45 protein-coding genes (1 of these 45 running past the window's edge) are annotated in these 57671 nt (G+C 67.5%); 22 read left to right on the top strand and 23 right to left on the bottom strand.

Annotated features, from left to right (window positions below):
* Positions 1-110, bottom strand: the 5' portion of a protein-coding gene (locus HW466_RS28105) for a hypothetical protein (RefSeq protein WP_006752380.1). It extends 76 nt beyond the left edge of the window; the window shows 110 of its 186 coding nt (coding positions 1-110); it begins with the start codon at positions 108-110; its stop codon lies off the left edge, out of view.
* 204 nt (positions 111-314) lie between these two features.
* On the opposite strand from HW466_RS28105, the gene HW466_RS28100 reads away from it, so the two are divergent.
* Positions 315-1073 (top strand): DeoR/GlpR family DNA-binding transcription regulator, encoded by a 759-nt coding sequence (locus tag HW466_RS28100; protein WP_059464547.1) that lies wholly within the window; start codon positions 315-317, stop codon positions 1071-1073.
* Positions 1074-1177: 104 nt separating this feature from the next.
* Entirely contained in the window at positions 1178-3001 is a 1824-nt protein-coding gene (locus tag HW466_RS28095) for a phospholipase D-like domain-containing protein (RefSeq protein WP_151006280.1), read from the top strand.
* Between the two features lie 120 nt (positions 3002-3121).
* On the opposite strand, the gene HW466_RS28090 is transcribed toward HW466_RS28095, so the two are convergent.
* The 3 genes from HW466_RS28090 to HW466_RS28080 form a co-directional block, all read right to left on the bottom strand.
* Positions 3122-3796, bottom strand: coding sequence for a TetR/AcrR family transcriptional regulator (locus HW466_RS28090; protein ID WP_059450150.1), 675 nt, complete (start codon positions 3794-3796; stop codon positions 3122-3124).
* Positions 3797-3911: 115 nt separating this feature from the next.
* Complete coding sequence (locus tag HW466_RS28085; protein ID WP_059450149.1) at positions 3912-5180, bottom strand: NAD(P)/FAD-dependent oxidoreductase; 1269 nt, start codon at positions 5178-5180, stop codon at positions 3912-3914.
* 135 nt (positions 5181-5315) lie between these two features.
* Positions 5316-6896 (bottom strand): amino acid permease, encoded by a 1581-nt coding sequence (locus HW466_RS28080; RefSeq protein ID WP_151006643.1) that lies wholly within the window; start codon positions 6894-6896, stop codon positions 5316-5318.
* A gap of 636 nt (positions 6897-7532) precedes the next feature.
* Here HW466_RS28080 and amaB point away from each other — a divergent pair.
* Positions 7533-9044 carry an L-piperidine-6-carboxylate dehydrogenase gene (amaB, locus tag HW466_RS28075; RefSeq protein ID WP_059447117.1) on the top strand — a complete coding sequence of 504 codons (1512 nt, stop codon included), beginning with the start codon at positions 7533-7535 and terminating at the stop codon, positions 9042-9044.
* 133 nt (positions 9045-9177) lie between these two features.
* On the opposite strand, the gene HW466_RS28070 is transcribed toward amaB, so the two are convergent.
* Positions 9178-11637, bottom strand: coding sequence for a DUF3772 domain-containing protein (locus HW466_RS28070; protein WP_151006320.1), 2460 nt, complete (start codon positions 11635-11637; stop codon positions 9178-9180).
* 416 nt (positions 11638-12053) lie between these two features.
* Between HW466_RS28070 and HW466_RS28065 the strand changes: the two genes are divergently transcribed.
* Both HW466_RS28065 and HW466_RS28060 read left to right on the top strand, forming a co-directional pair.
* A complete protein-coding gene (locus HW466_RS28065; RefSeq protein ID WP_174905879.1) occupies positions 12054-13472 on the top strand; it encodes an MFS transporter in 1419 nt (472 codons plus the stop codon).
* Positions 13473-13808: 336 nt separating this feature from the next.
* Entirely contained in the window at positions 13809-15044 is a 1236-nt protein-coding gene (locus HW466_RS28060; protein WP_174905880.1) for a hypothetical protein, read from the top strand.
* 267 nt (positions 15045-15311) lie between these two features.
* Here HW466_RS28060 and HW466_RS28055 read toward each other — a convergent pair whose 3' ends face one another.
* Positions 15312-17510 (bottom strand): penicillin-binding protein 1A, encoded by a 2199-nt coding sequence (locus HW466_RS28055; protein WP_151006338.1) that lies wholly within the window; start codon positions 17508-17510, stop codon positions 15312-15314.
* A 97-nt stretch (positions 17511-17607) separates the two neighbouring features.
* Positions 17608-19161, bottom strand: coding sequence for a MocR-like pyridoxine biosynthesis transcription factor PdxR (pdxR, locus tag HW466_RS28050; protein WP_059769915.1), 1554 nt, complete (start codon positions 19159-19161; stop codon positions 17608-17610).
* Between the two features lie 126 nt (positions 19162-19287).
* Here pdxR and HW466_RS28045 point away from each other — a divergent pair, with 126 nt between their 5' ends.
* Positions 19288-19926, top strand: a complete 639-nt coding sequence (locus HW466_RS28045) for an FMN-binding negative transcriptional regulator (protein WP_059769917.1) — start codon at positions 19288-19290, stop codon at positions 19924-19926.
* A gap of 49 nt (positions 19927-19975) precedes the next feature.
* Here the strand turns inward: HW466_RS28045 and HW466_RS28040 are convergent, their stop codons facing one another.
* On the bottom strand, positions 19976-20548 hold the full coding sequence (locus HW466_RS28040) for a thioredoxin family protein (protein ID WP_059952055.1): 573 nt from the start codon (positions 20546-20548) through the stop codon (positions 19976-19978).
* A 228-nt stretch (positions 20549-20776) separates the two neighbouring features.
* Between HW466_RS28040 and HW466_RS28035 the strand changes: the two genes are divergently transcribed.
* On the top strand, positions 20777-21517 hold the full coding sequence (locus HW466_RS28035; protein WP_059447123.1) for a response regulator: 741 nt from the start codon (positions 20777-20779) through the stop codon (positions 21515-21517).
* Positions 21514-22836: an ATP-binding protein gene (locus tag HW466_RS28030; protein ID WP_059501753.1), complete on the top strand. Its 1323-nt coding sequence runs from the start codon at positions 21514-21516 to the stop codon at positions 22834-22836. Before HW466_RS28035 ends, HW466_RS28030 begins: the two co-directional genes overlap by 4 nt.
* Before the next feature lie 91 nt (positions 22837-22927).
* Here HW466_RS28030 and HW466_RS28025 read toward each other — a convergent pair whose 3' ends face one another.
* The 3 genes from HW466_RS28025 to HW466_RS28015 all read right to left on the bottom strand — a co-directional run bounded on the left by HW466_RS28025 (position 22928) and on the right by HW466_RS28015 (position 24969).
* Positions 22928-23662: a metallophosphoesterase family protein gene (locus HW466_RS28025; protein WP_151005368.1), complete on the bottom strand. Its 735-nt coding sequence runs from the start codon at positions 23660-23662 to the stop codon at positions 22928-22930.
* 95 nt (positions 23663-23757) lie between these two features.
* Positions 23758-24294 (bottom strand): GNAT family N-acetyltransferase, encoded by a 537-nt coding sequence (locus HW466_RS28020; protein ID WP_059790933.1) that lies wholly within the window; start codon positions 24292-24294, stop codon positions 23758-23760.
* A gap of 42 nt (positions 24295-24336) precedes the next feature.
* Positions 24337-24969, bottom strand: coding sequence for a LysE family translocator (locus tag HW466_RS28015; RefSeq protein WP_151005366.1), 633 nt, complete (start codon positions 24967-24969; stop codon positions 24337-24339).
* A 314-nt stretch (positions 24970-25283) separates the two neighbouring features.
* Here HW466_RS28015 and HW466_RS28010 point away from each other — a divergent pair, with 314 nt between their 5' ends.
* Both HW466_RS28010 and HW466_RS28005 read left to right on the top strand, forming a co-directional pair.
* Complete coding sequence (locus HW466_RS28010) at positions 25284-26477, top strand: porin (RefSeq protein ID WP_151005364.1); 1194 nt, start codon at positions 25284-25286, stop codon at positions 26475-26477.
* Positions 26478-27166: 689 nt separating this feature from the next.
* Positions 27167-29089: an SMP-30/gluconolactonase/LRE family protein gene (locus HW466_RS28005; RefSeq protein WP_059870533.1), complete on the top strand. Its 1923-nt coding sequence runs from the start codon at positions 27167-27169 to the stop codon at positions 29087-29089.
* Between the two features lie 294 nt (positions 29090-29383).
* On the opposite strand, the gene HW466_RS28000 is transcribed toward HW466_RS28005, so the two are convergent.
* Positions 29384-30667 (bottom strand): MFS transporter, encoded by a 1284-nt coding sequence (locus HW466_RS28000; RefSeq protein ID WP_060346801.1) that lies wholly within the window; start codon positions 30665-30667, stop codon positions 29384-29386.
* A 133-nt stretch (positions 30668-30800) separates the two neighbouring features.
* Positions 30801-32264: a mannitol dehydrogenase family protein gene (locus tag HW466_RS27995; protein WP_174905881.1), complete on the bottom strand. Its 1464-nt coding sequence runs from the start codon at positions 32262-32264 to the stop codon at positions 30801-30803.
* Positions 32265-32421: 157 nt separating this feature from the next.
* Between HW466_RS27995 and HW466_RS27990 the strand changes: the two genes are divergently transcribed.
* From HW466_RS27990 to HW466_RS27980, 3 genes are read left to right on the top strand one after another with little or no spacing between them, the layout of a single operon-like run.
* Positions 32422-33153, top strand: coding sequence for a GntR family transcriptional regulator (locus HW466_RS27990; protein ID WP_059464524.1), 732 nt, complete (start codon positions 32422-32424; stop codon positions 33151-33153).
* A 21-nt stretch (positions 33154-33174) separates the two neighbouring features.
* Complete coding sequence (manD, locus tag HW466_RS27985; RefSeq protein WP_059790940.1) at positions 33175-34383, top strand: D-mannonate dehydratase ManD; 1209 nt, start codon at positions 33175-33177, stop codon at positions 34381-34383.
* Positions 34384-34412: 29 nt separating this feature from the next.
* Positions 34413-35444 (top strand): Zn-dependent oxidoreductase, encoded by a 1032-nt coding sequence (locus HW466_RS27980; RefSeq protein ID WP_151004455.1) that lies wholly within the window; start codon positions 34413-34415, stop codon positions 35442-35444.
* A gap of 71 nt (positions 35445-35515) precedes the next feature.
* Here HW466_RS27980 and HW466_RS27975 read toward each other — a convergent pair whose 3' ends face one another.
* Entirely contained in the window at positions 35516-37702 is a 2187-nt protein-coding gene (locus tag HW466_RS27975) for a TonB-dependent siderophore receptor (protein ID WP_151004453.1), read from the bottom strand.
* 424 nt (positions 37703-38126) lie between these two features.
* On the opposite strand from HW466_RS27975, the gene HW466_RS27970 reads away from it, so the two are divergent.
* Positions 38127-38573, top strand: a complete 447-nt coding sequence (locus HW466_RS27970; RefSeq protein WP_059848608.1) for a hypothetical protein — start codon at positions 38127-38129, stop codon at positions 38571-38573.
* A gap of 31 nt (positions 38574-38604) precedes the next feature.
* Here the strand turns inward: HW466_RS27970 and HW466_RS27965 are convergent, their stop codons facing one another.
* Together HW466_RS27965 and HW466_RS27960 are read right to left on the bottom strand one after the other, a co-directional pair.
* Positions 38605-39570: a PDR/VanB family oxidoreductase gene (locus tag HW466_RS27965; RefSeq protein WP_151004451.1), complete on the bottom strand. Its 966-nt coding sequence runs from the start codon at positions 39568-39570 to the stop codon at positions 38605-38607.
* Positions 39567-40646 carry an aromatic ring-hydroxylating oxygenase subunit alpha gene (locus tag HW466_RS27960; protein ID WP_151004449.1) on the bottom strand — a complete coding sequence of 360 codons (1080 nt, stop codon included), beginning with the start codon at positions 40644-40646 and terminating at the stop codon, positions 39567-39569. The genes HW466_RS27965 and HW466_RS27960 overlap by 4 nt, the downstream gene beginning before the upstream one ends.
* Positions 40647-40821: 175 nt before the next feature.
* Between HW466_RS27960 and HW466_RS27955 the strand changes: the two genes are divergently transcribed.
* Positions 40822-41310 (top strand): MarR family winged helix-turn-helix transcriptional regulator, encoded by a 489-nt coding sequence (locus tag HW466_RS27955; RefSeq protein ID WP_059447134.1) that lies wholly within the window; start codon positions 40822-40824, stop codon positions 41308-41310.
* Positions 41311-41377: 67 nt separating this feature from the next.
* Here the strand turns inward: HW466_RS27955 and HW466_RS27950 are convergent, their stop codons facing one another.
* Positions 41378-42124 (bottom strand): TetR/AcrR family transcriptional regulator, encoded by a 747-nt coding sequence (locus tag HW466_RS27950; RefSeq protein WP_151004447.1) that lies wholly within the window; start codon positions 42122-42124, stop codon positions 41378-41380.
* A 171-nt stretch (positions 42125-42295) separates the two neighbouring features.
* Between HW466_RS27950 and HW466_RS27945 the strand changes: the two genes are divergently transcribed.
* The 7 genes from HW466_RS27945 to HW466_RS27915 all read left to right on the top strand — a co-directional run bounded on the left by HW466_RS27945 (position 42296) and on the right by HW466_RS27915 (position 51407).
* Positions 42296-43477, top strand: coding sequence for an isovaleryl-CoA dehydrogenase (locus HW466_RS27945; RefSeq protein ID WP_059447136.1), 1182 nt, complete (start codon positions 42296-42298; stop codon positions 43475-43477).
* A 31-nt stretch (positions 43478-43508) separates the two neighbouring features.
* Positions 43509-45116: a carboxyl transferase domain-containing protein gene (locus tag HW466_RS27940; RefSeq protein ID WP_059501773.1), complete on the top strand. Its 1608-nt coding sequence runs from the start codon at positions 43509-43511 to the stop codon at positions 45114-45116.
* Positions 45117-45135: 19 nt separating this feature from the next.
* Complete coding sequence (locus tag HW466_RS27935) at positions 45136-45921, top strand: enoyl-CoA hydratase/isomerase family protein (protein ID WP_060023527.1); 786 nt, start codon at positions 45136-45138, stop codon at positions 45919-45921.
* A gap of 36 nt (positions 45922-45957) precedes the next feature.
* The gene (locus HW466_RS27930) at positions 45958-47958 is read left to right on the top strand and encodes an acetyl/propionyl/methylcrotonyl-CoA carboxylase subunit alpha (protein ID WP_059501776.1); all 2001 of its coding nucleotides are present in this window, start codon (positions 45958-45960) and stop codon (positions 47956-47958) included.
* A gap of 244 nt (positions 47959-48202) precedes the next feature.
* Positions 48203-49345 carry a DUF2827 domain-containing protein gene (locus HW466_RS27925; RefSeq protein WP_059501778.1) on the top strand — a complete coding sequence of 381 codons (1143 nt, stop codon included), beginning with the start codon at positions 48203-48205 and terminating at the stop codon, positions 49343-49345.
* Positions 49346-50095: 750 nt separating this feature from the next.
* Positions 50096-50899: an EAL domain-containing protein gene (locus HW466_RS27920; RefSeq protein ID WP_059447141.1), complete on the top strand. Its 804-nt coding sequence runs from the start codon at positions 50096-50098 to the stop codon at positions 50897-50899.
* Positions 50900-50963: 64 nt separating this feature from the next.
* Complete coding sequence (locus HW466_RS27915) at positions 50964-51407, top strand: hypothetical protein (protein WP_174905882.1); 444 nt, start codon at positions 50964-50966, stop codon at positions 51405-51407.
* Positions 51408-51671: 264 nt separating this feature from the next.
* Here the strand turns inward: HW466_RS27915 and HW466_RS27910 are convergent, their stop codons facing one another.
* The 6 genes from HW466_RS27910 to HW466_RS27885 all read right to left on the bottom strand — a co-directional run.
* Positions 51672-52808 carry a DUF2827 family protein gene (locus HW466_RS27910; protein WP_151006219.1) on the bottom strand — a complete coding sequence of 379 codons (1137 nt, stop codon included), beginning with the start codon at positions 52806-52808 and terminating at the stop codon, positions 51672-51674.
* 28 nt (positions 52809-52836) lie between these two features.
* Positions 52837-53304 (bottom strand): DUF4019 domain-containing protein, encoded by a 468-nt coding sequence (locus HW466_RS27905; protein ID WP_060346815.1) that lies wholly within the window; start codon positions 53302-53304, stop codon positions 52837-52839.
* 25 nt (positions 53305-53329) lie between these two features.
* Positions 53330-54484, bottom strand: coding sequence for a DUF2827 domain-containing protein (locus HW466_RS27900; RefSeq protein WP_151006218.1), 1155 nt, complete (start codon positions 54482-54484; stop codon positions 53330-53332).
* Between the two features lie 14 nt (positions 54485-54498).
* Entirely contained in the window at positions 54499-55644 is a 1146-nt protein-coding gene (locus tag HW466_RS27895; RefSeq protein ID WP_060117887.1) for a DUF2827 domain-containing protein, read from the bottom strand.
* Positions 55645-56045: 401 nt separating this feature from the next.
* Positions 56046-56720 (bottom strand): OmpA family protein, encoded by a 675-nt coding sequence (locus tag HW466_RS27890; protein WP_059501788.1) that lies wholly within the window; start codon positions 56718-56720, stop codon positions 56046-56048.
* A 123-nt stretch (positions 56721-56843) separates the two neighbouring features.
* The coding region (locus tag HW466_RS27885; protein WP_176316120.1) for a YadA family autotransporter adhesin at positions 56844-57671 on the bottom strand (828 nt) is incomplete at its 5' end.

Genomic DNA, 57671 nt, shown 5'->3' with positions numbered 1-57671 from the left:
AAACGGCGCGCCTCGTCGAGCGTCAGGTCGATCCAGTATGGATCGCCCGCTCCGTCGTTGAGCCGTTCCGGCGAAAACTGGATTTCGAGCACACTGCCTTTGCGATACATTCGCAAGCCCCCTGATGGTCTGTCGTTCGGCGAAGCGCAGAGTGTAGCAACCGCTTGCCGTGCCGATTCACGCGCATCGGGCAATACAGAATTTCGCTTTCTCGAAACGCGCCGGCCGCCTGCCGCGTCGCCGTCAAATGACGGTCAAACGGCCGTAATACAATGGTCAGCTTACCCATTACCAGTCGCCTCGGGCGCATTGCGATGCTGGCGGAACAACGTCATCAATACATTCTGTCGGAACTCGGGCGATCGGGCGCGCTGTCGGTTGCCGAACTCGTGCGCTCGCTCGACGTGTCGCGCGAGACGGTCCGGCGCGACCTGAACGCGCTCGCGGCGCGCGGCCTGCTCGTGATGACGCATGGCGGCGCGCTGGCGGCGGACCGCCGCGAGCCGAGCCTGTCGGAGCGTGAAGCGGCCAACGCCGAAGCGAAGCGCACGATCGGGCGGCGCGCGGCCGAATTCGTACCGGACGACGCTTCGGTGCTGATCGATTCGGGCAGCACGCCGCATGCGGTCGCGCTCGCGCTGGCCGACCGCCACCGGTTGTCGATCTACACGAACGACTGGCGCACGGCGTTCGTGCTCGCGCGGCGCAACGGCAATCGCGTGACGCTGCTCGGCGGCGAGCTGTCCGACGACGAGGATGCGACGTTCGGGCTCGATACGATCCAGCAGCTCGCGCAATACCATGTCGATTTCGCGTTCGTCGGCGCGGGCGGCATCACGGCCGACGGCGACTGCACCGACTACTCGCGGCTCGCCGCCGAAGTGCGCAGCCGGATGATCGCGGCGGCCGGCACGGCGATCATCGTCGCCGATCACTCGAAGTTCGGCCGCGTGACGCCGGTGCGGATCAACGGCACGTCGGCCGCACGCTACCTCGTCACCGAGCGCGCGCCGGACAAGGCCGTGCGCCGCGCGCTGACGGCACGCGGCATCGAGTTGCTCGTGTGCGACTGACGCAGGTCCGACATACAAGGTTCATCGAACCGTCATCGCGCGGGAAAAACCGCCGTCAACACTGACTCATTCATCTCGACCGGCGCGTCCGGCAGGAGCAACGAATGACCGTCAGCGTACGCAGTTATCTTTCTCCGACCCTGGTCCTGCTGGCCTTCGACTGGCCCGACGCGGCGTCGCGCACGGACTTCCTCGGCTTCGCGATCCGGCGCACGCCGGGGTTCTGGTCGGCCGACGGCAAGACGCGGGCACCGAACAGCTGGCTGCCGAACCGGCTCACGTTCGACGGTCCGGCCGCCGACACGCAGGGCGACGCGCCGACCGACCAGGCGCCGATCCAGAAATTCATGTGGTGGGACGCGCGCATCGATCCGCAGGATCGCAATGCGTCGTTCCGCTATGACGTCTATCCGGTCGTCGGCACGCCGGAGAACCTGCAGGTGCTCGACGGGCAGGCCGGCGTGTGCGAGGTCGTGCTGCCCGCGCACGTCGTGGACGGTGTCGGCACGTGGTTCAACCGTGCGGTCGTGAGCTCGCAGGCGTTCGCGAAGCAGGTCGCGGCACTGGGCCTCGCGCCGGATGCGGCGCCGAGTGCGGAGCAGGCGCTGAAGCTGCGCACGTGGCTCGCGAACGACATGGAACAGGTGTTCGCGGCGATGCTCGACCCCGCGTCGCGGGCGGTGTCGGCCGTCTATCACCTGACGGACACGCTGTGGGCGCTGCCCGCATTCGAGGCGTTCGGGCGGCAGCATGGCGAAGCGTCGCTCGCGATCGTCTACGACGCGCACGCGACCGCGCGCAAGGGCAAGCCGCCGTTGCCGTCGCCGAACCAGCCGGCCGTCGATGCGCTGCAGGGCCTCGCGACGCTCGCGCCGCGCGACCGGACGCACATCATGCACGACAAGTTCATCGTGACCGACGCACCGGCGAATGCGTCCACCGCGGTGACGCCTGCGCGCGTGCTGACCGGTTCCGCGAACTTCACGACGGAAGGGCTGACGGAGCAGGCGAACGTGCTGCACGCGTTCGATTCGCCGGCGCTCGCGGCGCTGTACAACGCGCGTGCGCACGCGCTGGCCGCGAATCCGACGATCGCGGAGACGGCGAAGTTGTCGGCGGGCTGGTCGGCGCCGATCACGGTCGGCAGCGCGCAGGTGCGCGTCGCGTTTTCTCCGGAGCCGGCAGGGCAGCGCACCGAGATCGATACGATCGTCGCCGCGATCGCGGCCGCGAAGCATTCGGTGTCGTTCTGCCTGTTCATGCCGATCGATGCCGCACTGCGCGACGCATGCTTCGCAGCCGGCGACCGCGGCCTGATGATGTTCGGCCTGGTGAACCGCATCAACGTCGGCAGTGCGACGAAGGCCGATGCCGCGCAGCACGCCGGGCAGTCGCTCGATGCGGCGACGCTCGCGAACCTCGAGCTTTACCATCGCCAGCGCGATCGGCGCGACGTGATCGATGCCGCGTATTTTTCGCCGGCGACGGTGCCGAAGGGCTTCGAGCCGGAACTGCGTCTCTTTCCGGGCGAGCCGGCACCGGCCTATCCGCCGGTCGTGATCCATCACAAGTTCATCGTGATCGATGCGGAAGGCGCGAACCCGATCGTCTATACGGGCTCGGCGAACATGAGCCGCAATTCCGAGCAGTACAACGACGAGAACCTGCTCGAGATTCGCGACGCGCGGATCGCCGCGATCTATCTCGCCGAATTCCTGCGGCTGTACGAGCACTACCGCGCGCGGGCGCTGTCGATCGAGACGAAACGGCGCGGCGACGGTGCGCAGCGGCAGCTCGCGCTCGCGCCGGATTCGAGCTGGGCGAAGAAATATTACGTGGCGGGAAGCCCGGAAGAGAAGGCGCGGATCGCGCTGGCGTCGACCGTGCCGACGGACGCGCCCGGGATGCACGCGCGGCGTGTGGCCTGAAGAAGCGCGCCGCGTGCGGCTGGCTCATGCCGGTCGCAGGCGGCGCGGCGATGTTCGGATGTGTGCCGGACGGCGAGTGAATGCTCGCGAGCCGGCGTGGGGAGGAATCGCGCTGTGTGCCTACGCGGCGACGTAGCGCAGCACGGAGTCGGTGATCGTTTCGCGATGCCGCGCGCGCAGCCGCGGCGCCGACGGATCGCGGCCGAACGCGGCGCCGAACGTATAGCGGTTCGACACGCGATGGAAGCAGAACGAGCTGATCAGCAGATGCAGGTCGAATGCATCGATATCCTTGCGGAACGCGCCGCTCGCCGCGCCGCGCTCGAGCAGCTCCTCGAGCGTCTTGATGATCCTGACGTTGCTGGTCTTGAACGACTTCAGCTGCTCGAGATACTTCGCGCCGTGGATGTTCTCGATCGACACGAGGCGGACGAAGTCGCGGTGCTTGTCGTGATAGTCGAACGTGAATTCGACCAGCCGGCGCATGCCTTCGCGCGGCTCCATGTCGCCGACGTGCAGCTCCTGCTCGAGCGCGCGGATGTCGCCGTACACCTTCTCCAGCACGGCCTCGTACAGGCCTTCCTTGCTTTCGAAGTAGTAGTAGAGCATCCGCTTCGTCGTGTTCGTGCGCTCGGCGATCGCGTCGACGCGCGCACCGGCGAGGCCCATCGCGGAAAACTCCTGCGTGGCGACATCGAGGATGTTGCGCTTGGTTTGCTCGGGATCGTATTTGCGCCGCGCATCGGGGGCAAGCGCTCGGCTTTCGGACGTGGCGGCCTTGCTTCCAGCTTTCATGTGACTTTGTTGTGGGTTCGCGGCGGCATGAAGAAACCATTCTAGCATGCGGGAAATGGCCGCCCGGCCGACCTTTCGCTCTAATCGGCCGGGCGATTCGGGCCGCTGACGCCGCTCAGCGCCGGCACGCCGCGAGCGCGTCGCGGGCCTGGTACGCGGTGTACGTGAGCTGCGCAGCGGCGAGCCCCGCGAGCCCGAACGTGCGCGTGAGCCCGAATGCGGCGAAGCCTTCCGGCACGGGCCGCTCCCCGGCCAGCGCGGCGGCGAGCGCTTCGCCGGCGACGGTGGTCGGCGCCATCCCGTGGCCGCCGAATGCGATCGCATGCCAGACGCCGTCCGCGTCGCGGCCGATCTGCGGCATCTTGTGCCGCGCGTAGCTCATCAGGCCGCCCCACGCGTATTCGACCTTCACGCCGTCGAGCTGCGGATACACGCGCAGCAGGTCGCGTCGCAGCAGCCGCGCGATCGCGTCCGGGCCGCGATCGAGCACCGAGATCCGGCCGCCCCACAGAATCCGCGTGTCCTTCAGCGGACGGTAGTAGTCGAACGCGAAACGCGTGTCGTAGATCGCGTACGGCGCGTCGATCGCGTCCGGCAGGCGCGTGCCGAGCGGTTCGGTCGCGATCACGTAGGTCGCGATCGGCAGCACCGCGCGCTCGATGCGCGGCGACACGCCGCGCGCATAGCCGCCGCCGGCGAACACGACGTCCTTCGCGCGCACCGTGCCCTGCGCCGTGCGCACGACGTAGCCGGCGCCTTCGCGCGCGATGCCGAGTGCCGCCGAGCGTTCGTACACGCGTGCGCCGCCGCGCGACGCGGCCGCCGCGACGCCGAGCACGTACTTGAGCGGATGGAAGTGAAATGCGTTCGGCTCGAACAGGCCGCCGTAATAGCGCCGTGTCTTCAGCCGCGCACGCAGCGCGTCGGTCGCGACCGGTTCCCAGTCGACGTTGAATTCCTGCTTCATCAGCGTGCGCACGCCGTCGAGCCGCGACGGATCGTCGAACCAGTTCGCGAGCATCACGCCCTCGTCGACGATGTCGCAGTCGATTCCGTAGCGAGCGATCCGCGCGCGGATCAGGTCGACCGCGTCGACGGTGAGCCGGTACAGGCGGCGGCCTTCGTCGCGGCCGAGCGTGCGCAACAGGTCCGCGTTGTCGAGGCTGTAGCCGCCGAACACGAAGCCGCCGTTGCGGCCCGACGCGCCGAAGCCGACCCGTTCGCCGTCGAGCACGACGACATCCCGCACGCCGCGCTCGACGAGGCCCAGTGCCGTGCACAGGCCTGCGAGGCCGCCGCCGACGATGCAGACCTGCGTGTCGATCGTGCCGGTCAGTTGCGGGTAGGGCTGGCGGGTAACGGTGGCTTCGTAGAAGTTCTGCATGCGTTTTTTGTGACTCGTAACGGCGGAAAAGCGGACGGCGCGCGTCGATCTTGCCTGAACGCGCGCGCCGCGTCGAATGGGGATTTCAGCGCGACGGCCGCGGCGGCCGGGCGGCGGCCGTTGCACGGCCGGCCGTCAGGCGCCCGGCGTCGGATTGGCCGGGGCGGCGACGTAGGCCGGATAGCCGGCGTCGGCCTTCGGCGTCGCTTCGGCTGTCGCGTTGCGCTCGATCCACGGCGCGATCTCCATGTCCTCGTAGCGGACGAGGCGGCATTTGCGCACCAGCGCGTAGCCGAGCCAGATCGCGAGGAAGAACGGCAGGCCGATGTAGGTTGCGGCGATGCCGGCCCAGTCGATCTTGTCGGCGAGGAACGCCTGGTAGTCCTGGCCGAGCGCGACGATCGCGCACAATGCGAATGCGAACAGCGGGCCGAACGGGAACCACTTCGACCGGTACGGCAACTGGTCGAGCCGATAGCCCTGCTTGAGGAAGCCCTTGCGGAACCGGTAATGGCTGACCGCGATGCCGAGCCAGGTGATGAAACCCGCCATGCCCGACGTGTTCAGCAGCCACAGGTAGACGGTCTTGTCGCCATACAGCGATGTGAGGAAGCACAGCGCGCCGACGGCGGTCGTCGCGTACAGCGCGTTGCGCGGCACGCCGCCGGCCGACAGCTTCGCGAACAGCTTCGGCGCGCGGCCTTCGACCGCGAGGTTGTAGAGCATCCGCGTCGACGCATACATGCCCGAGTTGCCGGCCGACAGCACGGCCGTCAGGATCACCGCGTTCATCACGCCGGCCGCGAACGCGAGGCCGGCGTGGCGGAACACGAGCGTAAACGGGCTCACGCCGATGTCGGTCACGTCGTTCTTCAGCAGGCTCGGGTCGGTGTACGGAATCAGCACGCCGATCACGAAGATCGCGAATACGTAGAACAGCAGGATGCGCCAGAAGATCTGGCTGACCGCGCGCGGGATCGTCGTGCGCGGATTCTCCGATTCGCCGGCCGCGACACCGATCATTTCGGTGCCCTGGAACGAGAAGCCCGCGATCATCGCGACGCCGAGCATCGTTGCCCAACCGCCCACGAAGGGCGCGTCGCCGATGGTGAAGTTGCCCCATCCCGCGCTCGGGCCGCCCTGCATGATGCCGAAGATCATCATCAGGCCGACGCCGACGAACGCGAGCACCGTCAGCACCTTGATCAGCGCGAACCAGTATTCGGCTTCCCCGAAGCCGCGTACCGACAACGCATTGAGCGCGAAGATCAGCGCGAGGAAGATCGCGCTCCACCAGACGCCCGGCACATGCGGAAACCAGTAGTGCATCACGAGCTGCGCGGCGACGAGCTCGACCGCGAGCGTCACGGCCCAGCTGTACCAGTAGTTCCAGCCGAGCGCGAAGCCGAAGCCCTCGTCGACGAATTTCGCGCCGTAGGTCGCGAACGAGCCCGAGACCGGCATGAACGCGGCCATTTCGCCGAGGCTCGTCATCAGGAAGTAGACCATCAGGCCGATCAGCATGTAAGCGAGCATCGCGCCGCCGGGGCCGGCTTGCGAGATCGACGCGCCGGACGCGACGAACAGGCCCGTGCCGATCGAGCCGCCGATCGCGATCATCCGCAGATGGCGTGCCTGCAGCGCGCGGTGAAGGGACGGCTTCGCGGGCGGCGAGCCGGACGGACGGGGCGAGTCGGGGCGGGCATCTGAATGCATGGCGGGTGCTGAGCGCTGTCTCCGGATTGTTTTTTGGCGACGAAGGGGCGACGTGTCGCCGGGCGGGCAGCGCGGCACGGCTTTGCGGGCTTGATCCCGACCTGCCGGTGCAGCGGGCCGCGACGCGTGTCGCCTTCGTCTGTCGTGCGGCCGTTGCTGGACGGCCGTCGGTGCGCCGGGTGCGGTACACCTCGACGCCACCCGATTGTGTGTGCGGCCCGCAAGCGCGGCAAACGATATTTCCGCACTGGGTGATGCAACTTTGTCATCAACCTGCGGCGCATCGAAAGCTCTTCGGCGCGCCGGCTGCCAGCGCTGGACAGGTCGCGCGCCGATGCCGAAACACGGGGATTCGTGCTGCCCGGATGTTGCGTTTTCGGAATGAAGTCGTGAGTTAATATCAATAGCGGGCCGACTTGTGGCCGCCGACAATGTGTCTCATGGATCGTGCCTCGCGAGGCCGCGGCGTGCCGCCCGGCCGGGGTTTCCGGCGGCGGCACCGGGCGATGCGCCACACGGCGCGCCGGGCCTGCCGAGCCGCACATCCGCTTGCACAGGGCGCGCGAACGCGCTCCAATCGAATCACGCGGGCGGCGTCGCCGCCGCACCGATCAATCTGTCCCTGAAGAGGAAGTGATGCAATTCAACGACATTCTTGCTGCGCTCGACATCGATCTCGCCCAGTGGAAAGGCAACGCGCTGACCGCGCGTTCGCCGCTCGACGGCGCGACGCTCGCGACGCTGGCGGTCGACTCGCCCGCCGACGCCGAGCGCAAGATCGACGCCGCGCACGACGCATTCCTCAAGTGGCGCACGGTGCCGGCGCCGGTGCGCGGCGAGTTCGTGCGCGTGTTCGGCAACGTGCTGCGCGAGCACAAGGCCGAGCTCGGCCGCCTCGTCACGCTCGAAGCGGGCAAGATCACGTCGGAAGGCCTCGGCGAAGTGCAGGAAATGATCGACATCTGCGACTTCGCGGTCGGCCTGTCGCGCCAGCTTTACGGCCTGACCATCGCATCCGAGCGCCCCGGCCACCGGATGATGGAGACGTGGCATCCGATCGGCGTGTGCGGCGTGATTTCGGCGTTCAACTTCCCGGTCGCGGTGTGGGCGTGGAATGCCGCGCTCGCGTTCGTCTGCGGCGATTCGGTCGTGTGGAAGCCGTCGGAAAAGACGCCGCTCACCGCGATCGCATGTCATCAGTTGCTCGCCAAGGCGCTGCGCGAATTCGACAAGACGCATCCCGGCGTCGCGCCGCAAGGCCTGAGCCAGCTCGTGCTCGGCATGCGCGACGTGGGCGAGGTGCTGACCTCGTCGCGGAAGGTGCCGGTCGTGAGCGCGACGGGCAGCGTGCGGATGGGTCAGGAAGTCGCGAAGGTGCTGAGCCAGCGTCTCGCGCGCGGTATCCTCGAGCTTGGCGGCAACAACGGGATGATCGTCGCGCCGAGCGCCGACCTCGACCTCGTCGTGCGTGCGGTTACGTTCGCGGCGGTCGGCACGGCAGGCCAGCGTTGCACGACGCTGCGCCGCCTGATCGTGCATCGCAGCATCGTCGACCAGCTGCTGCCGCGCATCGAGAAGGCCTACGCATCGGTGAAGGTCGGCAACCCGCTCGAGGAAGGCACGCTCGTCGGCCCGCTGGTCGACCGTGCGTCGTTCGACGCGATGCAGAAGGCGCTGGCCGATGCGCGCGAGCAGGGCGGCGAAGTGAAGGGCGGCGAGCGAGTCGACGTCGGCCACGCCGATGCGTACTACGTGCGTCCGGCCATCGTGCGGATGCCGAAGCAATCGGCGGTGGTCGAGCGCGAGACGTTCGCGCCGATTCTCTACGTGATGGTCTACGACAACTTCGAGGATGCGATCGAGGTGCACAACGCGGTGCCGCAGGGCCTGTCGTCGGCGATCTTCACCAACGACATGCGCGAGGCCGAGCAGTTCATGTCGGCGGCGGGCAGCGATTGCGGGATCGTCAACGTGAACATCGGCACGAGCGGCGCGGAGATTGGCGGCGCATTCGGCGGCGAGAAGGAAACGGGCGGCGGCCGCGAGTCGGGTTCGGATGCATGGAAGGCATACATGCGCCGCGCGACGAACACGATCAACTACAGCCGCCAGCTGCCGCTGGCGCAGGGCGTGAAGTTCGACGTGTGACGGAGGCGCCCGCAAGGGCGCGTTGACCGTCGAATGAAAACGGGCCGGTTGCCGCGAAAGCGGTAACCGGCCCGTGTCGTTTTCGACGATGCGCGCGCGGCGATGCCCGATCCGCGCCCCCCCGGTCACGTCTTCATTCGTGCCGGGTCGCTCCGTCGCTGGCCGGCATGTTCTGCACGACCAGCATCTGCGGGGTCGACAGCGTGATCTGCGCCGCCCGCAACTGCTTCAGGATCTCGAACAGCAGGTCACTCTTCGTCGAGCTCGCGATCCGCGGGCTCGCCACGTAGCCCGTGACGCTCAGCGTGATCCCGTCGGGCGCCAGCTGGCTGAACGTGACCGACGGCGCCGGTTTTTCGAGAATCGCCGGATGCTCGCGATAGGCATCGAGCAGCAGGTCGCGCACCTGCTCCGGGTCGGTGTTCAGCGGGAACGTCAGCATCAACGTCGCGACGCCCTGCGTGCTGTTGCCCATCGTCACGTTGCGCACGTTCTGCGAGATCAGCTGCGAGTTCGGCACGATCACGGTCGAGCGGTCGCTGAGCTGGATCTCGGTCGCGCGCACGTTGATGCGGCGGATGTCGCCTTCCACACCCGCGATGCTGACCATGTCGCCCACCTTGACGGGACGCTCGGTCAGCAGGATCAGCCCCGACACGAAGTTCTTCACGATCTCCTGGAGGCCGAAGCCGATACCGACCGACAGCGCGCTGACGATCCACGCGAGATTGCTCCATCTGACGCCGAGCAGGCCCAGCGTCATCAGCACGAGCAGCACGTAGCCGACGTTGGTGAACAGCGTGATGAGCGACACGCGCATTCCCGCATCCATGCCGAGCGCCGGCATGAACTCGCCATCGAGCCAGCGGCGCACCGAGCGCAGCAGGTAGAAGCCGATCGCGAACCCGATCACCGCGTTCATGATCCGGTCCGGCATGATGTTCAGGCTCTGCAGCCGCTGGCCGCCGATCATCGCGAGCGCACTGTCGAGCAGGTCGCTCGGCGTCGTGCCGAAGCCGCCCGTCAGCAACGCGATCGCTGCGACCAGCATCAGCAGGCTCGTGCCGAGGCCGGACACGACGGTGTGCGCCTGGTCGAGATGCCGGTCGTCGAGCGCGAACAGGTGCTTGATCTGCTTGCCGGTCGACAGGTTCGCGGAGAACAGGCTCTCGCTCGCGTCGCGCGTCAGCTGCGTCATGATGTAGACGCTGCACAGCACGATCTCGAACCACACGAGCTCGTACGTGATGAAGCGTGCGACGGTGATGTAGCCGATCAGCAGCGCGCCGAGCGACACGACGATCGCCAGCGTGACGCCCGCATGGATGAGCCCCGCGAGCGTCGAACGATCCTCGGGCGACTCGCCGGACGCCGCAAGCGCGCTGCGTACGCGATTCGCGCGCAGGATCGACGCGCCGACGGTCAGCGCGACGACGAGCGAGACGATGCCGCGACCGAACAGCGTGACGGACAGGCTGGTGTCGACGATCCGGTTGATCGATTCGAGCGTGCCGGACATCAACAGCAGCGCGGCCAGCACACCGGGGAACGGCTTCATCGCGAGCGCGACGGGATCGGCGAGCGCGGGCAGGCGCCACGACGGATGCTTCGTGCAGAGCAGCGCGCGGCCGAGGCCGGCAATCAGCGCGCAGGTCACGGCGAGCTTCGCGAACTGGTCCCACAGATCCGTCATCGACGACGTGAGTTCGGCGTGGCGGGCGAGCGCGAGATAGAGGATCTGGACGGCGACCGCGGTCGCGAGCAGCGTCGAGAACGCCGTCGCCAGCGCCAGCGCGCTGCGGCGCAGCCGGGTGGGCGGCAGGCGGTTCAGGCAGAACCATGCGAGCCCGCGTTCGACGATGCGGCGGCCGCCGAGCCAGACCGCGAACGCGGCGATCATCAGCAACGTGGTGAGCGCGCGCTGGCCGGGCGTCCAGGACGAGCGCAGCATGTCGCGCAGTTCGTCGTTGAAATCGTCGAGCCGCTGCACGTCGTCCGGCGACAGATGGAACAGCGGCATCCAGAACTGCGCGCCGAAGATGCTGCCGGAGCGGAACGCGAGCTGGTTCTTCAACAGGCTGCGGTGCAGCTTCGAGAACTGGTCGTTCAGGTTCGCGAGGTTGGTCTTCTGGTCGGCGGCCTGCTTCAGCGCCGCGTCGATCTGCGCCTTGCGTGCGTTCAACGTCGCCCGTTGCTGTTCGACGGCGGGTGTTTCGGGCGATGCGCCCGGAGCCGGCGGCGGGCCGAGCACGTCGAGCTGCGCCTGGACCTGCGTGCGTTGCGGCGCGAGCTGGCTCTGCAGCTTGTCGACGTCGGCGCTCAGCTCCTGGGTTGCTTCGGCGAGCTCGTCGAGCTCCTTGCTGTTGGTCGCGTTCGACGTCTGCTGCTTGATGCGGTCCTGTTGCACCTGCATCTGCTTGAGTTGCGCAACGGCCTCGCCGAGCGAAATCGCCGGCACGGGGGCGCCGACGCCGCTCGCGCCCGGCGCGGACGCGGCCGTCGGAAACGCCGACGCGGCGGCGATCGCCGCGAACTGCAGCAGTGCGAACAGCGCGATCCGGCGTGCGTACGTGGATAGTCGTTGTATGGACATGGATGCTTACGTTTTGCCGACAATGTCGGGCGCGCGAAGGCGCCCCGGAAGCCGGAAGTTGGCCCGGTAGCATGTTACCGGGGCGCGGCGGCCGCGGCGCTGCCGATCGTGCGCGTCGGCCGCCGCGTGCCGCAGTGCGCGCGCGGGCATCCGATGTCGCGCAGGCCCTTGCCGGCGCGGCCGTGACGGTCGCATGCGCGGGCCGGCAGCGGAACTTCGCGACGCCGGCGTGCCTTACAGATTCGACAGACGGTTACGGAATTTACACAATATCGGGCGCGAAAGTAGGGTATCCGAACAGGTTCGCCATGCAACGCGGGTCGCGCGGCGTGCCGGTACAATGCAGCGAATCGCTTGACGGCGGCCCGCTGGCCGCCAAACAACAACACACGACACGATCAGGAGACACGACCAAGATGGTCTCAACGGACAGCTTTCCACAGGCAGCCGCCTCGTCCTCTTCCATCGACCCGGGCTCGATTTCAGCCCGCCTCGATCGCCTGCCGCCGACCCGCAGCGTCTGGAAGCTCGTCGTGCTACTGAGCCTCGGCTTCTTCTTCGAACTCTACGATCTGCTGTACAGCGGCTACGTCGCGCCGGGCCTCGTGAAAAGCGGGATCCTCTCCACGACGACGCATGGCCTGTTCGGCACCACGGGCGTCGCCAGCTTCATCGCCGCACTGTTCTCGGGCCTTTTCATCGGCACGATCGCATGCGGCTTCCTCGCGGACCGCTTCGGACGCCGCGCGATCTTCACGTGGTCGCTGCTGTGGTACACCGCCGCCAACGTCGTGATGGCGTTCCAGGACACGGCGGCCGGATTGAACTTCTGGCGCTTCGTCGTCGGTCTCGGCCTCGGCGTCGAGATGGTGACGATCGGCACGTACATCTCCGAGCTCGTGCCGAAGCAGATCCGTGGCCGCGCGTTCGCGTGCGAGCAGGCGGTCGGGTTCGTCGCGGTGCCGGTGGTCGCGTTCCTCGCGTACCTGCTCGTGCCGCACGCCCCGCTCGGCCTCGACGGCTGGCGCTGGGTCGTGCTGATCGGCGCGCACGGCGCGCTGTTCGTATGGTGGATTCGCCGCGAGTTGCCGGAGAGCCCGCGCTGGCTCGCGCAGCAGCGGCGCGTCGACGAAGCCGATCGCATCATGCGCGCGCTCGAGGCGAAGGTCGAAGCCGAATACGGCCGGCCGCTGCCGCCGCCCGCGCCGGCCGAGCCGGTGCCGCCGCGCGGCAGCTTCCGCGACATGTGGGTGCCGCCGTATCGCAGCCGCACGATCATGATGACGATCTTCAACGTGTTCCAGACGGTCGGCTTCTACGGTTTCGCGAACTGGGTGCCGACGCTGCTCATCAAGCAGGGCATCACGATCACGTCGAGCCTCATGTATTCGAGCGTGATCGCGCTCGCGGCGCCGCTCGGTCCGCTGATCGGCCTCGTGATCGCCGACCGCTTCGAGCGCAAGTCGGTGATCGTCGCGATGGCGGCGGCGATCGTCGTCTGCGGGCTGGTGTTCAGCCAGACGACGGCGGGTGCGTTCCTGATCGTGCTCGGGATCGGGCTCACGCTTGCGAGCAACATCATGTCGTACAGCTTCCACGCGTATCAGGCCGAGTTGTTCCCGACGTCGATCCGTGCGCGCGCGGTGGGCTTCGTCTATTCATGGAGCCGCTTCTCGGCGATCTTCTCGTCGTTCGTGATCGCGGCCGTGCTGAAGGGCTTCGGCACGCTCGGCGTGTTCGCGTTCATCGCCGGCGCGATGGCGATCGTGATGGCCGCGATCGGATTCATGGGGCCGCGCACCAAGGGCATCGCGCTCGAAGCCATTTCGAAGTAGACGCGGGCTGCGCACTCGCATGTCACATGCCGCATACGGCGCGCGAGTGCAGTTCCGGCGTTTCGGGCTGCAGACAACACGCAGCAGCGAGCAGCGTGCCATGCAGCGGTGACGCAAGCGGCAACGAGTTGAAACAAAGGGTGACGAAGCGCAAAACCGCCGCGAACTGTCGGGGGCGGCCCTGCCGATTCGTGTGTGCGCAGGTAGAATGGAAGGCCTGACGACTCATTAGCCGCCATTGAACCGAACGCGTTGCATTGCGAACGGCTCCACCGCAAAGAGGCGTCGGCGCCGGGCACATGCGTGCCGCTGGCGTGTCGATGGCTCGCGCGGCAGATGCGCCGTTCGCAACATGCGGCGGCCGGATCGGCCGATGGCTTCGATCGCATGATGCTCTCCGACCTGACGCGGCGGTTTTCCAGGCCGCGTTGCCGTTCCCTCGCGCTTGCCACGTCTGTGTGGCTCGTGGCCGCTGTTCCGATTTCCGGGCTTGTCGCGCGGCCAGCCTTCGCCGCTTCCGACGTGCCGCCGGCCACTGCTACGTCGTCCTCATCAACTGCTTCGAGCGCGCATCCGGCGTCGCCGGCGCGTGCGTCGGCCGAGGTCGGTCCGGCGTCCACCGTGCATCGTCCGTCGCCCGCCAGCGGGGCGTCGGGGGCGTCCGGCGCCTCCCCGGCATCGGCCGCATCGGCCGCGTCGGCAGCATCGGCTGCATCCGGCACATCGGCAAGCGAAGCCGAGGCACCCGCACCGACGCCGCCGCGCCGGCACCCGCCACTGTCGGCAGACGACGCGAAGAACGCGACCGAGCGTGCGATCGACATGCGCAAGCGCTTCACGCAGGAAGTCACGCGACGCCTGAACGTGCCCGCGAGCGAACAACGCGCGTATGGTGACCGCCTTCAGAAGGCGCTCGACGATGCGGATCTCGGCGACCTTGCCGGCGAATATGTCGCGATGGTCGATCGCGCGTCGAACGTGCAGGCGCTGTTCATCTACTTCCGCGCGACACCGTCCAACGCGTGGCTGATGATCGGCGCGTCGCCGGTCGGCACGGGATGGCCCGGCCAATACGATCACTTCCTGACGCCGCTCGGCGTGTTCCACCACTCGCCCGACAACATGGACTTCCGTGCGGAAGGCACGACGAACGACAACGGCATTCGCGGCTACGGCGCGCGCGACATGCGCATCTACGACTTCGGCTGGGTCGATGGCGAGCGGGGCTGGGGCAAGGGCGGCAAGTCGCCGATGCGCTTCCAGATGCACGCCACCGACCCCGACCGCCTCGAGCCGCTGCTCGGCATCCGGCACTCGAAAGGCTGCGTGCGGATTCCCGCTTCGCTGAACACGTTCCTGGACCGGCACGGCATCCTCGACGACGACTATCAGGCGCGCGTCGAGGCCGGCAAGTCGTTGCGGGTGTTGCGCCGCGATCGCGACATCACGCCGATCGCCGGCCGCTACCTGGTGGTGATCGACAGCGCGCGCAAGACACGTCCGGCATGGTCGCCGGCGCCGGGGCGCAATGCATGGTCGAAGCTGCCGAAGAGCGGCGACACGGCGGACTGACGACGGGTTGGTGCGACGATGCGGCGAAGGTCGTACGACGCGGGCGCCGCGTTCGACGCACTGGCCGCGACGCTCGCTGCGGCGTGAGCGCGTCGTCGGCCGGCGCAACGTTCAGGTGCTGACGCGGCTCGCCGGCGAAATCGAACAATCTCTAGTCACGGAACGCGAAACGCCACGCATCGTCGACGCGCTCGAACGCCTCCACGATGCGTGGCGCGTGCCGTGATCGCTTCGTTCAGGCACGCTAAGCATCGCGCCGCGCAGTGCTCAGCGGAAAATCTTCAGCCAGTCGAACAGCCCCGGGTGCGGACGCCGCCTCGGTGCAGGCGCCGGTGCGCTGCGCGGCCGGAAGTCGGGCGAGAACTGCGCATGCGGATCGATCGCGCGCGCCCGCAGCGCCGCGTCGTAGAACGAGCCTACGATCGGCAGCGCGCTGTGCGCGCCCGCGCCCCAGTAGTCGCTGCGCAAAGTCACGCTGCCGTCGTCGAAGCCGACCCAGGCGCCGGCCACCAGTTGCGGATGCATCAGGATGAACCAGCCGTCCGTGTTGTCCTGCGTCGTGCCGGTCTTGCCCGCGACGTCGACACGAATGCCGTAGCGCGAGCGGATGTCGGCACCGGTGCCGTAATCGACGACGCCGCGCATCACGTCGACCAGCGTCTGGGCCGCGGCCGCCGGCAGTGCGCGTTCGGGCGGCGCGCTGCCGAATGCGGCCAGCACCTTGCCGTCGCGATCCTCGATGCGCGTGATCATCTGCGGCGCGACGTACACGCCGCGGTTCGCGATCGTCCCATACGCGGACACCATTTCCTTCAGCGTGACGGGGCTCGTGCCGAGCGCGAGCGAGGGCACCGCGTCGAGCGTGCTGTCGCGCACGCCCATCGCGCGCGCGAGCTGCGCGACCCGAGCCGCGCCTTCGCGCTGCATCACCTGCGCGGCAATGCGATTGCGCGACAGTGCGAGCGCGTCGCGCAGCGTCATCGGCGCGTCCGTCGGCGGCTCGGCATCGGTCGGGTGCCAAACCGCGTGCGCGCCGATCGGGATCGCGACGGGGCGATCGACGAACGTATCGCCCGGCCGCATGCCGTCCGCGAACGCGGCGCCATAGACGAACGGCTTGAACGTCGAGCCCGGCTGGCGCCGCGCCTGCACGACGTGATCGAACGGCTCGCTGCCGAAGTCGGGGCTGCCGACCCATGCGCGAATCGCGCCGTTGCGTGGATCGATCGCGACGAAGCCGGCCTGTACCTGCGTCTTGCGCTCGCACAGCGCGCGGATGAACGCGCGATTCGCGCCGAGCTGCTTCAGTGCCGCCGCATCCGCGAGCCCCGCGTCGAGCGCGGCGCGATAGTCCGGTGTCTGCCGGATGAAGCCGCGGAACAGGTCGTTGCGCAGCCCGCAGCCGGACGGGTTGTGCCATGCGCTATCGGCGATCGACTGCAGGCGATCGGTCTGTTGCGTCAGCGCTCGCGTCGCCATGTCCTGCAACTGCGCATCGAGCGTCGTGCGCACGACGAGCCCGTCGGCGTAGAGATCGTAGTTGTTGCGGTCGGCCCATGCGATCAGCCACTTGCGCAGCTGCACCGCGAAATGAGGGGCGGGGCCGGGCTGCGCTGTCTGCGGTTCGAAGTCGACGCGCAGCGGCCTGCGCTGCAACTGCGCGAGCTGTCGCGGCGACAGCATGCCCATGGCCGCCATCCGGGCGAGCACGATGTTGCGGCGCTGCACCGCGCGCTCCGGGTTCAGCACGGGGTTGTAGTAGCTATTGCCCTTCAGCATCCCGACGAGCGTCGCGCTTTCGACGATGTCGAGCTGGTCCGCCGACTTGCCGAAATAGGTGCGCGCGGCCATCTCGACGCCGTACGCGTTGTACAGGAACGGCACCGTGTTCAGGTAGGTCTCGAGAATCTCGTCCTTGCTGTACACCGTTTCGATCTTGAATGCGGTGATCAGCTCCTTCACCTTGCGCGTGAGCGTCGGCGCGCGGCCCACTTCGTCCGGATACAGGTTGCGCGCGAGTTGCTGCGTGATCGTCGAGCCGCCCTGGCGACTGCCCGAGAACGTATGGAGCGCGGCCGACGCCGTGCGCTTCCAGTCGATGCCGTGATGCGCGTAGAAGCGGTGGTCCTCGGTCGCGATCAGCGCGTCGACCATGTGCGGCGAGATCTGCTTGAGCGGCACCCACTCGCGGTTGACCGGCCGGAATTCGGCGATCAACTGGCCATCGGCCGACAGCACGCGCGCGGGGCGGTCGATGCGCGCCTTGCGGATGTCGCCGATGCTCGGCGTAAACGGGACGAACGCGAACAGAACCAGCAGGCCGAGCAGTGGTATCGCGGCGAGCGTCAGCGCGACGCCGCGGCGCGTCGGATGACGCAGACGATGCCACGCACCGGCGCCCAGCACGCGGGCGCCGGTGCGGCAGCGAAGCCACAGGTCTCGAAGAAACGGCACGAAGCGATTCACGGCGGCAGGAGCGCGAGCGGAAAAGGCGCGATCCTAGCAAACGGCGCACCGTTGCCGGCGGCCAAACCGGCCGTTTTCTTGCAGGATTTACAGACGATTACGTTTGTTTCCCGCGGACAACCTTTGGTCGGCCGCGCCGTCGCGATTCTTCCGATGAAACGGTGCCGGCCGCTTCGCCGACCACATCCGCGAGCCGCTGCGCGGCCGCTTCCATTCGTGCTCGATCGAAGCCGCCGAAGCCGAGCACGAGGCCCGGGCGCGCGGTGCCCGGCGCGAACATCGGCGACACCGCGCGCACCGCGACGCCCGCTTGCGCGGCGCGCGCCACCACGTCGAGATCGTCGATTCCTTGCGCGAGCCACAGCACGACGTGCATGCCCTGGTCGCCCGGCTGCACCCACGCGCGTTCGCGCGGCAGCCGCGCGCCGAGCGTGTCGATCAGCAGCGCGCGCTGTTGCGCGTAGACGCCGCGCACGCGGCGAATGTGGCGGTCGAGATGCCCTTCCGCGATGAACGCGGCGAGCACGTGCTGATCGGCGGTCGGCGCGTGCCGATCCATCAGCGCGCGCGCGCCGCAGAACGCGGGCACGAGATCGTCGGGCACGATCACGTAGCCGAGCCGCAGCGAAGGGAACAGGATCTTGCTGAACGTGCCGAGATAGATCACGTGTTCGGGATCCAGGCCTTGCAGCGACGGAAACGGGTAGCCTTCGTAGCGCAATTCGCTGTCGTAGTCGTCCTCGACCACCCACGCGCCATGCGCGCGCGCCCAGCCGAGCAGCGCGTTGCGTCGCGCCATGCTCATCGGCATCCCGAGCGGGTACTGGTGCGACGGCGTGACGAATGCCGCGCGCGCGTCCGGCGCGAGACGGATGCCGGCCTCGACGTCGATGCCGTCCGCGTCGACCGGCACGCGGACCATCGCGTCATGCCGGCCGGTGCTTTCGAGCAGCGCGGTAATGCCGCGATAGGCGGGATTCTCGACCCACGCGCGATCGTTCGGGCCGAGCAGGATCTGGCTCGCGAGATGCAGCCCCTGTTGCGTGCCGCTCGTGATCACGACCTGATCGGCGGTGCAGCGCACCGAACGGGAGCGGCGCACGTAATCGGCAATTGCTTCGCGCAGCGGCAGCGCGCCTTGCGGATCCGCATAGCCGGACGGCGCACCGGCGCCGCGTGCGCGCAGGCGGTTGCCGAGCCGGCGCCAGATGTCGTCGGGTGCGGTGAGCCCGACCGGCACCGAGATCGCGAACGGCACGGCCGGCAGCGGACGGAATTCGCGGGCGATCCGTGCGAACGTCGCGGCCGGTTCCGGCAGGCCGGTGCGTGCCGCGCGCGGGCGGGGCACGGATGGTTCGCCCGCCGGTGCGGAGGGCTCGGCAAGCGCGTTCGCCACGCGCGTGCCGGCACCGCCGCGCGACTCCAGGAAGCCTTCGGCGACGAGTTGCGCATACGCGTCGACGACGGTGCCGCGCGCAACCTGGAGCGACGTCGCGAGCAGCCGCGTGGACGGCAGCGTGTCGCCGGGCCGCACGTCGCCGCGCCGTACCGCGTTCCGCAACGCCTGCGCGAGCTGGCGGCTCAGGTCGCCGGCCGCGCGGTCGAGCACGCCGAGCGACGGGATTTCGATGACTCGGGCGGTTCTGGCCATTATTCTGGTCTGTTGAAATTGTTCGAAACCGGCTCTACAGCATAAACCAGTTAGCGGTCACAATCCGCGCATGACGGGCCGGTTCCGGCCCGTTTCGTCCGAACCCTGTCCAGCCGTGGAGCCGCCATGTATGTGCCTGCCGAATTCGCCGAATCCCGCCCCGACACGCTGCGCGAACTGATCGTCGGTCATCCGTTCGGCACGCTGGTCACGCACGGCAAGAGCGGGCTCGATGCGAGCCACCTGCCGTTCGAGTGGCTGCCGGTCGATGGCGGCCTCGGCGAGCTGCATGCGCACGTCGCGCGCGCGAATCCTGTGTGGCAGGAGGTCGCGAACGGCGACGAGGTGCTCGTGATCTTCCGCGCCGGGGACGCGTACATTTCGCCGAACTGGTACCCGAGCAAGCACGCCGCGCATCGGCAGGTGCCGACGTGGAATTACGTGGTCGTGCATGCGCACGGGCGCATCACGGTGCGCGACGACGAGAAGTTCGTGCGTGGCGTGGTGGCGCGGCTGACGCGCACGCACGAAGCGTCGCAGCCGGTGCCGTGGAAGATGGCCGACGCGCCGAAGGACTATCTCGACACGATGCTGCAGTCGATCGTCGGGCTGCAGATCGAGATCACGCGGCTCGTCGGCAACCGCAAGCTCGGGCAGAACAAGGCGGTCGACGATATTCGAGGCGCGGGCGATGCGCTGATTGCGGACGGGAATCTCGCGATCGGGGAGGCGATGCTGGCGGAGGCGGATGCGAAGCGGAAGTGAGTCGCGGTGAATCGCAGCGGGCGCATGCCGCGCCCTCGGCCGGCGCACGCTACTGCGTGCGCGTCGCTCCCTGCGACGCCTGCGCCAGCGCCCCCCGGATCGCCGCTTCCGTCTTGTCATACCCGCCCTCGCCATACCGCGTATAGACGACTTTCCCATTCGCATCGATCAGGTACAGCGCGGGCCAATACTGGTTCCCGTACGCGCGCCACGTGTCATAGCGGTTGTCCTGCGCGACGGGGTACTCGATGCCGAAGCGCTTGACCGCATCGGCGACGTTCTTCGCATCGCGCTCGAACGGATACTCGGGCGTATGCACGCCGACCACCACGAGCCCTTGGTCGCGATACTTCCGGTACCAGTCGTTCACATACGGAATCGTATGAATGCAGTTGATGCACGAGTACGTCCAGAAGTCGACCAGCACGACCTTGCCGCGCAACTGGTCGAGCTTGAGCGGCGCGCTGTTGTGCCAGCGCTCGATGCCGGTGAAGTCGGGCGCCTGCATGCCGGCCAGCGAAGCGGTCGGGCCCGCGTCGTCGCGGGTGCCGGCGAAGGCGGCGAGCCCGGCCGTGGCGGCGAGGGCGATCACGAGGGCGGCGGTCCTGAATCTGGGCAGCATGGCGGTTCTCCGGTTCGGCCGGCCACCGCGCGAATGCATCGGCCGGACAGGTTTCGACAGTCGTCATTGGGCCGCGCCGACGTATCTGCGGTGTGTCCGGCAAGCCGCGCGTGTGCAATGTTGTGTGTCGTCACGGCGGCGCGATACATTGGGATACAAACGCGCGCCCGCGGTGCGGTATAAAGGCGGACATCGCCAGCCGGAACATCACGCCAACGACACCGACTCATGGACAAGATCGACCACGTATTGATCGTCGACGACGATCGCGCGATCCGCGAACTGATCGCGGACTATCTGGAGAAGAACGGCATGCGCGTGTCGCTCGCGGCGAACGGCCGCGAGATGCGCAACGTGCTCGACGATGGCGCGCCCGACCTGATCGTGCTCGATCTGATGATGCCCGGCGAGGACGGCCTCACACTTTGCCGCGACCTGCGCGCGGGCAAGTTCCGGACGGTGCCGGTGCTGATGCTGACGGCGCGCGGCGAGGAAACCGACCGCATCATCGGCCTCGAGATGGGCGCCGACGACTATCTCGCGAAGCCGTTCGCGGTGCGCGAACTGCTTGCGCGGATCCGTTCGGTATTGCGCCGCGCGCGCATGCTGCCGCCCGGCATGCAGGTGACGGAGACGGCCGCGATGCTCGCGTTCGGCGAATGGCGGCTCGACACGACGGGGCGTCACCTGCTCGACACCGAAGGCACGCTGGTTGCGTTGAGCGGCGCCGAGTACCGGCTGCTGCGCGTGTTTCTCGACAATCCGCAGCGCGTGCTGACGCGCGACCAGTTGCTCAATCTCACGCAGGGCCGGCAGTCCGACCCGTTCGACCGGTCGATCGACCTGCTCGTGAGCCGGCTGCGGCAGCGCCTGCGCGACGGCGCGCGCGAGCCGCGCTACATCAAGACGCTGCGCAACGAGGGCTACGTGTTCTCGTCGGCGGTGACCGCGGTCGAAGGCGACGCATGAGCGCGCGCACGCCGTGGCACTGGCCGCGCTCGCTGTTCGCACGGCTCGCGCTGATCCTGTGCGTGGGCCTCGCGCTCGCGCAGACGCTGTCGTTCTGGCTCACCGTGACCGAGCGCGACCAGGCGACCACCAACCTGATGATGGGCTACATCGAGCGCGAGGTCGCGAGCTCGGTCGCGCTGCTCGACCACCTGCCGCCCGACCAGCGCGCCGCGTGGCTGCCGCGTCTCGCGCGGCGCAGCTACGCGTTCATCCTCGGGCCGGGCGAGACGGGCACGCCGCCGGAAGCGCGGCTCTCGGCGCGCGTCGAGCGCTCGATCTCGGACGGCATCGGCGGCGATTACCCGCTGACCGCGAACGCGCTGCCCGGCGATCGCGAGCATCTTCAGGTGCATCTGCGCCTGACCGACGGCTCGCCGCTGACGATCGACATCCATCCGATGTCGACGGTGCCGCTGTCGGGCTGGCTGCCCGTCGTGCTCGCGCTGCAGCTCGCCGTGCTGGCCGCGTGCTGCTGGCTCGCGGTGCGGCTCGCGACGCGGCCGCTGAAACAGCTCGCGCAGGCGGCCGACGCGCTCGGCCCCGACCTGAAGGGCGAACGCCTGAGCGAGGACGGCCCGTCCGAAGTCGCGCGCGCGGCCCGCGCGTTCAATGCGATGCAGGACCGCATCGCACAATACATGGCCGAGCGCATGCAGATTCTCGCGTCGATCTCGCACGACCTGCAGACGCCGATCACGCGGATGCGGTTGCGCGTGGACGTGATGGACGACGACACGCAGGGCGCGAAGCTGCGCCAGGACCTGCTCGAGATGGAGCATCTGGTGAAGGAAGGCGTCGCGTATGCGCGCACGCTGCACGGCACGGAGGAGGCCGCGCGCCGCATCGATCTCGATGCGCTGCTCGACAGCATCGTGTGCGACTACACGGATGCGGGGCAGGACGTCGCGCTGCACAGCGGCGGGCCGCTCGCGCTCGTCACGCGGCCGAAGGCGCTGCGCCGGATCGTCGGCAACCTCGTCGACAACGCGCTGAAGTTCGCAGGCGCGGCCGAGATCGACGTGCGGGCGGCTCCGGGCGGCGGGGCCGTCATTGCAGTGCTCGATCGCGGGCCCGGCATTCCGGACGATCAGCTCGACGCGGTGTTCGAGCCGTTCCGGCGCGTAGAGACGTCACGCAATCGCGAGACGGGCGGCACGGGGCTCGGCCTGGCGATCGCGCGTCAACTTGCGCTTGCGATGGGCGGCACGCTCACGTTGCGCAACCGGCCGGACGGCGGCGGGCTCGAAGCGCGGCTGACGTTGGCGAACGTTGCGTGATGCGCCGGGCAGGACGCTCGGTCGCGATCGAACGCGTGCGGCGAATCGGTATCCGGGGAACGACGCGCGGTGAGCGCAAGGCGATGCCGTGTCAGCAGCGGCCGGTGCGCAGCGCGACGGTCCAGTCGTCGCGGCCGCGCGATGCCGCGGTGGCGGCGGCCGTATGCCAGTCGTATTCGACGGCATGGAACTCGGCGTGCCAGCCGGCCGGCGTGCGCGACACCATCGCGTAGCGCGCATGCGGCGAACCGGTTTCGATCTTGTGCGGATGCGGAAGATCGTCCATGTACGCCTGCAGCCCGACGCTGCCCGGGTTGACGATCACACGGCCGTCGTCGAGCTTCGCGATGCGCGGCACATGCGTATGACCGCACAAGATCAGCGACGCCGTCGCGTCGCTCGCGCGCTGCGCGATTTCATCCGGCGTTGCGGCGCGGCAGCCGTCAGGCGTCACCGTTTCGAGGAAATAGTCGAGGTCGCTCGCGGGCGTGCCGTGCACCATCAGCACGTCGTCGCCGAGCGTCAGGCGCTCGGGCAGCGCGGCGATCCATGCGCGATGGTCGTCGCGCAGCGCGTCGTGCGCCCAGCGGTCCGACAGCCGCATCGTGGCGCGATCGCCGGTCAGCAGTTGCCGCTCGTGATTGCCCTTGATGGTCGGCAGGTCGAGCGCGATCAGGCGGTCGGCCGTGTCGGCCGGATGGAGCGCGCCCGACACGATGTCGCCGAGGTTGACGATCACGTCGGCGCCGCGGCGGCGCACGTCGTCGAGCACCGCGTCGAGCGCGGCGAGGTTACTGTGGATGTCGGACAGCGCGGCGATTTTCATGGCGGTTCAGTCGAGGCGGGGAATCGCGATTGTCGCGAATTCGGCGCGGATCGTCCAATCGCGTTGCTGGCGCGATACGCGCGACGCGGCGGGTTTCAGTCGGTCGCGAGGCGCGCGTACATCGCGAAATCGCCCGGTACGCCGCGCACCATCCGGTACGCGCGCAACAACCCTTCGTAGCGGTAGCCGCATTTCTGCAGGACGCGCGCGGAGCCGGCGTTGCCGGTCAGCACGACACCCTGGATGCGCATGAAGCCACCTTCGGCGAACGCCCACGCGGTGACGCTCGCGCACAGCGCGCTCGCGATGCCGCGCCCCCAATGCGACGGTGCGAGGTCGAATGCGATCTCGGCCGAGCGGTTCGCGCTGGAAACCGTATGGAGTCCGATGGTCCCCGCCAGGGCGCCGGACGCGTCGTCGACAATTGCAAGGCGGCGGATCGAATCCGGATGCGTCGACTCGATGCCGTCGAACAGCGGCAGCAGATCGTCGCGCGCATGGAGGTTCCAGCTCGTGTGGCGGACGACGTCGTGTTGCGACAGGTACGCATACCACGCGTCGAGATCCGCGCGCTCGAGCTGCCGGAGCGACACGCCGGGGAAACCGGAGCGGGGCGGCGCGGCGATCCTCATCGCTCGCCCGTCACGCACGATGCGGCGCGCATGCCAACGCGCCTACGCGGCATGACGCCGGTACAGCGCGAGCGAACCGGCGAGTGCGATCAGCATCGCGCCGCACGTGCGTTCGAGCCACAGCGCGCCCGAGCGCTTCAGCAACTGCACCGCGCGAGCGCCCAGCAGCGCGTAGCCGAACATCACGGCCCCGTCGAGCAGCGCGAACGTGACCGCGAGTGCGACATATTGCGGCGCGAGCGGCGCGGACGGATCGAGGAACTGCGGCAGGAAGGCGGAGAAGAACAGATAGCCCTTGGGATTCGTCACCGCGGTCAGGAAGCTCTTCGCGAAGATCGATGCGTTGCAGCCGTGCGCCGTGCCGTCATGCGCGACGGCGACGTCGAGCGAGCCCTTCGACGTGAGCAGCCGGATGCCGACATACGCGAGATAGGCGGCGCCCAGCCATTTCACCACGGAGAACCAGAATGCCGACGCCATCAGCAGCGCGCCGAGACCGAGCGCGACCGCGACGATCAGCACGAAGTCGGACAGCATCGCGCCGGCGAGGCCGTACGCCGCGCGGCGCACACCGTAGCGCGAGCCGTTGGTCAGCGCGAGCAGCACGGTCGGGCCGGGTGTCGCGATGCCGACGAAGGCGACGGCGGCGAAGATCAGCAGGGTCGTTTGATGCATGCCGGAGGCTCCCTGTGGAAGGCGGGTGCCCGATTATCGGGTGCGCGTCGTCGCGCTGTACAGCGGCGTTCGCTGCGCAGCCGATTATCTCGATTCCTGCAAGAAATTGTTTTCATTATTGCGCTGTCGATCGAAACCGGTTCCAACTACCATGGCGGCCGTGGCGGGCACGCTCGCCGCGACGTCGCGCGCGCGTGTCGCACGCGCGCGTTCCCGTGTGCGGACGCTGCCGGCCTCGCATGCCGGCGGATCTACGGGCCGCACGCGCTACTCGCATAGAACAACGGGTTCACCGCCCGGAGACACTAAAAACCATGAACAAGCAACTGATCGCAGCACCGCTGCTGCTTTCGCTCGCGGGCATCGCATCCGCGCAAAGCTCCGTCACGCTGTACGGCATCGTCGACGCCGGCGTGACCTATCGCAGCAATGAACGGGTCGGCTCGCCGGGCGCCTACACGGGGCATTCGAACGTCGGCCTGACCACCGGCAACCTGTCCGGCAGCCGCTGGGGCATCAAGGGTTCCGAGGATCTCGGCGGCGGGATGCGCGCGCTGTTCGTGCTCGAGAACGGCTTCGACATCACCAACGGCACGTCGGGCCAGGGCGGCCGCCAGTTCGGCCGGCAGGCCTTCGTCGGCGTCGGCAGCACCCGTTACGGCACGGTCACGCTCGGCCGCCAATACACGTCGCTCGACGACTTCGTGAGCCCGGTCGGCCCGTCGTCGTTCATCGGCGGTTTCGGCGCGCACCCGGGCGACATCGACGATCTCGACCAGACCGCGCGCGTCGACAGCTCGATCAAGTACACGAGCGCGAACTACGCGGGCTTCACGTTCGGCGCGCTGTACGGCTTCGGCGGCCAGCCGGGCAGCATGAAGCAGCGCAACACGTGGAGCGTCGGCGCGGCCTACGCGGCGGGGCCGCTGCGCGTGGGCGTCGGCTACGAGCGTTCGGACAACAGCAAGACGGGCGCGACCGACCCGACGGCCGGCAAGTGGCAGAGCACCGACGACGGCCTGTTCAACTCGTCGATCAACGAAGGCTATGCGAGCGTGCAGTCGCAGCAGATCATCGCGACCGGCGCGACGTACGACTTCGGCCCGGCCGTGGTCGGCGTGAACTACAGCAACGTGCAGTACCGCAGCGGTGCCCAGTCGCTGTTCAACGGTCATGCGACCTTCAACGTCGCGGGCGTGTTCACGCGCTGGAACGTGCAGCCGCAGACGCAACTGTTCGCGGGCTACAGCTACACGCGCGGCAGCGACGTCGACGGCATCGACAACCGCGCGCAGTATCACAACGTCACGCTCGGCGCGGTCTACGACCTGTCGAAGCGCACCAGCGTGTACCTGCTCGGCGCGTACCAGCATGCGTCCGGCACGACGCTCGACGCGCTCGGCCGGCCGGTGGCCGCGACCGCATCGGTGTCGGACAAGGCCAATGGCCACTCGTCCGACTCGCGGTCGCAGGCGATTGTCAGCCTCGGCCTGCGCCAGAAGTTCTGACGTCACGTGCGCGACGGGCGGCCTGCGCGTGACGCGGGCCGCCGGTTGAGTCGCGTGCTGCGTATCGATGCCGGTTCCACCGGCAGCGCGCAAGCGACGTCGTCGAGCGGGGCCTGAGGCGCTCGATGGCCGGGACGGCGGCCCGTCGCCCGACAATGCGAGCCGATCCGAGCCCGCTGCACGGCCGGCCGGCGCGCGGCCTTCCTCATCGGCGCTGTCCGCGTCGCTCGTCGCCGCACGCGCGGGACATCTCGATCCTTCTCCTCATCGCATCTTCATCGGCAACGGCATTGCGCCGCGCATTGCCTCGTTTCATATATTCACGATTTGAGCCGGCAATGCGCGGGCTCCGGACATTATTTTTTCTCTTTCATTTTAATTTCGATTTGTAATCATTGAGTCGATTTGCCGGAAATGGAAATTCATTGCGCGTGAATCAGAAAAAATGACGCATTCGCATTGGGTGATCCGGAATAAAGTGCCGGGGATCGAGAGTGACGACAGCACGGTCAGGCGAGGAGGGGCGATGCAGTATCCGAAGCAATGCTTGTCAAGCAAATCAACGTCACGCGGTAAAAGAGTGAAATGAAAAATTCGCAGCGCAATTGAACATGTTTTTGAAAAAATCACCAATATTTCATACGCGGCGAATTAGAGTATCCAAAAGAGATCGTCCGGGAGCATCGTTCATGTTATCGAAACAAATTCGTGCGGCATTGCTTGGATTGTGCATGGCAATGCTGGCGCCGGCCGGTCACGCGCAAGTGCAATACACGACCGACTGGCTCGCGAACACGTTCGGCACGCTCGCCGCGCACGTCGGCAACGGTGCGCGCTCGCTATGGGTCGCGCCCGAAGGCGTGATCTACACGGCGTCGCGCTGGGACGAGAACGCGGGCGGCGTGGCGATCTACCAGAACGGGCAGACGCTCGGCACGATCGGCATCCACGACGAATTCCAGGGTGGCGCGATCACCGGCAACGCGAATTCGCTGTTCGTCGCGCTCGGGTACAACCGCACGTTCGGCAGCGGCTCGGTCGGCCGCTACAACCGCAGCACGAACCAGCGCGACCTGCGCATTCCCGTCAGCACGTGGACGGGCATCCAGTACGCGGATGTGATCACGGGCCTCGCGACGGCCGGCAACCTGCTGTATGCGAGCGATTTCTACGGCAACCGCGTACGCGTCTATACGACGGACGGCGTGTGGCAGCGCGACATCGGCGTGTCGGGCCCCGGCGCGCTGGCGCTCGACGCGGCCGGCAACCTGTGGGTCGCGCGCAAGAGCGCGGGCGTCGTCGCGCAGTTCAGCCCGACCGGCACGGCGATGAGCACGATCCAGATGGCGGCCCGCGCGCGGCCGGCGTCGCTGTATTTCGATGCGCCGAGCGGCCAGTTGCTGGTGGGCGACGAAGGCCCCGACATGAACATCAAGATCTACACGCTCGTGGGGCAGCCCGTGCAGATCGGCACGTTCGGCGTGCAGGGCGGGTATCTCGACACGACCTCGGGCATCAAGGGGCAGGTCGGCGACAAGCGTTTCACGCGCGTCGCGGGCATCGGCAAGGACGCGGCCGGCAACCTGTACGTGCTGAACAACGCATGGGGCGGCGGCTGGGATCTCGGGCGCAACGGCAGCACCGATCTTCATTCGTACAGCCCGACGGGTGCGCTGCAATGGAAACTGCAGGCGCTGAACTTCGAAGGTGCCGCCGCGCCCGATCCGGTGACCGACGGCGCGTTCTTCTACAGCGGCAACAACGTGTACACCGGCACCGCGGGCGGCACGTTCGTCGCGAACACGATCGATCCGTTCAGCTATCCGAAGGACCCGCGGCTCGACATGAACGACTACCAGCGCGGCCAGCATTTCGGCCAGCTCGCGCTGGTGAACGGCACGCGGATGCTCGTCGCGACCGGGCAGAACCCGGGCAACTACAACATCTATCACTTCAACGCGGCGAGCGGCTACATCGCGATTCCGGACGGCTCGATTCCCGGCAAGCCGTTCAACACGACCCTGCAGGTGACGGCCGGTTTCGCGCTCGACGACAACGGCGACGTGTGGGCCGGCCTCGATCGCACCAACAATATTTCGCACTATCCGATGACGGGTTTCGACGCGACCGGGAAACCGACATGGGGCAAGCCGGTGCAGATCCCGATTCCGCGCACCGTGCTGCCGCTCACGCGAATCATCTATCAGGCGGACAGCGACACGATGATCCTCGCGCAGGGCATCGCGGGGACCTGGGACTGGACTGCGATGAACGGGCACATCGAGGTCTATCGCGGCTGGAAGGCCGGCAACACGACCACGCCGAACGTCGCGATCGACCTGACGAGCGCGAATCCGAAATCGATCGCGGCGGCCGGCCACTACCTGTTCGTCGGCTACGTGCACACGGTGCCGAACGTCGACGTGTTCGACCTGAACACCGGCAGCCTCGTGACCACGCTGACGAACTCGAACACGTCGGCGATGGACGTCGGCAACGACGTCGACTCGATGTATGGCATCCGTGCGTACCTGCGCTCGACCGGCGAATACGTGATCACGAAGGACAACTACAACGGGTCGAGCCTCGTCGTGTATCGCTGGCATCCGTGAGCGAGCATGCCGCGCTGCATGAGCCAGCTCGACTTCACATGGCCGTTCACTTCGCGCCCGTCCGTCGAATCGGACGTGTCGTGGAATTGCGCGCGCATGCGCCGCACCGAGCCGGTGAGGCGCGGGTTGCGCGGGCGCTCGTGACGTGTCGATGAAGGTCGGGGGCGCGCGATCGACAGCGGAAATCGCGATATCGGACGGGCGATATTCGACGATCCGACGATGGGCGCAAACGACAGGGCCGCGCGACGCCGACTCGTGCGAGCATCACGCGGCCTTCGTCAGCCGTAACAATCAGTGCGCGGCGCGTTCGTGCAGCACTTCCGACGGCCGTGCGTTGCGCACGAACACGCAGGCCAGTACCGCGCCCGCCAGTGCGATCGCACCGGCCAGCACGAACGCGGACGCGAACGAGCCGCTGCGCTCGACGATGAAGCCGGTCACGGCCGGCCCGATCACGCCGGACAGGCTGCCCATGCAATGCAGGAAGCCGCTGACGCCGCCGACGCGCGCCGGATGCACGACGTCCTGCACGATCGCCCAGTAGATCGCGCCCGTCACGTACAGGAAGAACAGCGATACCGACATCAGCGCGACCGCGCCTTGCGTCGACTGCACGGCGCCCGCGACGGCCACGCACGCGCCGGCGCCGAGCAGGCAGGTGACGAGCACGATCCGGCGCGACAGCAGCAGGTTGCCGGTGAGCCGGTACAGCGCATCCGAGATCGCGCCGCCGCACGCGAGGCCGACGGTGCCGACGAGCCAGGGCACGACGGTGGCGATGCTCATCTCCTTGATGTTCAGATGGTGCGCGCGCACGAGGTAGCTCGGGAACCAGCTCAGGAAGAAGAACAGCACGTAGTTGTAGCTGAAGAACGCTGCGGCCGTCGCGAGGATGCGCGGCTGGCGTACATAGTGCGACAGCGGATGCGCGGGCGTTGCCATGCCGGCGGCGGCCGGGGCGTGGGCAAGCGTTGTCGCGGGCGCATGGCGTGCATCGCCGACCGGCGTGGCCGGACGATCCGACGTCGACATCATCCACACGACGACCCACATGAGCCCGATCGCGCACACGATCCAGAACGCCGGCCGCCAGCCGAACTGCGCGGCCAGCAGGCCGACGATCGGCCCGGCGATCGCGCCGCCGAGCGGGGAGCCGGCACTGAGCAGACCCATCGCGGTGGCGGCGGCGTCGCGCGGCAGCCAGTTGTTGACCATCTTGTTCGCGGCCGAGCACAGCGGCCCTTCGGCCATGCCGAACAGCAGCCGCACGATCAGCAGGCTCACGAAGCCGACGGTGAGCGCGGTCATCCCGCAGAACACCGACCACAGCCCGACCGACAGCACATACACGAGCTTCGGCCCGAGCCGGTCGGACGCGAGCCCGCCGATGAAATTGAACAGTGCGTAGCCGATGAAGAACGTGCTGAACACGAGGCCCATCCGCGCGGCGTCGATGCCGAGATCGGTCTGCACGATCGGCGCGACGATCGACAGCGCGACGCGGTCGAGATAGTTGATGCCGTACACCAGGAACAGCAGGAATACCGTGAACCACGCCTGCGACTTCTGCTTCATCTCCGTCTCCTTCGTGCCGGTGGGCCGGCCGTCATGTTTCGTCTTGTCGATCGTTCGCCGCGTCGTCGCGGCCCTCGGCGGGCAAGGACATTGCCCGGGGCGCGTCGATTGCCGCGAACCGGCAAGCGCTTGTTCAGCGCGTCTGCAATGGCGCGAGCAGCGCGTCGGTGCCGCCCGCGCGCAGCGTCGACAGATGCGCGCCGACGCGCGCGATCAACCCATCGGGCCATGCCGCCGAGCCGGCGAGCACGGCGCTGCCGAGCGCGGCACGCACCGCGCCGGCGGCATCGCCGGCCGCTGACAACGTCGCGCCGAGCGCGGCCGCGCCCGGATCGCCGATCGTGAGCGGTCGGCCCGATTCGTCATGCGCGGTGGCCAGGTAGTGCAGCCACAGCGCGAGCGCGCGTTCCAGGTACGGTCGTTCGGCACCGGCCGCCGCGCTTTCGCGAAGCGCGGGCAGCCAGCGCAGCGGCACCTTCTGCGTGCCGTCCATCGCGATCTGTTCGGTGCGATGGGCGAGCGTCGGATTGCGAAAGCGCTGCACGAGCGTCGCGCAATAGCCGGGCGCGTCGTAGCCGGACGGCACGTCGACGGTCGCGAGCAGGTCGCGCGTCATGACGCCGTCGACGAGTGCCGCGATCGCCGGATCGGCCATCGCGTCGGACACCGTCGCGCGACCGCGCAACTGCCCCGCGTACGCGATCGCCGAATGCGAGCCGTTCAGCAGGCGCAGCTTCATCGTTTCATAGGGCCGCACGTCGCCGACGAGATGCGCGCCGGCGTCTTCCCAGCGCGGGCGCGGGCCGGCGAAGCGATCCTCGATCACCCATTGCGAGAACGGCTCGCAGACGATCGCGGCCGCATCGCGCGCGCCGAGACGCGCGTGCGCCCAGTCGAGCGATTCGGGCGTCGCGGCCGGGACGATTCGGTCGACCATGCTGTTCGGGAAGGCGACGTCATCGCGAATGCGTCGCGCGAGTGCGCGGTCGATGCGTTCCGCGTAGTCGATCAGCAGGGCGCGCAGCGTGTCGCCGTTCGACGTCATGTTGTCGCAGCAGACGACGGTCAGCGGCGCATGGTCCGGCCGCAGACGCAGGCCGGCCGCGATCACGCCGAGCGCGGTGCGTGGCGCGTCGGGCGTCGCGAGATCCTGGCGAATTGCGGGATCGTCGGCATCGAGACCGCCGCCGGGGCGGCGGCAATAGCCTTTTTCGGTGACGGTCAGGCTGACGATCGACACGGCCGGATCGGCGATCAGCGCCAGCAGCGCCGGCAGCGATTCGGGCGCGAACAGCGCGCCGTGCACCGCGCCGACGATGCGCGTGCGCGCGCCGTTGCCGTCGCGTTCGGTCACCGTGTACAGATGATCCTGCGCGGCCAGCAGGTCGACGGTATGACGCCGCCGCAACTCGACGCCCACGATTCCCCAGCGAAGGTCGCCCTGTTCAAGCACCGCGTCCGTATACAGCGCCTGGTGCGCGCGATGGAACGCGCCCAGGCCGAGATGAACGATGCCGGTGCGGACGGCTCGCCGGTCATAACCGGGGCGGCGCGTGTCGGGCGGCGCGGTGCGCAGGAAATCGGGGGCGGATGGCATGGCGGTTGATGACGGTTTGTACCATGGTAGACGGTGAGATGCGTGCAGGTTATTTCGAGTTTCTCCGCGAAGTTATCGGTGTAAACGCTAGATCGCTCGAATTCGATCTGTTCTGTACCATGGTAGACATCGATATCGAGTCGGATCAATCGCGACCATGAGCGAAACGGCAGCACTGGAAGAAGCGGACGTCGTCGTCACGGCGTTGCAGGGGTTCTCGCTGGACGAGAGCCGGTCGTATACGGAACAGGTACATGCGCTGCTGCGCCACGCGATCGTGCGCGGCGCGTTGCCGCCGCGCACCGCGCTGTCGGAGGCGGTGATCTCCACGACGATCAAGGTCAGCCGCACGCCGGTGCGCGAAGCGTTCGCACAGCTTGCCGACGAACGGCTCGTGCAGATCATCCGGAAGGTCGGCACGCTGGTCGCGCCGATTCCCGTGTCGATCCTCGAGGAAGGGCGCTTCGCGCGCAGCACGCTCGAATGCGCGAACCATGTCGAGCTTGCGCAGAAGATCACGCCGGCGCAGCTCGCGGAGCTGTCGCGGATCATCGATGCGCAGCGCGAGGCGGTAGCGGGCGGCGATGTCGAGGCGTTCTTCGAACTCGACGAGGCGATGCACGGCCGGATGTTCGCATTCGCGGGCCGGCCGCACGTATGGGAAATGCTGCAGCCGATGAAGCGCCAGTTCGACCGCGTGCGCTGGCTGCTGCTCGACCGCGTCGAGGATCACGCGCGCCGCGCGCTGCAGGAGCATGAACAGATCCTTGCGCACATCGCGTCGCGCAACATGGCGCTGCTCGGTGCATCGGTCGCCGCGCACGTCGACCGGATCGGCACGCACCTGCCCGATGTGCGCAGCCGCGCGCCCCATTACTTCGTCGACTGAAACGCCCGCAGGAGGAGCGCAGTGAAAATCGAACGCTTGCAGACCATCGTCACGTGTCCGGGCCGGAATTTCGTGACGGTGAAGATCGTGACCGACGAGGGCGTCCACGGCCTCGGCGACGCGACGCTCAACGGGCGCGAGCTCGCGGTGCGCGCGTACCTGGAAGATCACGTGTTCCCGTGCCTCGTCGGCCGCGATCCGCGCAACATCGAGGACATCTGGCAATACCTGTATCGCGGCGCGTACTGGCGGCGCGGGCCGGTGACGATGACGGCGATCGCCGCGATCGACATGGCGCTGTGGGACATCCTCGGCAAGCTCGCGGGCATGCCCGTCTATCAGTTGCTCGGCGGCAAGAGCCGCGACGGCCTGATGGTGTACGGCCATGCGAACGGGCGCGATCACGAAGAGGCGGTCGACGCGGTACGCGCGCATATCGAGGCCGGCTATCGCGCGATTCGCGTGCAGTCGGGCGTGCCCGGACTCGACAAGGTATACGGCGTCGGCAAGACGGCCGGCGCGTACGAGCCCGCCGAAAAGGGTCTGCCGCCCGAGGAGCCGTGGGACACCGCGCTCTACCTGCGCCACACGCCCGAGCTGTTCCGCAAGGTGCGCGACGCGGTCGGCGATGCGCCGCACCTGCTGCACGACGCGCATCACCGCCTGACGCCGATCGAAGCCGCGCGGCTCGGCCGCGATCTCGAGCCGCACCGTCTGTTCTGGCTGGAGGATGCGACGCCGGCCGAGAACCAGGACGCGTTCCGCCTGATTCGCCAGCACACGACGACGCCGCTCGCGGTCGGCGAGGTCTTCAACTCGATCTGGGATTGCAAGGACCTGATCCGCGACCAGCTGATCGACTACATCCGCGCGACCATCGTGCACGCGGGCGGCATCACGCATGTTCGGCGTATCGCCGACTACGCGGCGATGTACCAGGTGCGCACCGGTTTCCACGGCGCGACCGATCTGTCGCCGGTCTGCATGGCGGCGGCCGTGAACTTCGGGCTGTGGGCGCCGAACTTCGGCATCCAGGAGCTGATGCCGCACAGCGCGCTGACCGATGAAGTGTTTCCGCACAACTACCGCTTCGAGGACGGCTATCTCGTGATGGACGACGTGCCGGGCCTCGGCGTCGACATCGACGAGACGCTGGCCGCGAAATATCCGTACGAGCGCGCGTATCTGCCGGTCGCCCGGCTGCGCGACGGTTCGATGTGGAACTGGTGAGCGTCGAAGAGCAGAAGGAGAGAACCGAAATGTTGAGCGTCGTAGTCGATCGTCCGAACAGCATGGCCGTGCGCGAGGTGCCGCTGCCCATGCCCGCCGCCGGCGAAGTGCGCGTGAAGGTGCGCTATGCGGGCATCTGCGGGTCGGACCTGCACATCTTTCACGGCAAGAATCCGTTCGTGTCGTACCCGCGCGTCATCGGCCACGAGTTCGTCGGCACGATCGAGTCGGTCGGCGCGGGCGTCGACGCCGCGCGGCTCGGCGAGACCGTCGCGGTCGATCCGGTGATCAGCTGCGGGCATTGCCACGCGTGCACGATCGGCCGGCGCAACGTGTGCCGGCACCTGACCGTGCTCGGCGTGCACCGCGACGGCGGCTTCAGCGAGTTCACGTGCGTGCCGGCCGGCAATGCGTACCGGATTCCCGACGCGATCGCCGATACCTGCGCGGCGATCGTCGAGCCGTTCGCGGTAGCCGCGAACGCGACGTCGCGCACCGGTGTGCTGCCGGGCGATGTCGCGCTGATCTACGGCGCCGGCACCGTCGGCCTGACGATCCTGCAGGTGCTCAAGCGCGTGTACGGGATTCGCGCATTCATCACCGACCGGCTCGACGCGCGGCTGCAGCTCGCACGCAAGTGCGGCGCGGCGGAGGACGAGGTCATCAATACGAGCGTCGAGTCGCTGCCCGATGCGCTGGAAAGGCGCGGTGTCGACGGCGGCCCGACGCTGATCTTCGATGCGGTCTGCCATCCGTCGATTCTCGAGGAGGCCGTGCGGATCGCCGCGCCGGCAGGCCGGATCGGCGTGCTCGGGTTCTCGTCGGAGCCATCGGCGCTCGTGCAGGCGGAACTGACGAAGAAGGAGCTGACGCTCGCGGCATCGAGGCTGAACTGCGCGATGTTCCCGCAGGTGATCGACTGGATTGCCCGCGGGCTGATCCAGCCGGAGCACATCGTCACGCACAAGGTGGGCTTTCGCGACGTGGCGCAGGCGTTCGACATGGCCGAGCGCAATCCCGAGAAAAGCTGCAAGATCCTGCTCGATTTCGCGGGCGGTTGAAACCGATCGTGTCGACGGCCGGGGCGCGTCGCGCGTGTCGCGCGGCCCCGGCCGCCCGGTGCGAAGATGCGTCAGAACGACACCGTCGTCGTCAGCGTGACGAGCCGCGGCTCGCCGACCGCGACGATCAGATTGCTGTTGCTCGACGGATAGTAGGTCTTGTCGAGCAGGTTCTTCACGTTGAGCTGGATGCGCGTCGGGAACTTGCCGATCGTCGTTTCATACGCCGCGAATGCGTCGACGGTCACATAGCCGGGCAGCGTGAAGCTGTTGGCGGTGTCGCCGGGCCGCGCGCCGACGAGCCGCGCGCCGCCGCCGAAGCGCCAGCGTCCGGGCAGGTTCGCGATCGCGGTGTCGTACACCGCGAACAGGCTGCCGGTATGGCGCGCGACGTTGACGAGCGGCGTGTTGCTGTCGCGATCGTTCGCGTTCGTGTACGCGTAGCTGCCGATCAGGCTCAGGTGGCGCGTGAGCTGCCCCGCGACGTCGAGTTCGATCCCGCGCGAGCGCGCGGTGCCGATCGTCGACGTGATGTCGCCGACCGTGACCGCGACGTTGCGCTTGTCGATCTGGTAGGCCGCGAGCGTGCCGGTGATGCCGGGCTTCAGGCTGAACTTCAGGCCGGCTTCCAGCACGCGGCCGAATTCCGGCGCGAGCGGTGCGGCCACGTTCGACGCGACGTTCGGCTTGAACGAGCGGCTCACGTTCGCGTATGCGGTCAACGACGGCGTAAGCGCATACGCGAGCCCGAACTGCGGCAGCCACACGTTGCCGTGCGAGCGGTCGGCGAACACGAACGGCCGTCCCATCCCCGATTCCTGCTGCCAGTCCTCCCAGCGCAGCCCGCCGACGGCGGTGAGCCGGTCGGTGATCTTCACGGAGTCCTGCACGATCATCGAATACGTGTGGACCTTCGACAGCGAATCGCTCTGCTTCGCGCTCGCGATGCCGCCGGGCGCGAGCAGGCCGTAGACCGGATCGTAGAGATTGAAGCCCTTCGTCGCGGCGCCGCGGATCGTGTCGCCGCGGAAGCTGCGTTGGCGCTCGTATTCGCCGCCGATGTAGAGCGCGTGGTTCATTCCCGCGAGCGTCAGGTTGCCGAGCAGGCCGAGCGTCGCGATCTGGTCGGAGTCGTTGCGCCCGAGATTCGCGTCGGACGTGCGCGACAGCGCGCCGGTCGCGCTGTTGAAGGCGGTCGCGCGGGTAATGTACTGATCGTAGCGGTCGCGGCCCCAGCCGTAGGTGGCGCGCACGCGCCACGCGTCGGAGAAGCGGTGCTCGATGCGCGCGCGCAGCGTTTCCTGGATCCCGCCGCTTTGCGCCCATGCCTCCTCGTAGCGTCGGTAGCGCAGCGCATCGTCGGGACGGCCGTTCACGAGCACGGTGCCGCGATCGAACGGCGTCGTGTAGTCGACGTACTGGTAGCTGATGTCGATCGACGTGTTCGCGTCATGCCACGACAGCGCGGGCGCGATCAGCGCGTTGCGTTCGCGGCCGAAGCTGCGCCAGTAGCGGCTCGTGTCGTATTCGCCGGTGAGCCGGAACGCGAGCGTGCCGCCCGCAACCTGCCCCGGCTTGCCGAGCGGGCCGGTCAGGTCGAACTGTGCATCGCTGCCGCCATGGCTCGTGCGCGACGCCGAGATCGAGCCGCCGAACGTGTCTTCGGGCTTGCGCGTGACGAGATTGATCACGCCGCCCGGGTCCTGCATCCCGTACAGCAGTGAAGCCGGGCCCTTCAGCACTTCGACGCGGTCGATCGTCGCGAGGTAGCTGTGCAGCACCGGCGTGCGCACGCCGTCGACGAGCACGGAGCCGTCGTTGTTCGAGCCGAAGCCGCGCTTGATGAACGCGTCGCGCGTGCCGCCGAGCGTATTGGTCTGCGTCACGCCGCTGATGTTGCCGAGCACGTCGTCGAGCGAGCGCGCCTGCTGGTCCTGCATCACGCTGCTGCTGACCACGGCGACGGATTGCGGAATTTCCTTGAGCGGGCGATCGTCGCCGCCCGCGACGCTGCTGGTGCGCGGCTGGTAGCCGACGGTCGGATCGGTGGCCGCCGATGCGCTGACGCTGATCGTCGGCAGCTCGCGTTCGGGCTCGCGCGACACGGGCGTGGGCGTGGCCGCGGATGCGGATGCCGCCGACGCGGGTTCGGCCTCCGCATGCGCGCCGCTTGCGACGCAAAGGGTGATCAGGGCAGGCAGGCTCGCGCGCCACGGACGCAACGTCCGTGCACGGCGGGGCGATCGACGGGATGGCATGAATCGATGAATGATGGAGTGCTAAGGATGAGGGCGTGGGCCGCAGCGCTTCGCTTGCTGACTCACCGCAGCAGGATGCGCATGATATATGTAATGAGAATCGTTTGCAATTGAAATGCGGCCGATCCGGACCGGGCAACGCGATTGCCGGGGCGCCGGCCGTCTGCTACCGTAGCGCCCAAAATCAGACGCAGTGAAATTCATCGAGAGCCGGGGGCCGCACCATGCCATTTTCCTGTCGCGTCGCGTGCAGCGCGACGTCGCACACCGCCGTCGACCATGCGGGCAGTGACGTGATCGCAGCCGTGTCCCACGATTCGAACGAATAAAGCAACGGCGGCACGATCGTCCGGCGGGGCGCCGGGCAGCCGGCACCGCGCGTTGGTCAACGACATCAACCACGACGTTTGACGGGAGACCACCCTTGAAGAAGATTTCCGCGCCGCTCATGACGGCCGCGCTTGCTGCCTGCGCGATGCTCGCGGGCGTTTGCCAGGACGCGTGCGCCGCATCGGCCGACGAGCCCGCGATCGACGCGCACTACGGGACGGTGATCGAAGCCTATACGCAGAACATGGCCGCCGCGAAGACGAAATACGACGGCAAGCGCCTCGCGTTCGTCGGCGCGGTGATCCGGATGGGCAGCGACCCGGGTGGCACGTACTTCGGTGCGTTGACGACCGATGGCGAACAGTTCGATACGCATTTCGACATGGCGGACCAGCCTGCGTTGAAGCCGAAATTCCCCGGCGGCGAGATCAAGCCGTTCACGGCGTCCGCGAATTTCCGCTTCAGTTGCGTGAACGAAGGTTATATCGACGCGCCGGTGCTGCCGGGGTTGAAGCTCGCGCATTGCCGGCTCGCCGATTGACGCGAGCGATGCGCGATGTCGAGCGATCCGCCTACAGGTCGAGTACCAGCAGATCGCTTCGCGATCGCGAGCAGCACGGCATGAACTGGTCGCCGGCCGCTCGTTCCGCTTCGGTCAGGTAAGAATCGCGGTGCTCGGGCTCGCCTTCGAGCACGCGCGTCATGCAGGTGCCGCATACGCCTTGCTCGCACGACGTGAGCACGTCGATGCCATTGGCCGCCAACGCGGCGGCGACCGTGCATTCGGCCGGCACGTCGATCACCTGCCCGCTGCTCGCGATGCGGACCTGGAATGCGCGATCCGAGCCGGACGATGCAACCTCGCCGCCGAAGAACTCGTAATGCAGCCGCTCGTCGGCCCAATTGCGTTCGCGCGCGGCGTTCAGCACCGCGTCCATGAAGCCGCGCGGGCCGCAGACGTACAGGTGGGTGCCGTCAGGCACCGACGCGAGCACGGCCGGCAGGTCGAGGCGTTGCGCGGGTGCGCCGTCGTCGACGTGCAAGCGCGCGCGGTCGTGGAATCCGGCTGCGTTGATCCGCTCGACGAACGCCATGCGATCGGCCGAGCGCGCGCAGTAATGCATGTCGAAGGGCGTGCCGGACGAGTGCAGCCGTTCCGCCATGCAGAGAATCGGCGTGATACCGATCCCGCCCGCGAGCAACAGGTGGTGCGGCGCGTCGGGCGCGAGCGGAAATTGATTGCGCGGCATGCCGATCCGCACGGTGTCGCCTTGCCGGACCTCGTCGTGAATCGCGCGCGACCCACCGCGGCCTTCGGCGTCGCGCAGCACCGCGATCTGATAGCGATCGCCGTGGTCAGGATGGTTGCACAACGAGTACTGGCGCACGAGGCCGCCCGGCAAATACACGTCGATATGCGCACCGGCGTCGAAGCGCGGCAAGGGCGCGCCGTCGTCGCTGACGAATTCGAAGCCGCAGATGTCGCGCGCTTCCTGCCACTTGCGGGCCACCCGGACCGTCAGCGTCGCGGCGCTCATGACGCCTCCTTGATCTGCGCGACCGGAATGACGGGCCGCTGCGGGCTCGTCGCGTTTTCGTCGGCGAGCAGCCGCTCGATCACCTTGCGCGACAGCACGCCGCCCGCATCGATGTTGAGCTTGAGCAGCTTGCGCTCGGGCCACTGCTCGAGGTTGAGCTGCTGGCGCTCGAGCATGTCGAGATCCTCGGCGAAGATCTTGCCCTGGCCTTCCCGGATCTCGGCGGTCAACGCGTGATCGTCGGGCCGGAAGTTGCGCGCCATCCCCCAGAAGTACCAGATCGACGTGTCCGTCTCCGGCGTGATGAAGTCGACCACGACCGACGACGCCTTCACGTCGGCCGGCGCGTCGTAGCCGCCGTGGCCGGCATGCGCGACGCCCACTTCGATCATCACGTGGCTCGGCGGCGTGAAGCGGCAGATCTGCCAGCGGTCGACCGGCACGTCGTCGGCGAGCCCGTTGCCGCGCAGCGCCATCCGCCAGAACGGCGGCGGCATCACGTTCTCCATGAAGCGGCTCGTGACGACTTCGTCGCCGGTGGCGACGGTCTTCGGCGGCGCTTCGTCGATTTCCTTCTGACCGATGCTCGTTGCATGCACGTAAGTCTCGTGCGTGAGATCCATCAGGTTGTCGATCATCAGCCGGTAGTCGCAGCGGATGTGATACAGGCCGCCGCCGTATGCCCAGGCGGGATCCTCGGCCCACCGCAGCGCGGGCAGCTTGTCGGGATCGGCGGCCGACGCATCGCCGGGCCAGACCCAGATGAATCCGAACCGTTCGACGACGGGGAAGCTGCGGATCGCCGGAAACCCGCCGACGCGCTGGCCCGGCATGCCGGCCGTCTTGCCGTTGCAGCCCATTTCCAGCCCGTGATAGCCGCACACGAGCACGCCGTCGCGCACGAATCCCAGCGACAGCGGTGCGCCGCGGTGCGGGCAGAAGTCCTCGAGCGCCGCGACCCGCCCGTCCGCCGCGCGGTAGAACACCATCGACTCGTTGCAGATCTTGCGGCCCAGCGGCTTGCCGTCGATTTCATCGGGCGTGCACGCGACATACCAAGCGTTCTTGAGAAACACGTTCTTCGTCTCCTTCAGGGCGGCGCCACCGGCGCGCGGCGGTTCTTCATTCCGTGTACTGAATGAGATTCAGTGTACTCACCGAGATTGGCCAGGGCAAGGCGGGCGGTATACTGGTTTTCCCGGGAAACGGCGCAACGCAACGGCGTGCGCCGCCTATGTCATCGACTCATTCATGGAAAAAACGAATCCCGCCGACGCACCGGCTTTCCCGCTCGACCTGTACGACGAACCGGGGCACCTGATCCGGCGCGCGCACCAGATCGCGGTTGCGATGTTCTACGAGAAGCTGGGCCGGGACGTGACGCCGGTGCAGTATGCGGTCCTGCGGATGCTCTACGAATGTCCGGGGCTCGATCAGGTGACGCTCGCGCAACGGGTGGCGCTCGACACGTCGACGACCGCCGACCTCGCGGTCCGGCTCGAAGCGAAGGGATTGATCGTCCGCGAAGTGTTGCCGCGGCGTCAGCGGCGCCTGTTGCTGACGCCGACGGGCGTCGAGCTGCTCGCGCGCCTGATGCCGTCGGTGACGGAGCTGCGCGACGGTTTGTTCGACGGCATGGGGGAAGATGATTCGCGCGAACTGATGCGCCTGTTACGCAAGTTCGTTCACCTGAACAACGAGCAAAGCCGTGCGCCGCTGCGGGTCGGCGAGGAATCGTAGCGATTCGATACCCGGCGACGGGGCGCTGAAGCGGCAACGCGACGGTGCGCGATGCGGCCCGGCGGCGTCACGGGCGTGACGCTTCTCCGTCCAGCCGCCGCACCGCTTCCGCGACTTCGTTCCTGAAGCGCACCAGCGCCGCTTGCTCCGGCGCGGGCGGCTGCACGGCGGCCCACAGCATGTCGATGAGCTGCGTGGCCGTCGTTTCCGTATCGAGCTTGCGGTGCCCGAGGATCGCATCCCACAGCACGTGCTCGATCGGCCCGAACACCATCGAGCGCAGCAGGCTCAGCGGCATGTCGCCGCGCACCTGCCCGGCCGCCTGGCCGCGTGCGAGCACGTCCATCAGCGGCGCCGTGTAGCGGCGCTGCAGCGCGGTGAGCTCGTCGCTCAGCGCATGCTGTTTCGCGCGCCCCTCCGAGAGCACCAGCGCGCAGAGCCCCGTGCCGTTCACCAGCATCAGCCGCAGGTGCGTTCGCACGATGAACGCGAACTGCTGCTGCACCGATGCTTCCTGCGGCATCCCCAGTTCGAACGCGGCGATGATTTCGTCATACCAGTCGGCGATCACGCGCGCGCACAGCTCGCGCTTGCCGCGGAAGTAGCTGAACACCGTCGCCTCCGACACGCCGACGCGCTGCGCGATCTCGGCGGCCGTCGCATGCTCGTAACCCTTTTCGGCGAACACTTCACGACCGGCGCGCAGGATGTCCTGCACGCGCTGCTGGGACTTGCGCCCGGCGGGTGCGCGCGACGGCTCGGGGCGGTCGGCTTTGGCGATGGCGGTCATGGTGTCGGCGGTAGCGGCTGTCATCGTGCAATGATATCTGAGTGTCACTCAAAAAACTATTGACGGCAAGCCGGACGAGGCGCGAAACTGTGCAAAATTTCCGCTGTATTGGCTTAATGAATCGACGCATTGATCCGATTTGAGCGAAACTCAGAAATCGGCGCGTGCGACCTACTTTCTGGAGACGGAGGAGACATGATCAATCTGCCCGGTGTGCAATTCATGCTCGGTGAAGACATCGAGATGCTGCGCGACGCCGTCGCGACGTTCGCGGCCAAGGAAATCACGCCGCGCGCGGCGGAGGTCGACCGCACCGACCAGTTTCCGATGGACCTGTGGAAGAAGTTCGGCGATCTCGGCGTGCTCGGCATGACCGTGTCCGAGGAATACGGCGGCGCGAACATGGGCTACACCGCGCACATGGTCGCGATGGAGGAGATCTCGCGCGCGTCCGCGTCGATCGGCCTGTCGTACGGCGCGCACTCGAACCTGTGCGTGAACCAGATCCATCGCAACGGCACCGACGCGCAGAAGCGGAAATACCTGCCGAAGCTCGTGTCGGGCGAACACATCGGCGCGCTCGCGATGAGCGAGCCGAATGCCGGCTCCGACGTCGTCAGCATGAAGCTGCGCGCGGACAAGCGCGGCGACCGCTACGTGCTCAACGGCACGAAGATGTGGATCACCAACGGCCCGGACTGCGACACGCTCGTCGTCTACGCGAAGACGGACATTGACGCCGGCCCGCGCGGCATCACCGCATTCATCGTCGAGAAGGGGATGAAGGGCTTCTCGGTCGCGCAGAAGTTGGACAAGCTCGGCATGCGCGGGTCGCACACGGGCGAGCTCGTGTTCCAGGACGTCGAGGTGCCGGAGGAGAACATCCTCGGCCAGCTCAACGGCGGCGTGAAGGTGCTGATGAGCGGTCTCGACTACGAGCGCGCGGTGCTGTCGGGCGGCCCGACGGGCATCATGGCCGCGTGTCTCGACGCGGTCGTGCCGTATATCCACGACCGCAAGCAGTTCGGCCAGTCGATCGGCGAGTTCCAGCTGATCCAGGGCAAGGTCGCCGACATGTACACCACGTTCCAGGCATGCCGCGCGTACCTGTACGCGGTCGGCCGCCACCTCGACTCGGCGGGCAGCGACCACATCCGCCAGGTGCGCAAGGACTGCGCGGGCGTGATCCTCTACACGGCCGAGAAGGCTACGTGGATGGCCGGCGAGGCGATCCAGATCCTCGGCGGCAACGGCTACATCAACGAGTATCCGGTCGGCCGTCTGTGGCGCGATGCGAAGCTGTACGAGATCGGCGCCGGCACGAGCGAGATCCGCCGCATGCTGATCGGCCGCGAGCTGTTCGCGGAAACGATGTAACGCCCCACGTCACGCGAACGGAGCCCCGTCGATGCCGATCATCGAATCCAGACTGAACCCGCGTTCGGAAGACTTCCGCGCGAACGCCGCCGCGCTGGAGGCGGTCGTCGCCGACCTGCGCGCGAAGATCGAACAGCTTGCGCAAGGCGGCGGCCAGGCCGCGCGCGACAAGCACCTGTCGCGCGGCAAGCTGCTGCCGCGCGACCGGATCGCGCAACTGCTCGATCCGGGTGCGCCGTTCCTCGAGCTGTCGCAGCTCGCGGCGAACGGCATGTACAACGACGACGCACCGGGTGCGGGCGTCATCACCGGAATCGGCCGGATCGCGGGCCGCGAGTGCATGATCGTGTGCAACGACGCGACGGTGAAGGGCGGCACCTACTACCCGATGACCGTCAAGAAGCACGTGCGTGCACAGGAAATCGCCGCGGAAAACCGGCTGCCGTGCGTGTACCTCGTCGATTCGGGTGGCGCGAACCTGCCGAACCAGGACGACGTGTTCCCCGATCGCGACCACTTCGGCCGCATCTTCTTCAACCAGGCGACGATGTCCGCCGCGGGAATCGCGCAGATCGCGGTCGTGATGGGTTCGTGCACGGCGGGCGGCGCGTATGTGCCGGCGATGAGCGACGAGTCGATCATCGTGAAGAACCAGGGCACGATTTTCCTCGGCGGCCCGCCGCTCGTGAAGGCCGCGACCGGTGAGGAAGTAAGCGCGGAGGATCTCGGCGGCGGCGACGTGCATACGCGCCTGTCGGGCGTGGCCGACCATCTCGCGCAGAACGACGCGCATGCGCTGTCGATCGCGCGCGGCATCGTCGGGCATCTCGCGCCGAAGATCGCACCGCCGCTCGCGCTGCGCGAGCCGAAGCCGCCGCGCTATGACGCGAAGAGCCTGTACGGCGTGATTCCGGTCGACACGCGCAAGCCGTTCGACGTGCGCGAGGTGATCGCGCGCATCGTCGACGATTCGGAGTTCGACGAATTCAAGGCACGCTTCGGCACGACGCTCGTCACGGGCTTCGCGCACATCTGGGGCCATCCGGTCGGGATCGTCGCGAACAACGGCATCCTGTTCTCCGAGTCGGCCGTGAAGGGCGCGCATTTCATCGAGCTGTGCTGCCAGCGCAAGATTCCGCTCGTGTTCCTGCAGAACATTACGGGCTTCATGGTCGGCCGCAAGTACGAGAACGAGGGCATCGCGCGCCATGGCGCGAAGATGGTGACGGCCGTGTCGAACGCGAAAGTGCCGAAGTTCACGGTGATCATCGGCGGCTCGTTCGGCGCGGGCAACTACGGGATGTGCGGCCGCGCATTCGGCCCGCGTTTCCTGTGGATGTGGCCGAACGCGCGGATCTCGGTGATGGGCGGCGAGCAGGCTGCCTCGGTGCTCGCGACCGTGCGCCGCGACGGCATCGAGGCGAAGGGCGGCACGTGGTCGGCCGAGGAAGAGGATGCGTTCAAGCAGCCGATCCGCGACCAGTACGAGCGCCAGGGGCATCCGTATTACGCGAGCGCGCGGCTGTGGGACGACGGCGTGATCGATCCCGCGCAGACGCGCGACGTGCTGGGCCTCGGCCTCGCCGCGTCAATGAACGCACCGATCGACGATACGCGCTTCGGCGTGTTCCGCATGTAACGGCCGGGAGGACTGACCGATGCGATACGAAACGATCAAGGTAAGCGAGGCCGGCCGCGTCGCGACCGTCACGCTTGCGCGGCCCGACGTGCGCAACGCGTTCAACGAGACGACGATCGCCGAGCTGACCACCGCGTTCGAGTGGCTCGATGCGCACGCCGGCGTGCGCGCGGTCGTGCTCGCGGCGGAAGGTGCCGCGTTCTGTGCGGGCGCGGACCTGAACTGGATGAAGAAGATGGCCGGTTACTCGGACGACGAGAACCGCGCCGACGCACGCAAGCTCGCACGGATGCTCGAGGCGATCCATCGCTGCGGCAAGCCGGTGATCGCGCGCGTGCACGGCGATGCGTATGCGGGCGGCGTGGGCCTCGTCGCGGCGGCCGACATCGCGATTGCAGCCGACGGCGCGAAGTTCTGCCTGTCGGAAGCACGGCTCGGGCTGATTCCGGCAACGATCGCGCCGTACGTCGTGCGCGCGATGGGCGAGCGCGCGGCACGCCGTTACTTCACGACGGCGGAAGTGTTCGACAGCGCGCGCGCCGCATCGCTCGGCTTCATTCACGATGCCGTGCCGGCCGACGCGCTCGACGAAACGGTCGCGAAGCTGGCCGCGACGCTCGTCGCGAACGGCCCCGACGCGGTGCGCGCATGCAAGCGGCTCGTCGCCGACGTGGCTGGCCGGCCGCTCGACGCGACGCTGATCGAGCAGACCGCCGACTGGATCGCGCGGACCCGCGCCGGCGCGGAAGCGCGCGAAGGGATCGCGTCCTTCCTCGAGAAACGCACGCCTGCGTGGCGCGAATGACGGCGTGCCCCTAACTTTCCGGACGACACCGAAGCCATGTTCGACAAGATTCTGATCGCCAATCGCGGCGAAATCGCCTGCCGCGTCGCCGCGACGTGCAAACGTCTCGGGATCGCCAGCGTCGCCGTCTATTCCGACGCGGACGCGAACGCGAAGCACGTCGCCGCATGCGACGAGGCCGTGCACATCGGCGGCTCGGCGGCGGCCGACAGCTATCTGCGCATCGAGCGCATCATCGAGGCCGCGCGCGCGACCGGCGCGCAGGCCATCCACCCGGGCTACGGCTTTCTGTCGGAGAACGAAGATTTCGCGCATGCGTGCGAAGCGGCCGGCATCGCGTTCATCGGGCCGCCGGTCGACGCGATCGCGGCGATGGGCTCGAAGGCCGCCGCGAAGGCGTTGATGCACGCAGCCGCGGTGCCGCTCGTGCCGGGCTATCACGGCGACGACCAGGACCCGGCCCGCCTGCATCGCGAAGCCGACGCGATCGGTTACCCGGTGCTGCTGAAGGCGAGCGCGGGCGGCGGCGGCAAGGGCATGCGCGTGGTCGAGCGCTCCGAGGACTTCCCGGCCGCGCTCGCATCGTGCCAGCGCGAGGCCGCCAGCAGCTTCGGCAACGATCGCGTGCTGATCGAGAAATACCTGACGCGCCCGCGCCACGTCGAAGTGCAGGTGTTCGGCGACACGCACGGCAACACCGTCTACCTGTTCGACCGCGACTGCTCGGTGCAGCGCCGTCACCAGAAGGTGCTCGAGGAAGCGCCGGCGCCGGGGTTGCACGAAGACGTGCGCCAGGCGATGGGCGAAGCGGCCGTCGCGGCCGCGCGCGCCGTGAACTACGTCGGCGCGGGCACCGTCGAGTTCATCATGACGGGCGAGGCGTTCTACTTCATGGAAATGAACACGCGCCTGCAGGTCGAGCATCCGGTCACCGAGATGGTCACCGGGCTCGATCTCGTCGAATGGCAACTGCGCGTCGCCGCGGGCGAGCCGCTGCCGCTGAAGCAGGAAGAACTGCGCGTGCAGGGGCACGCGATCGAGGCGCGCCTGTATGCGGAGAATCCGGCGCGCGGCTTCCTGCCGTCCACCGGCACGCTGAAGCACCTGCGGCTGCCGGAAGGCGTCGAGTTCGCGATCGGCGCGCCGGTGCGCGTCGACAGTGGCGTGCGCGAAGGCGATGCGATCACGCCGTTCTACGATCCGATGATCGCGAAGCTGATCGTGCACGGCGCCGACCGCGCGGAGGCGCTCGGACGGATGCTGCGTGCGCTGCGCGCGTGCGAGGTGGTCGGCCTGCACACGAACGCCGCGTTCCTGCAGCGGATTGTCGCCTGCGCGCCGTTCGCGATCGCCGATCTCGACACCGGCCTGATCGAGCGTAATCACGATGCGCTGTTCGCGCCGCAACAGACGCCGCGCGCGACGCTCGCGCTGGCCTGCGCGGCGCTGCTCGCGGGCGAACGCGACGCGGCCGCGACGGAACGCGCGTCGCCGTGGCGCGCGCTGCCGGACTGGCGGCTCAACGGCAGCTATCGCCGCACGCTCGAATGGCATGCGCCCGAACGCGAAGCGGACGTGACGGTCACCTACGAGAACGACGGCAGCACCGCGCGCATCGCCACCGGCGACGGGCCCGCGCAGCCGTTCGCATGGTCACGCGGCGCGACGCCGCTCGACTTCGACGTGACGCTCGACGGCGTGCGCAGCAGCGGCCGCGTGTATGCGGACGGCGACACGTTCCACGTATTCACGCAAGGCGTTGCCGAGACCTTCGAATGGCGCAACGTGCTCGCGCACGCGGGCGATGCCGAGCATGGCGGCGGCCGCCTGACCGCGCCGATGCCGGGCAAGGTGATCGCGGTGCTGGTCGAGCCGGGCCAGAAGGTCGAGGCCGGCACGCCGCTGATCGTGATGGAAGCGATGAAGATGGAGCACACGATCGGCGCGCCGGCCCCGGGCGTCGTCGCGGAAGTGCTGTACGGCGTCGGCGACCAGGTCGCGGATGGCGCTCAGTTGCTGATGATGGCGGAAGGCTGACCGGGCGCGCATCGCGCATGGGCCGGCGTGGCGCCTCGCGGTGCGACGCCGGCCTTGTCGTATCTGGCGCCGGCGGCGCGCATGGCGCCCCGTGGCCCAGCCCGCCGCCAACCGGGGCCGTTGGCACCGTGTATGACCATGCATGACAGTCCGGCGGCCGGCGCTCCGCTAGACTGGCGGATTGCTCGCGCGGCCGCGTGCCGCGCGCTACACTGCGTCCATTCAATCTCCCAATCCGCCGACGATGACGTCTCCTGTCCTGAACGGCCTGCGCATCGGTATCACGATCGGACTGCGCACCCCCGACGAAAGCCTTTGGATCAACGGCATCAAGCAGAACGCGCTGTTTCTCGCGAAGCTGCTGATGGCATCGCCGCACGGCTACCGCGTGACGCTGGTCAACACGACCGACGTGCCGCTGACCGATGCGCTGCCGTGGGATCGCGCCGTGTACGACACGCGCGCGTTCGCGGACATGAAGGATGCGCTCGACGTGGTGATCGAACTCGGCGGCCAGATCGACGCCGCGCAGACGGCCTACCTGAAGGCACGCGGCGCGAAGATCGTCAGCTACTGCTGCGGCGTCGAGTACATCAACGCGATGGAATCGATGCTGTTCGGCCGCCGGTTGTGGGATTCGCTGTTCATCAACCGCGGCTACGACGAGGTGTGGGCGATTCCGCAGATCGCGCCGTCGTCGCTGCCGTTCCTGCAGTCGCTGCGCCGCTGCCCGGGGCGCGTCGTGCCGTTCGTGTGGGATCCGATGTTCCTGAGCGAGCGTGCGGCATCGCTGCCCGAGCATGGCGAGTACCGCCCGCGCAGCGAGCCGGGCAAGCGGCTCACGGTGATGGAGCCGAACCACAACGTCGTGAAGTTCTGCGTGTACCCGATGTTGATCATCGACGAGGCGTATCGCCGCGACCCCGATGCGATCTGCTTCACGCACGTGACGAACGCCGACCGTCTCGCGCACGACAGCCCCGAGTTCGTGATGCTGATGAACTACCTGGACATCGTGCGCGCCGGCAAGGCGAGCTTCGTCGGCCGTTTCGACACGCCGCTGTTTCTCGCCGACCTGACCGACATCGTGGTGTCGCATCAATGGTCGAACCCGCTCAACTATTTCTATTTCGACGTGTGCTGGCAGGGCTATCCGCTCGTGCACAACGCGAGCCTCGCGCCCGACCTCGGCTACTACTACCCGGACAATGACGTGCAGAAGGGCGCGGATGCGCTGCTTCACGCGCTGCACACGCATGACGACGACTGGGAAGGCTACACGCGGCGCCAGCGCGAAATCCTCCGCCGTTATACGTCGGCGAACGCGTCGCTCGTCGCCGAATACGATGCGCTGCTCGCGAATCTGATCGGCGCGCCTGCGGCATGACGTTGCGCGAGCCGCAAGCCGTCGTCCGGATTGCGTTCGCTTAATGTCTGAAGAAATGATGCCGTTAAAAAAGAAACCGTCGAACCGGGGAGACTCGACGGTTTTTGAAGGCACGAATTTGACGGCTCCGAGGGAAGTCCGTCGGAAATTATTTTAGAGGTTAACAAGTCGGAAAGATTGTTAAACATCTTTCAATCGGTCGTTCTCTTATAATTCGCGCGGGTATTATCTTTTTTGACTCATCTGATTAATATTCGGCCGTTATCAATATCGTTTGAAACGACGGAATTGAACTCCGTGAAGACCGAATGCCCGGTGTCGAGTCATTGGCGGTGAAGCGTGCGGGCGCGCGCGACAATCCGGGCCTCGAATTCGGACGTGACCAGCGCTGACGGATATTTGTCATACGAAACACCGAACATTCGAATTGAGAAACGAGTTGTGCGGTAAATTGATTCGTCGAGTGACGCTCGCGTTGGGAAAATAAGCGGCGCCGATTAGTGCGGCGTCGGCGATTTTGTGTAATCTTCCGCACTGTCGTCGACATGCATGCGTGGTGTATTTCTCGTATTTGAATATCGTTGACAATATCGGGTTTGACGGCGCGCCGAAATAAAAAGTACGCTCCCGGAAAAGATCGAAACAAGAGGATGGGCCGGGTAGGCGGTGGCGCGTGTCGTGGTCGGCTCGCGCCATGTGTATCGTGAGCGCGGGCCGTCATCGGCGGTCCGACATTTGCCGGAGCGCCGGATGAATGCGGTCGAACCTCGCCTGGAGGCGAATAGCGTAGCGAATCGGGACGAGATCGATCTCGTGTTCGGCGCGCATGACGATCACCCCGACCTCGCGTCGGTACGCAGTTTCGTCGAAAGCCGGCTCGGATTCGCGCGCGAGCCCGTCTGCCGCGCCGATCTGTCGGGTGGCGTGCTGTATCACGAATGTCTCGCGCGGCTGCGCTGGGGATCGCGCGACGCGTTGCCGCCGCTCGCGTTCCTCCCGCGCCTCGAATCGCTCGGGCTGATGCGCTGGTTCGACCGGCTCGTGGTGGGCCGGACAATCGACGCGCTGCGCGCCGATCCGAAGGCCGTGTACGGCTGCAACGTCGCGGCGATGAGCGCGGTCGTGGACGACGCGTGGCTGGCCATATTCAGGCGGCTCGAGTCCGAACCGTCGGTTGCCGCGCGGCTGGTCGTCGAGATTACCGAGACGGGGCCGTTGAATCCCGTCGCGGGCCGGTCGTTCGTGAACCGGTTTCGCCAGGCCGGGTGCCGCGTCGCGATCGACGACTTCGGCGTCGGCTACAGCGCGCTGAACAACCTGGTGGTCGGCAACCCCGATATCGTGAAGCTCGACAGGTCGGTCCTGTCGCTGATCAAGCGCAACGCGATCGGGCGCTACCAGTTTCGCCGGCTGATCGCGTTCGCGCACGAAAGCGCGCGGCACGTCGTCGTCGAAGGCGTGGAGAACGAGATCGACCGGCAGATCATCCTGGATTCCGGCGTCGCATGGGCGCAGGGCATCCGCTTTACGTGGCGGTCACCGGCCGCCGCATGAGGCCGCGGTGCGTGCGCGGCGCGAAAGCATCGGGCAACGAAGAATCGAAAAAAGGGGCGTGGGTATGGTGGCGACGGAGAAGGCCGGGCACGGAACAAGCATGCAGGCGGCCGATACGCGCGAACTCGTCGCGATCGCCGAACTGGCCGACATTGTGTCGCAGCTCGGCGCGGAATCGATCGATGCACCGCTCGACGTCACACCGTATCTCGATGGCCTGAAGGCCGTCGCTCGCCGCATTCACCGGATGAAGCCGCTCGACGCCAACGGCCGCGAACTCGCGGCGCGGCACTATTACGCCGGCGTGTTTGCAGGCGCGTGCGGCGAGGAGTCGGCCATTGCGCGTGGCGTATCCGGGAGCCTCGCGCGGCACGCCGGCCAGGTCAGCCGTGCCGCGCTGCGCTGTTTCGCCGGGCTCGCGCGGATCGGCCGCCGGCATGGCCGCCTGTTCGCCACGCACGGCGGCGAGCAGGCGCCGCCGTGGCGCCCGCTCGCGCATCGCGCCTGACGTTCGCGGAACGTCGGCGTGCGGCGCGTCGCGCCGCCTCAGTCGTTTCCGAATCCGCCGAGTACGAGCGCCGGTGCGCGATCGACCGCATCGTCCCATCGGCCCGCATGTGCGGCGTGCACGATACGGATACCCGGATACGGCGCGCTACGCGAGCCGGCTTCGCGCGCGCATCGGCTTTCGGGCTCAGCGGTCGTGGATCGAACCAGCCACGACGAAACCGCGAACGGTCTGATTCACGAGCGGGGGCGCGTGGGAAGACGCTCAGCCGAGCGAGCGACCGGCGAACAAGTGCTGGATCTGCTCGGAATACGCGCGGACGTTGTGATCGGCGAGCGTGTCGACCTGCTGCAGGCAGCGGCGGGCGGCTGCCGCGTAGTCGTCGAGCCGCGCGTCGTGCGTCTGCGCGGCCGTCGCGATCGCGCGCGCCGCATCGAAGATCTCGAAGTCCGGATAGTAATAGCCGACGTCGTGCAGGAACGGCGAGTTGTGCACGAGCGGGTAGTTGCCGTACAGCGCGTCGTACAGCAGGTAGTTCAGGCCGTTTTCCCAGTGGTGCGACACGACGATGTCGGTGTGATGCGCGGCCCACGCGACGAACGGCGCGCGCACGTCGGCCGTCGCCTTGCCGTCGCGCACCATCTCGAGCCCGAGCGCGAGATGCTTGAAGGCGACGTTTTCCTTCTTGTCGAACGTGTTGGTCATGTACACGTGCTCGACGAGCTCGGGATGCTCGACGTAGAACGCGTTCGCGGCCAGCATCGGCACGATCGAGCTCTTCACGACGTTCAGGTTCGGCTCGAAGAACGCGATGCGCTTGGCCGGGCCGTGATTGCGGTAGCCGAAGCGCGCCTTCAGTTCGGGATCGGCGTCGAGGCTGCGTTCGATGAAGTACGGCGACCAGATGTGCGGCAGCTCGATCACCGGCGCACGATACACGGCCTGGAAGTACGCCGCGCACGTATGCATGTGCTGCGGGTTGGTCCAGATCTCGTCGAACTGCACGCGGTTCGGGTTCGGCCGCCAGTTGTTCTTCTCGAAGTTGATCGTCTCGACCGCGATCACGTAGTCGTTGCCGAAGCGGTACGACACGCACTTGCCGCCGCGCTGGCGCACCGCGTTCGTGTGTGACGGGTCGATGAACGCGTTCATCTCGATGAGCAGGTCGGTCTGATGGACGATCGCCGACAGCGGCCGCAACGCGTCGCCGAATGCGTCCATCATCAGCGCCTGCGGGTAGTCGGTGATGCCGTCGTCGTGCGCGAGCCACACTTCGCCAATCAGCGGCGAACGCTTGAGCAGCATGTACAGGTACACGCAATGCTGGTTCGCGCCGTTGTACCAGATCGACTGCGTCGCGTCGCGCTGAACGTTCATCGTAATCGCGACATTGATTTTCATCGGCGGCTCCGGGCGGACGGTGCGCGGTTCAAGGCGTGTAGTTCTGCGACTGGCGCGGTACGTAGCCGGTCAGGTGCCAGCGGCCGTCGTCGCCGAGGCGAAAACTCAGTTTTTCGTACACGGTCGTGCCGGTCGTGAGCGTCGTTGCGTAGTCGATGTTCGCATAGAGCCCGTCGGGCATCGACGATGAATTCGTGTAGCGGATCCGCGTGATCTGCGCCCAGCCGCGATGGCCGACCATGCCGACCGACTGGCGCGCGCGCTGCATGTCCAGTGCGAACTGGTCCTGCTTGATGCGCGCCTTCACGAACGCGGCGGCGTCGTTCCACACCGCACCGTACTGGCCGGCGTCGAGCTGCTTGAAGACTGCATCGGCGTCGCGCAGCAGCGCGTCGGCCGATTCGCCGTCGGATTGCGCGTGCGCACCCATCGCGATCGACGCGACGGCGCAGCCGATCAGCCATTTCGTGCGGGAGAGGGGCAGATGTGCGTTCATGTCGGAGTCCGGGGAAGGCGGCGCGTCATGCGTCGCGATAGAGCGACGCGATCGCGTCGGAATATGCGGCGACGTTGCCGGGATTGTAGATGCTGACCGAGTCGAGCACGTGCTTCGATTGCTCGCGGTACGCGTCGAGGTTCGCATCGTGCTCGGCGAACGCCTGCAGCAGCGCGCGGCCGCCGGCCTGGCAGTCGAAGTCCGGATAGAAATACCCGGCCTTGCCGAGGAACGGCGAGTTGTGGATCAGCGGATAGTCGCCGTACAACAGTTCGTAGTACAGGTAGTTCTGCGCGTTTTCCCACGTGTGCGATACCACCGCGTCGCCGTAGGCGGCCATGAACTCGTACACCGCATAGCGGCTTTCGAACGTCGTGATCCCGTGGTTCACGATGTCGAGGCTCTTCGCGAAATGGACGAAGGTCGCATGCTCCTTCAGGTGCAGCGTGTTGCACACGCGCACGAACTCGAGGAATTCCGGCTTCGCGCGATAGGCCTCCTCGGTCACCAGCATCGGGATGATGCTCGTCTTCACCATGCAGATGTTCGGCTCGAACATCGTCACGCGCCAGCGCGGCTTGCCCGGCTGGTAACCGAACGACAGACCGGGGCCGAGCGTCGCGCGCGCCTTGTCGAACAGCATCGGATGCCAGATGTGCGGAACGATCGTCACCGGCGCGCGCAGGCCCGTCTGGTAATAGTGCAGGCACGAGCGCTCGAATTCCGGGATCGTCCACACCGCGTCGTACGGCGCGCCCGAGAACAGGAAGCCCGACGGCTTGTCGAACATCGCCCGCTCGATGTCGATCACGTAGTCGTTGCCGACCCGCATCGTGACGACCTTGCCGCCGCGATCGCGGAATGCGCGCAGGTAGTCGGCGCCGAACTGCGCGCTCATTTCGATCAGCACGTCGCAGCGTTGCAGCGCTTCGTCCATCGACAGCAGCGGCACGTTCCACTCGTCGAGCATCATTTGCGGATCGGCGACTTGTTCGCCGCCGTTCACCATCACGGCTTCGGCGACGAGCGGGGACTGGCGCAGCAGCAGGATCAACAGCAGGCAGTTCTGGAAGATGCCGTTTTCCCACAGCGACTGGCCGGCACCGCGCACGAACAGCGACACGCCGACGACGAGACGCTTGCCCTCGCCGGGCGCTTGACGGGCATTGGAGTCCGACATGCGTATGCTCCGGTTCAGGCGACCAGGCGCGCGACGAACGCGTCCAGGTTCGCGGGGTTGTCGATCGAGACCGACTGCAGCAGCCGGCCCGCTTTCGCGCGATAGTCGTCGAGCTGCTCGTCGTGATGCAGCCATGCATCGCGCAATGCCTGGCCACCCGCGGCGGAATCGAAGTCCGGGTAGTAGTAGCCGGCGTCGCCGAGCAGCGTCGAATTGTGGATCAGCGGATAGCCGCCGTACAGCACGTCGTAGTACAGGTAGTTCTGCGCGTTTTCCCAGTGGTGGGACACGACCGCGTCCGCATGGCGCGCCATGAAGCCCGGCAAGTCGATGCGCGGCTCGAACGTCGCCTTGTGCTGGCGCACGAGGTCGAGGCTGTTCGCGAAGTGCACGAAGGTCGGATGTGCCTTCATGTGCATCGAGTTGACCACGAACAGATGTTGCACCGCGTCCGGTTGCGCGCGGTAGAACTCGTCGCACGCGAGCATCGGGTAGTGGCACGACTTCACGACCGAGATGTTCGGCTCGAGCGTGGCGAGATTCCACGGGCGACGGCCGGGCCGATAGCCGAACGTCAGGCCTTCGCTCGCCAGCGCGGCGATACGGCGATCGAGGAAGTACGGCGACCACAGATGCGGAATCGTATGGACCGGCGCGCGCGTGAGCGTGCGCAGCAGCGGCACGTCGATCTTTTGCGACTTCTCGAGCACCCACACTTCGTCAAACTGGGTGCCGTTGAAGATGTGCCCCGACGGCTTGTTGAAGATCGGCGTCTCGGCGAGGCCGCTGTAAGTATGGCCGACGTAGCAGGCGACCAGCTTCGTGCCGAGCGCCTTCATGTGCCTGAGCCATTCGAGCGGCAGTTGCGCGCCCATTTCGATCACGACGTCGAGTTCGTGCGTGACGTCGGCAGGCTTCACGAGCGGCACGTCGAGACCGTCGAGTTCGAGGCCGGCCGGTAGCGCGTTCGCGTCGCCGCCGTTCAGGAAATAAACGGGGCCGACGCGATCGGAGCGCTTGAGCATCATCGCGAGGAACGCGATGTTCTGGTGGATGCCGTTTTCCCAGATCGCCTGGCCGTCCCGCGCAAACAGCGAGATGCCGACGGCCGGCCGTTGCTTGCGGGTGCCGCCCGCGGCGGCTTGATTGATGTCCGTCACCGGTTGGTTTCCTCTGCGGCGTCGTGCGTTCGGCCGTGGCTGCGAAACGGCGCGCCGTGGATTGTCGTGGTCGCGTTCGCGCCGGCGTGCACTGGAATGTGCGCGAGCGGCGCGGATCGCGAGGCGGCCGCCGGATTCCGGGGTGTAGTCGGGCGGTCTGGCACGGCGCGCGACGCGGGCAGAACGCCCCGGCAGCTGTCTGCGGCGATTGTGGCACGGAAGGCGCCGTTTTGTGGAGGGGCCTGACGAACTTTGACATAGCCGCCGGCGCGGGAGCCGGGGCCCGGCGAACCAGGAGGGGGAGGGAGGCACGCAGAGTGCCGACGGCGCGGCTTCGCGCTGCCGGACGGGGCCGTCGCGCGGAGCCCGAGGCGGGCGCCGGAGCCGCGACGGCCGGCTGCTTAGCGTTGGAGCGAGATCTCGACGCGGCGGTTGCTCGCGCGGCCTTCGGCCGTCGCGTTGGAGGCGACCGGATCGGCGGCGCCTCGCCCCGTGACCGACATCGACTGCGCCTTCAGCCCGTGCGCCTTCAGATAGCTTGCGACGGTTTGCGCGCGGCGCTTCGACAGCGCGAGATTGGCGGCGTCGCTACCGACCGAATCCGTATGGCCGGTGACCGTCACCTGCGTGTACGTGCGGTCTTCGCGTTCGCTCAGCAGCTTGTCGAGCGACGCGCGCGCGGCCGGCGTGAGCGTGGCCTGGCCCGTCGCGAACAGCGCGTCGCCCGCGAGATTGACGTGTTCCACCGCCGCGGGTGCAGGCGCGGGCGACGGCTCGGCGGCCGGCGCCGCTGCTGCCGGCGCGGCTGCGCACTGGAACACCAGCGTCGCGGGATCCGAGCCGTCGCGCAGCGCGCGGGCCGAATCGACGGTGCGCACCGGCTGGTCGCCGCAGATCTTGCGGGCGGCCTTCATGCAGGTCTGAGGACCCGAGAGCAGGCCGTGGCAGTCCACCTGGAACGTGCGTACGCCGTCGCGCGGCTGCAGTTCGGATGCGCTGTAGGTCGGGCCGGATGCCGTCGAGCACGCGGCGAGGGCCGTCGCGGCAAGCGCGAGCGCAAGAGCGAGTTTGTTCACGATTACGTCCTCAATACTTGGGTTGACCGAGGCCCGCCACGCGTTGCGCGGCGGGCTCGTCCTGCCGTCGGGGCCGCCCGGTGCCGTCCGGCCCGAGGGCCGGCGGCGTGGCGGCGCGACGCGTTACTTCCACTGGTACAGCATGCCGGCGCCGATCACCTTCTGACCGCCGCTGAAGCCGCCGTTGATCGACGCCTTCAGGTTCTCCGTGATGCGCGCCTGCATGTTGACCGCCATCGCCTTCTGACCCAGGAACGTCGCGGTGCCGACACCCATCCCGAAGTTGGCGTCGCGATCGAGCTGCGGGATCGACGCCATCGCGCCGACGGCCGCGATACCCTGCTTCGCCATCTGGTCGGTCTGCTGCAGTTGCGAACCCAGCGAGTTGATCTGCGCCTGCTGGCCCGACAGTGCCGTCGACAGCGTCGTCTGCACCTGCGTCAGCTGGTTCACGTTCACCGCGTCCGTGCCTTGCGTACCCGGCGCGACGTTCGTGATCTGGCGCTCGCTCCCGGGCGAGCCGACGCTCACGACATTCGAGCGGCCGCCGTCCGTCGAGTTCGCGCCGATCGCCACCGAGTTCGAGCCGGCGGTGACCGTCGGCCGGTCGGAGCCGGTGCCGTTCATGTCGGCCGCGACGGCGGTGTTGTTTGCCGAGCGGGTCGTGTTGTTGTTGATCGTCGTTGACAACTGGTTCACCTGATCGCCGAGGTTGGTCACGCCGGTCGACAGCGATGCCACCGTGCTGTTCGTCGAGCTCAGGCCGGTCGACAGCGAGCCGATGCCGGTCGACGTCGACGTGGACAGCGACGTGAGATTGCTGTTGGTCGAGCTGAGGCCCGTCGACAGCGAGTTGATCGCCGTCGAGGTCGACGTGGACAGCGACGTCAGCGAGCTGTTGGTCGAGCTCAGGCCGGTGGACAGCGAACCGATGCCGGTCGACAGCGACGA

Source organism: Burkholderia territorii, from assembly GCF_902833055.1.
In the GTDB taxonomy this organism is placed as follows: domain Bacteria; phylum Pseudomonadota; class Gammaproteobacteria; order Burkholderiales; family Burkholderiaceae; genus Burkholderia; species Burkholderia territorii.
This window is presented reverse-complemented; position numbering and strand designations above follow the sequence as displayed.

What these genes read in the sequence shown, in the direction of transcription:
- HW466_RS28100 (WP_059464547.1), top strand. Translation starts at nt 315, where the DNA reads ATGCTGGCGGAACAACGTCATCAATACATTCTGTCGGAACTCGGGCGA.
- HW466_RS28095 (WP_151006280.1), top strand. Translation starts at nt 1,178, where the DNA reads ATGACCGTCAGCGTACGCAGTTATCTTTCTCCGACCCTGGTCCTGCTG.
- HW466_RS28090 (WP_059450150.1), bottom strand. Translation starts at nt 3,796, where the DNA reads ATGAAAGCTGGAAGCAAGGCCGCCACGTCCGAAAGCCGAGCGCTTGCC.
- HW466_RS28085 (WP_059450149.1), bottom strand. Translation starts at nt 5,180, where the DNA reads ATGCAGAACTTCTACGAAGCCACCGTTACCCGCCAGCCCTACCCGCAA.
- HW466_RS28080 (WP_151006643.1), bottom strand. Translation starts at nt 6,896, where the DNA reads ATGCATTCAGATGCCCGCCCCGACTCGCCCCGTCCGTCCGGCTCGCCG.
- amaB (WP_059447117.1), top strand. Translation starts at nt 7,533, where the DNA reads ATGCAATTCAACGACATTCTTGCTGCGCTCGACATCGATCTCGCCCAG.
- HW466_RS28070 (WP_151006320.1), bottom strand. Translation starts at nt 11,637, where the DNA reads ATGTCCATACAACGACTATCCACGTACGCACGCCGGATCGCGCTGTTC.
- HW466_RS28065 (WP_174905879.1), top strand. Translation starts at nt 12,054, where the DNA reads ATGGTCTCAACGGACAGCTTTCCACAGGCAGCCGCCTCGTCCTCTTCC.
- HW466_RS28060 (WP_174905880.1), top strand. Translation starts at nt 13,809, where the DNA reads ATGCGCCGTTCGCAACATGCGGCGGCCGGATCGGCCGATGGCTTCGAT.
- pdxR (WP_059769915.1), bottom strand. Translation starts at nt 19,161, where the DNA reads ATGGCCAGAACCGCCCGAGTCATCGAAATCCCGTCGCTCGGCGTGCTC.
- HW466_RS28045 (WP_059769917.1), top strand. Translation starts at nt 19,288, where the DNA reads ATGTATGTGCCTGCCGAATTCGCCGAATCCCGCCCCGACACGCTGCGC.
- HW466_RS28040 (WP_059952055.1), bottom strand. Translation starts at nt 20,548, where the DNA reads ATGCTGCCCAGATTCAGGACCGCCGCCCTCGTGATCGCCCTCGCCGCC.
- HW466_RS28035 (WP_059447123.1), top strand. Translation starts at nt 20,777, where the DNA reads ATGGACAAGATCGACCACGTATTGATCGTCGACGACGATCGCGCGATC.
- HW466_RS28030 (WP_059501753.1), top strand. Translation starts at nt 21,514, where the DNA reads ATGAGCGCGCGCACGCCGTGGCACTGGCCGCGCTCGCTGTTCGCACGG.
- HW466_RS28025 (WP_151005368.1), bottom strand. Translation starts at nt 23,662, where the DNA reads ATGAAAATCGCCGCGCTGTCCGACATCCACAGTAACCTCGCCGCGCTC.
- HW466_RS28020 (WP_059790933.1), bottom strand. Translation starts at nt 24,294, where the DNA reads ATGAGGATCGCCGCGCCGCCCCGCTCCGGTTTCCCCGGCGTGTCGCTC.
- HW466_RS28015 (WP_151005366.1), bottom strand. Translation starts at nt 24,969, where the DNA reads ATGCATCAAACGACCCTGCTGATCTTCGCCGCCGTCGCCTTCGTCGGC.
- HW466_RS28010 (WP_151005364.1), top strand. Translation starts at nt 25,284, where the DNA reads ATGAACAAGCAACTGATCGCAGCACCGCTGCTGCTTTCGCTCGCGGGC.
- HW466_RS28005 (WP_059870533.1), top strand. Translation starts at nt 27,167, where the DNA reads ATGTTATCGAAACAAATTCGTGCGGCATTGCTTGGATTGTGCATGGCA.
- HW466_RS28000 (WP_060346801.1), bottom strand. Translation starts at nt 30,667, where the DNA reads ATGAAGCAGAAGTCGCAGGCGTGGTTCACGGTATTCCTGCTGTTCCTG.
- HW466_RS27995 (WP_174905881.1), bottom strand. Translation starts at nt 32,264, where the DNA reads ATGCCATCCGCCCCCGATTTCCTGCGCACCGCGCCGCCCGACACGCGC.
- HW466_RS27990 (WP_059464524.1), top strand. Translation starts at nt 32,422, where the DNA reads ATGAGCGAAACGGCAGCACTGGAAGAAGCGGACGTCGTCGTCACGGCG.
- HW466_RS27980 (WP_151004455.1), top strand. Translation starts at nt 34,413, where the DNA reads ATGTTGAGCGTCGTAGTCGATCGTCCGAACAGCATGGCCGTGCGCGAG.
- HW466_RS27975 (WP_151004453.1), bottom strand. Translation starts at nt 37,702, where the DNA reads ATGCCATCCCGTCGATCGCCCCGCCGTGCACGGACGTTGCGTCCGTGG.
- HW466_RS27965 (WP_151004451.1), bottom strand. Translation starts at nt 39,570, where the DNA reads ATGAGCGCCGCGACGCTGACGGTCCGGGTGGCCCGCAAGTGGCAGGAA.
- HW466_RS27955 (WP_059447134.1), top strand. Translation starts at nt 40,822, where the DNA reads ATGGAAAAAACGAATCCCGCCGACGCACCGGCTTTCCCGCTCGACCTG.
- HW466_RS27950 (WP_151004447.1), bottom strand. Translation starts at nt 42,124, where the DNA reads ATGACAGCCGCTACCGCCGACACCATGACCGCCATCGCCAAAGCCGAC.
- HW466_RS27945 (WP_059447136.1), top strand. Translation starts at nt 42,296, where the DNA reads ATGATCAATCTGCCCGGTGTGCAATTCATGCTCGGTGAAGACATCGAG.
- HW466_RS27940 (WP_059501773.1), top strand. Translation starts at nt 43,509, where the DNA reads ATGCCGATCATCGAATCCAGACTGAACCCGCGTTCGGAAGACTTCCGC.
- HW466_RS27935 (WP_060023527.1), top strand. Translation starts at nt 45,136, where the DNA reads ATGCGATACGAAACGATCAAGGTAAGCGAGGCCGGCCGCGTCGCGACC.
- HW466_RS27930 (WP_059501776.1), top strand. Translation starts at nt 45,958, where the DNA reads ATGTTCGACAAGATTCTGATCGCCAATCGCGGCGAAATCGCCTGCCGC.
- HW466_RS27925 (WP_059501778.1), top strand. Translation starts at nt 48,203, where the DNA reads ATGACGTCTCCTGTCCTGAACGGCCTGCGCATCGGTATCACGATCGGA.
- HW466_RS27920 (WP_059447141.1), top strand. Translation starts at nt 50,096, where the DNA reads ATGAATGCGGTCGAACCTCGCCTGGAGGCGAATAGCGTAGCGAATCGG.
- HW466_RS27915 (WP_174905882.1), top strand. Translation starts at nt 50,964, where the DNA reads ATGGTGGCGACGGAGAAGGCCGGGCACGGAACAAGCATGCAGGCGGCC.
- HW466_RS27910 (WP_151006219.1), bottom strand. Translation starts at nt 52,808, where the DNA reads ATGAAAATCAATGTCGCGATTACGATGAACGTTCAGCGCGACGCGACG.
- HW466_RS27905 (WP_060346815.1), bottom strand. Translation starts at nt 53,304, where the DNA reads ATGAACGCACATCTGCCCCTCTCCCGCACGAAATGGCTGATCGGCTGC.
- HW466_RS27900 (WP_151006218.1), bottom strand. Translation starts at nt 54,484, where the DNA reads ATGTCGGACTCCAATGCCCGTCAAGCGCCCGGCGAGGGCAAGCGTCTC.